The organism is Sphingobacterium sp. UBA5639 (assembly GCF_002421245.1).
In the GTDB taxonomy this organism is placed as follows: Bacteria; Bacteroidota; Bacteroidia; order Sphingobacteriales; family Sphingobacteriaceae; genus Sphingobacterium; species Sphingobacterium multivorum.
The window spans coordinates 115344-173014 of the sequence record NZ_DIJR01000029.1 but is presented as its reverse complement, the minus strand read 5'-3'; the positions used below and the strand labels follow the sequence as shown (position 1 = coordinate 173014).

The window sequence follows — 57671 nt, the reverse complement described above, 5'->3', positions numbered from 1 at the left end:
ATACAACTCGGGAACTGCCAATGCATCCTGTTGATCTGTCTTTTGATAGACCACGAGATTATCAAACGTAAAATGGTTTAATTTAAACTTTTGGCCAACGGTTACCTTCAACAGATTAGCTTTATCCAATTGTATCGGAACAATCCATTTATCCTTCTTAGGATCGTTCTGTAGATTGGACAACTCTTCGAAATAGGTATAATTGTTCATCAAAAAATACTCCACCTTACCATGGAAACCAAGCATCGGATTGGCATATTGAAAACCCAGATTCTGAATTTTCGTCTTTTTAAGATCTAAATCATTCCATTTTCCGTAGGTATAATTTAAATTCTCGAAAACCATCTCCGGAGATTTGTTCTGTGAATAAGCTGACAACGTCATCTTTCCGATTTTATCCCCCATCGAGATATCCGCTTTAGCTTCATACAAGAAATCTCCAAAGTTGTGGCCAAATACGATTTGATTCGCTTTTAAACTAAAATCAAGACGATCTGAAAACTTATACCCTAATTCACCTTTCACAATTCCGTTCTGATAAAAACGATCAAATGTTGTGCTATCCGGCAGTTTCTTCAGCGGCTGTGGATAGGCTGATGTATTATTGTAATACCGCATGGAGTCCAACTGATTCTGCTCCACCCAGTTCATGTCGTGCTGAAAAGCCAAATTCAACTTTGCCTCGTTCTTAAAGACCGACTTCCCTCTAAGAAAAAAGTTATATTCAAATTCATTGGAAACATTCGTGATCAACGTCTTATCATTGTTTAGCGCCAATGCTCTATTATTGTATGGTAATGCTGCATTTTGGTCATCCATGTTCTTGAAGAAGCTGTATGTCTGCCTTCGGATACGCGTATTATGCGCCATACTATTGGTCGGATGGATCTGCATGGTCGGCTTGCCTTTATCGATCGTATCCAATCGTCCCAAATAAAGTGACTGTCTCAGGAAGAATGAATTATCCCACCACTTAGATCGAGGTACCCTTGTGTTACCGGCATCATAGAATTTCGGTATAAATCGATCAGGAGACTGTCTATTTCCAGGCGCAAATGGAAGATCTTCTGTAATAGAGCCATTCTCCATGGCATCCAAACGATTAAATACGCCATTGATCAACAAATTATACCGGTTATTTTTCGATTCATACCAAGAAGCAACTGAAGCCTTTAAATCCGAATAATTCTGTCCAAGGTAAAATCCATCCGTTTTAGTAGAATGGAAATCGACATTCATATTCCATTGGGAATTGATATTCTGCGCCACCCGAGCCCTAAAAACCTGGTCATTAAAAAAGAATCCTACCGCGGACAATTCGGAGTACCTCGCCCAGGCCCTAAAATATTGGACCGAATCGGGGTTCAATAAATAACGTTCCAACGCTGTAAAACCAGACTGAAAGCCAATGGTCTTTTTAGGCTGGAACAATAGATCCCGTGTGGCAAGGCCATAAGCCCCAAGGTTCACACTGGGATTCCAAGGTAAATTCTGCGGATTATAATATTGATAATTATGATGTGATGTATCGATCTGCCGTGTATAAGTTCCTTTTTTTAACATATCCAGTGTGGCATATCGGATATACTTCGCAGAAAGGATGACAGAATCTTTCTTCCCGTCCTCTTTGGCTCTGGCCGAATCCAATGCGCTACTCCAATCCTCTTTGCTCTGCGCAATGACATCCACGGAATAAATAAATAAAACACACCATGCGGCAAGTATGCGTACGATCAACTTCATCTAAAATTATATAAAAACCAAAAAAGCTAAATTCACCTCAATGAACCAATTACCCTTCACCGCACACAAATCCAACAACCTTCTCCTTCAACAGAGATACATGAAGAGGTAATTTATTGCAAAGCTATTAATTCTTTCAAAATTAATGTCATTTTAGGTTCCGCTTTCTCCGCAACATTAACAATTTCCTGTAATGATACGGGTTTAAGCTCCTCGTGAAAGCCTTCATCCGTAACAACAGAAATCGCAAATACCGGCAGTGCCATATGATTAGCAACAATCACTTCTGGAACGGTACTCATACCGACCACATCCCCACCGATCAGGCGCATATAACGATATTCCGCTTTTGTTTCCAAATTTGGACCTGCGGAAGAAACATAAACAACTTTTCGCGCAGCAATAGCATGTTTGGCTGCAATTTCAAGAGCCTGTCCAATCATCTTTCGGTTATAAGGCTCGCTCATATCCGGAAATCGTGGACCAAACTCGGCCAAATTCTGTCCGCGTAGCGGATTATCCGGCAACAAATTGATATGATCTTCAATAATTCCAAGGTCACCTTTTTTCACATCAGGATTCAGGGAGCCCGCAGCGTTGGAAACAAACAATTTTTGTACCCCCAAAACTTTCATGATACGGATCGGAAAGGTAATTTGTTGCATATCGTAACCTTCATAATAATGCAACCTCCCCTGCATAGCAACCACATTGCGGCCACTCAATTTTCCAAAAATGAGCTTACCAGAATGAAATTCAACAGTCGAAATGGGGAAATTTGGTATATTGGAATACATCAGCTGATACTCGACTTCAATTTCATCCACCAACTTACCTAAACCAGTACCTAGGATGATACCGAACTCTGGAGTAAAATCTCCAATTTTTCTACGGATAAACTCCGTAGTCTCATTTATGCTATGATACATACGTACAGAAAAACTAAGTATATCAAACTTAACTTAATTTTTCTGTACGTACAAATCAAAATCAATACTTGTATTTACATCTTCTCACTAATGGAGAAATTTTTTATAGCCGAAGTGCATTAATTATGGGACAATGCTTTTTCACTTGCTTTACCTGGAGAACTGATCAAAAGCATCACAAACGTGATAAAACCATTAATAATGATCAAATCCAATCCGACAACATAAGGTGTATACACTTCAATAACATAGGTTTTAAGCAAAAATAAGACGGTAGGCGAAAGTACACAGATATAAGGTACAGCGTTATCCCGCACGGCATATTTTGTGAATATTCCGAAAACGAATAAACCCAATAAAGGTCCATAGGTATAACTCGCCGCAGTAAAGATTGCATTGACGACCGAGTCATCATTGATCAGCTTAAAGACCAGAATAACCAACAGCATCACAATGGAAAAACCAAAATGCACATAATTACGCTGCTTGATCAGCGCTGGATCATTGGGATTTTCTTTTTTATTGAAATTTAGAAAGTCCACACAGAAAGATGTTGTCAATGCCGTTAGCGCACTATCTGTCGTTGCAAAAGTAGCAGCCGTTAACCCCATCATAAAGATGATTGCAGGAACAATAGCCAAGTGGTTTAATGCAATTTCTGGGTACAAATAATCGCGTGTTGCTAATTGAGTCACATCAATTCCGTTTTTAGCCGCATAGATATACAGCAAAGCACCGACAGCTAAAAAGAAAATATTAATGACCACAAAAACACTTGTAAAAGTGATCATGTTCTTTTGGGCTTCTTTAATGGTCCCCATCGATAAGTTCTTTTGCATTAGATCCTGATCAAGCCCAGTCATCGCAATGGTCACAAAAATTCCTCCCAAGAATTGTTTCCAAAAATTTGCTTTACTGCCGACAAAATCATCCCAGAAAAAGATCTTGGAATAACTACTTTCTTTTACAGCCTCGAAAGTATCGACGATACCAAAATCTAATCCTTTGGCCATAAAATAGATAGAGAGAATTACTGCGGTCACTAAAAAGGTAGTCTGTAGGGTATCTGTCACAATAATCGTCTTTAAGCCACCCTTGTTTGTATACATCCAGATTAACACCAAACATATAACGACCGTAATCGCGAAAGGCACATTCCAGGCATCAAAAATAAAATGCTGCAATACGATTGCGACCAGATAAAGACGAAACGCCGAACCGATCGTACGGGAAACCAAAAAAATAGCAGCACCGGTCTTGTACGTGGTGTGCCCAAAACGTTCTTCCAAATACGTATAAATGGAAGTCAAGTTCATTCTATAATAGAGCGGAAGCAATACATAGGCAATAATGACAAAACCAACGGCGTTCCCAAGAACAAATTGAAAATAGCTAAATTCAGACGCACCGACTGCGCCGGGAACCGAGATAAAAGTTACGCCGGAGAGCGCGGTACCGATCATCCCAAAGGCGACCATATACCATTTAGAGTTCCGGTTTGCGACAAAAAAAGTCGAGTTATCGGAAGCTCCCTTCGAGGTGAAGTGAGCTACAGCAAGCAGAACTGCAAAATAGATTATTATAAAAGATAATAATATTACTGGTGACATAGTTTGTTTTTAAATAGGTGATTTTAATAGGTTATGCTCAATGGGTATCCTGATAAGCTTCGATTGCCTGTCTTACATTACCAAATTGCTCAAGCAAAGCCGCAGCTTCTTCTTCAAGCGCCCCGGTCTGATCCATAATGATACGTACACCACGACCGACCAGCTTATGGTTTGACAATTGCATATCGACCATCTTGTTCCCCTTTACCCTACCCAATTGGATCATCACTGCGGTACTGAACATATTTAACACAAGTTTCTGTGCTGTACCCGATTTCATTCGCGTAGACCCGGTAACAAATTCTGGCCCAACAATAACTTCAACCGGATACTGCGCTATTTCCGCAATCGGGGACCCTCCGTTACAGACAATACAGCCCGTCACAAGCCCTTTCTCGTTTGCCGTTTTCAATCCGCCGATAACATAAGGTGTGGTTCCAGAAGCCGCAATGCCGATAACAACATCGTTTTCATCAATATCATACGCTTCCATATCTTTCCAGGCTTGCTCCAGATCATCTTCTGCAAATTCAACTGCTTTTCTAATTGCAGTATCACCACCAGCAATCAACCCAATGATCCATTCAAATGGAACGCCGTATGTCGGAGGTAATTCAGACGCATCCAGCACGCCCAAACGGCCACTTGTACCAGCGCCGATATAAAAAGTTCGACCACCAGCCTTCATTTTCTCCACAGTGACTTTGACTAATGCTTCAATCTGAGGGATAGCCTGCTCTACAGCAAGTGGCACAGATTTATCCTCATTATTGATATTTGTCAATAACTCATGCACAGACATCTTGTCCAAATCCTGATAATTCGAATCTTTCTCCGTTGTATTTACCATTATTAGTATATATTGTATTTCTTTATTTCAATAAATCGGGTACATCCACAAGTTGATACCCTTTCCCCTTTAATATGCTAATGATATCATCCAAATGATGATACAGCTTATCTTTCCGCCGACCATCAGTTCCCATATGAATCAATATCAAAAATCCATTGAGCCCATATCGAGCTTCGTAAGACCAGAGATTGTCGAGAATCGCTGTCGACGATAAATAACGCCCCCCCATTTCAGGATAGGTATAATCAGCCGCAGTCCGTATTCCTGGTGTATAATTAACCGAATTTAGACCAACTGCCTTTGCCCAGTCGACTGTTTCACTATTATACCATTCATAAGAAGGAATATAATAAGACAGCTGCTCTCTTTTGACACCCGCGCCTTCCAGTGCTTTCAGGTTTGCTTTTAGATCAGCGACAAAAGAGTCACGTTTGACCAAAAGCACATCCCTACTCCCCCAGTCACTCATCAGAATATGTTTATCGGAATGCCCCGAAATCCAATGGCCATCGCTTAACATCTGACGGACATACGGCTTAAAACCTGGAGTTCTGAGATAATCACCTGTCAGGAAAAAAGAGCCTTTAACGCCATTATGCTTTAGACTTGCTAATACCTCAGCAGTACCCTCAGATAAATCATGACCGGTAAACACCAGGGCCACCTGCCGTTTTGTCGAGTCGCCCCGGACAATAGCTCCAAAAACATCCCGTGTTACTTTTTTCCGGTAGGCTCCTCCATGGCCTTACCCTCCTTTGAAGCCAACAGATAAATCAACGAAGCGGTACCATCCATTGTCGGCTCATTCGTACTATAATCTCCGTAGTCGTCATGATAGACCGCCAGATCACTTTGAAACTCCGCATAGCTATCCGGATTATTCAACTTGATACCAATCAGATTGCGGTACGTGGATGCCATAATGGGCCCATCAACCAATCCGCCGTCGATCGGATGCTTTCCAAGAAAGGTAAACGCCGAATGCGGATCGACAGGTGTATCGCCTCCAGCCGGAAGACCATATACCATACTCGTGCCCCAAGGGTTCGCCCCGAATAACCAGTCAAAATTAGCTTGGGCTAGCTCATCAAAATGTGCATCTCCCGTCAATTCTTTATACCAGAGACATTGGATCGCAAAGGATACCGTTAAGTTGTTGCTACACCAAATAAAGGGAACTCCCCGAAAAAAAGCGTTTTTCTCAGCTCTCCGATTGACTTGCTCAATCCCCTGTTTATAATACGAAACAATCTCCTCGCGATCTTGTCCTTTTAATCCTTTTGCCAACTCATAATGCCCAAGATTGATAAAAGGATACCACTGATAATGTGCAGCAGTATCGCTAACCATCCACGGTGTAATCTTTTCTTGCCGGGCGAAGCGTAAGGCTTCTCGTGCAAACTTTTCTTTTTTTGTCATCGAAAAACCCATTGCAGCGGCCAACTGCATATCGTCTACCCAATTATCTTCGGCATAAATATAGGGCGATTTCACAGAAACTGTCTGTGTCACGCCTGGTTTTATATTGGCATAAGCATAGGCTGTTTCCGATTTCTTCGAAAGCAGCGTTGCATATTTCCGATCCTCTTTGTCAAACAACATCGCCCCCAGTCGAAAAGCACTACTAAATTTACCAGCAGTAGAGCTTGTCCCGGTTGTATTGTTCATAAACTTGCCACGCTGCTGTGGCTCGCCATCGATAAAATACACCGGTCTCTCAAATCCACGACCATAGTAAGGATCTTCCTTTGGCATCCGCATGCTGGCATGATCCCGGTCATCACCAATCTGATTGTACATTTGGTTGGCCTTGGGATGCATTTTCAACAGCCAATCCAAGCCCCATTTTGCCTCATCGAGCACATCGGCCCGGCCATTTTTTCCATCAAGACCATTTGCTTGCTTTAGATCACCAAACACCTTTGGAAAATCGCGGTAAGCCGCTAACAGATGAAATGTTGCATTTGCTGACGTTGTCGCATATTGCAAATAATCAGAAGCATCATGCCAACCGCCACCCGCATCGATACGGGAGCTATCGGGAATGCCAACCTTTCCTGCATACAGCGCAAAGCCATCGTGTGTATGGCAGCTATCGTTCAGAAAAGGGTTGAACAATGTCCGTTGTTGCCGCATATAACGCAGTGCAAAATCTGCCGCTCCTTTATAAACGTCCCGAGCGATTCGGAATGTTGGAGACTTCACATCTCCGGCCTGAACAAAAAAGCGTCCAGTATCCTGCATGGAAGAGAAATCAAAACGAAAGCTCTGAACAAAAGGACCATAAGCCCCATAATCTTTTCCAACAGGATGTACATAGACTGTTTTACCCGTTTGTGCGTTTTTAATTTCAAAAGAACGAAGCTGCCTGATTGATTTCCCACCCCATACCGCGACCTTCTTGCCCGCTGGAGTATAGCCCAATTGGTTTATTCTAATCCAAGCATTTTGCTGTGCTTTCGCAAAGTTACAAACAAAACATGCAAAAACAAGCAAAAAAGCTTGACGTAAATTTAAGAAGTTTAGACATTTTTTTATCATATCAAGGCATTTATTTTCAAAAAGATCATTTCAATCGATTGCTTAAAACTGTAATGAAACTATTTTGCCATCCATCGTACTCGCTATCACGGTATTTCTCCCATTTAGTGCAACGGGATTAACCATTCCATTGGATATTTTATATTGCCATACTACCGCGCCTGTTTTTGCGTCAACTCCAGATAGCAAACCCGAATGACTCGGCACAAAGACAAACTTGCCATTGGATGTAATTGCAGAAGGTGTCAATTCGTAGGGCAATTTAAGTTTGGATTTCCAGGCAACATCCATACGATCACCAGCAACCGAAATACCTAAAAGATCCCCATCCATCGTCTTCACATAAACCAATTTATCATCTGCAGCCAACCCCATAGACTCGCGCACCCGAATGGTATCTTTCTTTTCCCGCCAGATGACCGCACCGTTCTTCGCATCCAGTGCTGTCATAAAACGATCCGGTGCAACTACAAAAACACGATTGTTTACCCCCACCGGATTGCATGCCGCAGCAGAAAACATCCGATTGGCCTGTCCATTATTCCACTCCCACGAAAGCTTACCCGTTTTGGCATCCAAAGCATAGAATCCATTGCTCCAGGAACCAAAAATTACATTCCCCAAATAATACGTTGGCAGCGTCGATACAAATCCTTTGACCTGGTCAAAACTCCACTTTACAGCTCCCGTCTTGATGTCCAGCGCTCTAAACTTACCATCCGAGCCACCGATAAAAGCCACGCCATCATGTAGCAAGGGTGAACCCAAAACCGCCTTCTCAGTCTCCACCTTCCACAACAACTTGCCATTACCGGCATCTACCGCATAAATTGCATGATCCGATGATCCCGCCACGACAATCCCTTTCCACACAGCAGGCGTAGAATAAACTTTACCGCCGGTACGGTATGCCCATAGCTTTTTGCCAGTTTTTAAGTCAAGCGCAAAGATATCGCCCGCGGTATTTGATGTAATCACGCTATTTTTGTAAACGGCTAGTCCCGCCCCGATATCGCTGGCGTCTTCAAACGTCCAATTAACTTTAACCTGGTCCGCATATTTTGCGTTCACAGCATAACTTGGTCTCGGGTAGCTTATCGTTTCATTTTCATAATGATGGTCGAACATTGGAACAACAACCCAAGGTTTCTCCTGCATTCCTACACCGGGATTACGTTCCTGATAACTGGCTTTGCCATCGGCGATGGTCACGATATTATAACCCCCAACCGCTTTATTCGCACGCAGATTAGACCGTCCCATCACCCCCGGAATTCCTTCCCAATCGTATAATTTATTGGCATGACCATGCCCACAAAGCGCCAACTGGACATTCCGCGTTTTAACTCTTTTCAGTGCGTCAAACCAGTTATTTAACGATGAATCCTGTGGATAATGATTAATATAGATCAATGGTAGCTGTTTATCCGGATTCGCTGCAAAAATGGAATCCATCCAAACCAGGTTTTCCCGAGGAATTTGACCAGGACTCATGCGCATATTGGGGCCTGAATTGGTTCCAATGAATGCGTAGCCTTTATGCTTAAAGAAAAAGGTTTCGCCACCAAAAACGGTGCGAAACGTGTTGGCTCCATTTTCTGACCAATTACCATCGTGATTTCCCGGAATCACATACCAAGGCAGCTGCAAACTATCTAAGATTCGCTTCGCAAGCTTTAACTCATGATCAGCACCAAACTCGGTGATATCTCCGGAGACTATAACAAAATCAATATCTTTCAATGTATTCAGGTCCTTTACAGTACGTCGCAAATCCTCCTCACCTGTTGCACCACCGACATGCGTGTCTGTTACGTGGGCAAATTTGAAGGACTGCTGTGCTATCGCAACGTTAAAAACGCAGGATAATGCAATAAAAAAGGTGATAATTGGAAACCTCATGCGTAATGTTTTCTTAAAAATAGCGTTTTTATGCATAAAACAAAAATGATATTGCATTTTTATGCATCTTCATGTAAATCAAAATTCATTATGTATTAAAAAGCCTTTCTGAAATTCAGAAAGGCCTTTTAATACAATGCTATCTATTGCCAGCCTGGCGTCTGTGTTAAGATATAGCCCAAATTTGCATATTGTTGAATCTGATTCAGTCCAACAGGAGCCAAGTACGACCGATCGGTAAAACTTACCCTGTTCGCAAATTTCGGAACAACGTAATATCCCACCATAGCATCGGCGTTTTTACCATTGTACGTGATTGTATTTCCTGCTGCGTCACGGACTTTCAAAACACCTTCGTAAGCTTTTGTCAAACGATTTGGAAGATCCTTTTTGATATTTACCCAGGGACCTAGTGAATAATCGACATTGCGCGAAAAGTTCATATAATCCAATTTTTTCCAGCGACGGATATCATTCAATCGCGCATACTCATATACAAATTCCATTCTTCGTTCGCGTCTGATTTCCCACATCAACGGCGATATATCCGCATCGCGGCTTGGATCGTTCGGCAGGGAATTTAATGTCAAAGGTGCCGTTTTCTTTACCCCTTTAGCTATGGCATCTGCGTCTAGCGGCCTATTCCGTACCGCATTGATTGATTTATCCAAATCACCTTGGGTAACAGCTGCTCCACCAAAAAACTCCGCAAGAATCTGCCTTGCCTCAATCCAATTCAACACAACCTCACCAAGACGCACAATCGGAGCATCATTTGTATTTGTATTACTACTCCATTTTGCTGGATAAGTTTTTCCAATATACGTCAAGGCTTCTCTAGCAGCAAATTTATGACCGTAAGCAAATGTTGATGAAGCTGTATTAACGGTATCCATCAACGAAGCTTCAAACCGTGGGTCTCTCGTTCTCGCCAAAGATTTCATCGAAAAGTCCGAAGCATTTGTGAGCGCTGAGTTTTGCCAAACCTTTCCATCGTTACAGATAAAAGATTTCAACAAATCCAAGTTAACGCCCTTCTGCCCTTCAGTACCATTACTGTAAGAACCTACGGCGTGCGTTACTTTCAAGGCATCATTATAAGTTCTGAAGAAAATTACCTCTGGATTGCTTGAAAGATCTTCAGATGCGAACAGGCTTTTAAAATCACTTCCAAAAGACCACTTTCCACTATTCATGACAACTTCGGACGCTTTAACCGCAAGCGCGAGATACTTTTTCGCACGATCTTGATCCAAGCCATGGTATTTTTCCCAGGAACCTTCAAACAACATGAGGTTAGAAATAAGTGCCGCTGCTGCATATTTATTTACATAACCTTTTCCGTCATCAGCACGCATATTATCAAGCACATACTCAAAATCTGTATAGACTTTATCCATAACCTCCCCGCGCTTGGTACGTTCCTTATACATTGTAGCCTGATCCATCGGATCAACTTCAACATCAAAATAAGGCACATCACCAAACACAGAAACTAACCTACTATATTCGTAGCCTCTAAAAAAACGAGCTACTGCAGTCCAGTGCTTATACTCAGCCTCTGACAATTTTGACTTGGCCTTTGTTTCAATCCTGGTCAACATCACATTAGCCTTTCTAACCCAGTAAAAATTCCAGGTCGGCCCTGAGTAGGTCGTCAACATATCAGGTGTCACCGTACTCGCACCTCTACTCGTCGGAACAACTGACTCAAAGCCACCTTGCGTTCCTTCAGAAGTAAAGTCATCTGCATAGTTATATCCCACTAAGGGAGCATAGGCCGTACCATAAAAAGTATTATAGCCAACAAAATAATTTAAATAAAAATCATTTGCATACAAACGAACATCAGCTTCATTTCTCCAAAAGTTTTCATCGATTACTTTAGTTTGATCAGGCCTATCCAGCACATCCTTACTACAGCCCACCCCCAATAACATGGCGGAAAGCATGATAGATCCAATTTTTATTCTATTTAATTTCATCTGTCAAATTCGTTTAAAAGTTTAACTGAACACCAAATGAGGCACTCTTAAATGTTGGTGTTCCAACACCTGTACGTCCACCGTTGTAATTCGTTTCATTAAAAATCGAGAAGCCTTCCACCTCTTCCGGATCAATCGGTAAGCCACGAAGCTTATCCCAAGTGAAGAAATTCTCCAACGAAACATAAACACGTAAGTTATTTATCTTAGCTCGTTGCACGATATGCTGAGGAATTGTATACCCCACAGTTAGGTTCTTAATTCTCAAATACGACATATCCAACAGATAGCGGGACTGAACTTGCATATTATTGACATTCGCACTACCGCCGTTGTTGAATGCAGCCGGATAGAATGCTCCTTGATTATCTTTCGTCCAGTAATCGTTTACAAAGCTTGCAGGCATCGCTCCATCTGAAGTGTTAAATCCTGGAATCGCCAAGAATCCTGCTCCCCAAACTTTACGTTGTCCCACACCTTGGAAAAATGCTGAAACATCGAAGCCTTTCCAATCAGCACCAAATCTAAAGCCATACTGATAACGAGGCGTCGAATTACCAATGATCTTCATATCGCCAGGATTATCGATCGTACCGTCACCATTATCGATCTCGCCGTCACCATTCAAATCTTTGAATTTAACATCCCCAGGACCAAAATAGAAATTAGTTGAATTTTGGAATCGTGGCTGATAGACAGGCTTTTCACCATTCGGCCCCTCTTTCAAGAGATAGACGTTATCTGTACTTCCATAATATTTGGTCATATCTGCATTTGGTTTTACCAACTGCGGATTGTTATTTCCATCCAATACAAAATCATTGTATTGGTACAGACGGTCTGTCTCATACCCCCAAATATCACCATATACCCGACCATTATAATTCACACCGGTAGTGCGTAATGACGTATAGCCACTAAAAACAGATTTAGAGTCATCCAAATTAGCCCTAAAATTAATACCCAATCCATTCTCAAATCGGTGATTAAAATCGATGGCCAATTCGAAGCCTTTGGTCGTCAAGGTACCGAAGTTACCCCAAGGCGCCGCAGAACCCAAGGTCAGTGTTGTTCCTTCCAAAGGAGCAAACATATTTTTGGTCTTCTTCTGATACCAGTCAAACGTCAAACCTAATTTATTCTTGAAGAATCTGGCATCCGCACCGAAATCCAGGGTTTCCAGATCTTCCCACGTAACGTTTGGCCAATTCAGTTTTGGCGTACCCACAGAATTCAACAATGCGCCATTGACGATGTAATTAATCTGACCCGCATCCATGTTTGAAACATAAAGATCAGAAGGTACCGTTTGATTTCCGATAACACCCCATGAACCTCTAAACTTCAACTGATTTAATGTAGCCCTTGACCAGTCCATGAATTTTTCTTCTGAAACTACCCAGCCTGCTGAAAAGGATGGAAACCATCGCCATTTCAAATCTGTTGGAAACTTGGAGGAACCATCATAACGGATATTACCTTCAAATAGATACTTATTCTTATACGCATAGTTCACACGGCCAAAATACCCTAATTGTGATTCCCAATACTCACCACCGCTACCCGTAATTTGGCCCACAGCCAAATCAAACTGAGGATTTGTGATATCCAATAAATCAGCACGCTGTGTCCAATGGTAAGAACCATCGTTTGTTACTCTATTTAAACCAAGGATAAATTTAAAGTTATGATCATCATTCAAGTCGAGCTCATACGTTGTAAATGCATTGACAGTATGCTTATGTTCATTTTGTGAACGCATATAGATATGATCTTGCGCAGAACCATTCGCTGTATACATATCATTGGAAAGATCATAAGCTAAAGTTGCATCAGCATCTCCCTTATTGACAACAGCTCCTTCTTTATTGACATAAACTGGATTTCCTTGTGCATCAAACCGTTGTTTAGCTGCTACCCAAGAATTGGCTGCTGTATATCTCGTCCCGTTTTTACGCCAGCTATAATCCTCATTGGTAAATGTATAGTCTACATCTACTTTCCAATTCTTCATTATATTAACTGTAGCACCAGCGCTTAAATTAATATAATTGCGAAGCATGGAAGCTTGGTTTGCCGCCTCATTTTCACTCCATGGACTCCTTATTGGGTTGTTATTTTCGTCATAGCCCATTGGATAAAGGGAACTCCAGCGATACATGTACAACCATGGATCGGCCGTTGTTGAGTTTGTCGCATAAGGATAGATCTTGTTCCGTTGTGCAAACATCGCTCCACCCCTAATAGTCACATATTTATTCAGTTCGGTATTTAGTCTTAATGCAGCATTATACCGTTTAAACTTATCCGAATCGCCGGCCTTTAACATACCGCTTTGGTTTAACGAACCAAATGAAGCTGTATATTGTGTCTTCTTAATGGTACCATTTAAAGACAAGTTATGTGTTTGTGTGGGAGCCCACTCGCGCACCATATAATCATATGGATCATACGTTCTAACACCGTACTTTTTCGTCGGCGACCCCGGATCTACATACCAGTCTCTGCCATATACCGTTGGATCATCTTTCCCGATTGAAGATCCATATTTTTTATCCCACTCCACTGCGCGTTCATAACTTTCTCTATTTACTTTATAGAAAGCACCAGTTTCGGTTCCGCCAACTCTTTCTAATGCGTCAATGGTATATTTCAAGGCATTAACACGTCCCATTTCCAACTTTTTATATGGATTTTGGAATGAGAAGTTATTAGAATAATTTACGGTAACCTTTTCCGCACTTCCACCTGTTTTCGTCTTAATCAATACGACACCAAAAGCAGCTTTCGCACCATAGATGGACGAAGAGGCAGCATCTTTTAATACGGTGATCGACTCAACATCATCCGGATTTACATATTGGATACTCGGGATTTCCACATTATCCACCAAGATCAATGGACTACTATTCCCTTGAATGGAAGATATTGCACCACGAATACGCATGGTAGGATCAGATCCAACCTCACCACTCGGTACAGTAACACTAAATCCTGGCGTCGTCCCTTGAATTGCCCGGCCGACATCGGCGATCGGACGACTCTGTAGATTCTCCTTCACATTGATCGATGAAACCGCACCAGTTAGGTTACCTTTTTTCTGGGTACCGTAACCGACAACGACCACTTCGTCCAACGCTTGATTATCGTCCGCTAATGTTACATCAAGCGTAGCTGAAGTAATGGCAACCTCCTTCATCACGTATCCTACAGACGAAAAACGCAACTTGCTCCCCACGGCAGCTGTAATTTTAAAATGCCCCTGAGCATCAGTCTTAGTTGACGCAGTACCGCCAATCACAGACACGCTTACCCCAGAGACTGGACCTTTTCCATCCTTTACAGTACCTTGCACCGTATTTTGAAACGCATTTTTTGCAGAAGAACTCAGAAAGGCGCTTGTTAAATTGTCGCGATTCAAAGCACCTTCTTTTTTTGCAAAAGAATAGGATTCAGAAGGAAAACTCAATCCAAGAGCAACAGAAAATAGTACAAATTTTCGCATTGATTATAGAGTTTTAAAATAAATGATTCTAGTTAATATTGTTAGTTATTGCTATTCGAAATCAGTATAAAGCAGATACTTTTTACGCATTTGCTTATAGGCTTTCAGGTCATCGGACCAAGAAGCACGAATCTGAGCTTCAGATTGTCCGGCAAGGATTTGCTTACGTAATTGATCTGTCCCCGCAAGCTTATCAAAAAATTCAGGCCGCGCGAAGAAAGTGGATTTATCAGGTGTCTTTTGATAAAAGTCCAACAGATATTTTAAGGTAAATTTTTGATGATCAGCATCCAGACCGCGCAAATCAACACCATAATTGACTGTTCCTTTGCCCTCCACATGTTTGGACATACCGTGACGTTCGCCCGGTGTAAAAGTAAAGGAGCCATAGACCGGATTTGTATAACCTAATACCTGGAACGGCCAATCCGTACCCCGACCTACCGAAATATCCGTACCTTCAAAAAGACATAATGAAAGGTACAACCGAACAGAAAGATAATTTGGCAGACTTGGCGATGGGATGACCGGCAGCTCATACCTACTGTTATGATTCCAATTTTTGACCTGTACAATCGTTACATCAGCCTGGCGGCCATTCTCAAGCCACCGCTCTCCATTGATCATCTGCGCCAGCTCGCCGATTGTTAAACCATGGATCATGGCTATTTTATGCCAGGAAACATCTGATTTAAACTTATCATCATGCCTTACAGGTCCATCCACCTGATCGCCATTCGGATTTGGACGATCCAGTACAATTAATTTTTTATTATGCTTTGCACATAATTCCATTACACGGTGCAAAGAAGTGATGTATGTATAAAAGCGCGCCCCAACGTCCTGCAGGTCGAAGATCATCACATCAATTGAATTGACGATAGAATCTTGTTTCTTATTACCTCCATATAATGTAAACAGCGGCAAACCAGTCTTTTGATCAACATCATTCCCAAACTTCTCACCACGTTCAACGTTCCCGCGGAAACCATGTTCAGGCGCAAAGGCAAACTTCAAATCAACCTTATTATCGATCAAGACATCGACAAGATGTTTTTTATCAGCCCCTACAATGGAAGTTTGATTTCCCATTATTCCCACTTTCTTACCTTTTAGTTGTGGTAAATACAGCGTAAGTTGATCTGCACCCGGAATAACAACTTGGCTCGTTACCCGGCCGGTCATGCTGTTTACTGCGGTTTTGCTCGCTTGCGTAGACTTCAACGAATTCCCACAGGAAACCCAAGCAACAACAGAAATTAAAAAGGATAGCTTTAATAAGGCATTTTTCATCATAAATAGACTCTTAGATCATACACAAATTGCAGTTTTATGCACGAATAATTGAAAATCAGAATAAAAGTAAGTAGAACTTTTCGTTTTTAAAACTTAAAGCAACATAAAAACGCAAAAGAAAGTAAGTATTCACTTACAAATTACTTCTGTAACAGGAATTAAACCGCAATATATTAGTCGAGACTAAAAGCAAAAATACATTACAATAAACTGAAATACAGTCGATTACAATAAATCAGACGATTAAAAAGAAAAATAAGTAAGTGTGCAGAGCACACGCTCACGTAACAAATCAAATACAATTAACATTTTATTAACAATGCAGCAAAATACAGCAAACCAGCAAAATATATTACAAAACGATCACCAATTGCACACTTATTACTTATTCCTGTAGGAAAACGCAATTTACCTGCAGAACGAAATTCTTCGATTAGGCATGATTTAAGGCAGGGGGTTCAATTTCAGATCGACAAGATGCTTTCTTAGCTCATGCATAAATTTATCTCCCGGATCATCTTTACCCGTGATGTAATTGGGATCAGTTTCTTTCCACCAGCTTGTTTTCTTAAAACGTTGGTACTCATGGTGACCTAAAACAAATTCGATGGGATATTTTTTACTGAGGTAACGGATAAGCTCTTCGTTCGCTTTCAATTGTGCATCAGTCAGTGGGTTCTGGCGACTACCTATATTTTCTATCCCTATTGCACAATAATTGAGACCTATGGTATGCCGTGCAAAAATAGAATCTGGTAAAAACTGATAAATCGTACCGTCACGATCGATGACAAATTGCGAAGATACATTCAAGGCACTGGCCTTGGTCAGTTCCGGACGCCCCGGAAGCCGCGCAGGATTAAATGTATTAAAGGTCGCTTTCACGCTGTTATTCGCGGTCCAATGCACTACCACCATTTTGGGATGGATAACCGGAGTCGACTGCGATAGACCGTGCCGATTTTTGAGGTACTCCAATGAAAGTTGAATACGGTCCTTATCCCAGGTAATCGGTTTTTGAATAATTTTGGGTGATTGTGCAAAAAGCACAAATGGTATAAAAAGAAGAAGGAAATTAATACAATATTTCATAACAAAAACAAACTAGATAAAGAAAGCCGCAGTTGCGGCTTTCAAATTTAAAATTATTCTTTGGTATCCCACCAAACCGGGAATGACCAGATATCGTCATTTAACGCATTCGGGTGAGATGCTTTTAAATTATCGGAATTGTAGTTGATCTCATGCGAAACCTGACGTACTCTTCTGAACTGCTTTCCTTGCGGTATTTTAGTTTGTGCTGCTGCGGTCACCGTGTACTCATAGGGAACTGACCAACCGGGATAGACTGAACTACTAAAATCATAGCGACGCATATCATTCCAGTTTTGCTGTGAAAACGAAAGTGCGATAAATTTTTGCGTCATAATTTTAGCCAATGTAATATCTCCCGCCGTACCAATGCCATTGTTCAGAAAATTATCGATCTTAGCCTGGGTCATTGGCGATTTGCTCGGACTGGCGTCTGCATAAGAACCCAGCTTTATATTCATTAAGTCAATATGTGCTTTAATTCCCTCTTTATAGGCATTGAAGGCACCTGCTTTATCTCCCTTATTAAATAAGACCTCAGCTTTAATAAAGCACATTTCGGGGTATGCAACCAGATGGGTAGGCGCATCGGGACGCGAATAAAATGTACCTGAAGCAGCCACGGTACCATCTTTCCATCTATAGGTATCCGACACATCGCTGTCATATCCCTTGGAACTACTTTTAATGGATACATAAACGGTATCCCCCCAACGTGCTGTATTGGCACTGTTAATATACCAGGAGTGTGGGTTTACCGTACGGCCATTACTCTGAATAGCCACATCTTTATCATTATAAGAGGACGCTATAGGCCCGGAGTTCATGCGGATAGTAGACTGCATATCTACTCCCTTGGAACGGATCATCTTTTTGGGATAACCGTATTCTGCCCAAGGTAATAATTTGTCTGCCCGCGGATCGTCTATGCCTTTATTGTCAAAATTGGTTAATAAATTCTCATACCATTTCGTAACCAAAGTATTGGTATTCATACCCGCATTATTAAAAACGATAGACGTTTTTACAGGATCTGCAAATAGGATATCCCCGATATTATCAGTCGCATCATCCATATGGGCTATCACTGTGCTTTCTCCCACCGAATTGGCAGCCTTATTTAACGCCGCCAATACATCATCCGGTTTGTACAAAGCGCTCTTTTTCGATAGGTTATTCAACCATCGCGCTTTTAAGCCATAACACATCTTCAGCCACTTACTTACATCGCCACCATTCCAGCTGTCGCCGGCCGACAAGGGAGCAGCAGTGCCAGGCTGCGTCATATTAAAGTATTCAATTGCCTTATCAATATCAGCAAGACAACCTTCGAAAATCACTTTTCCACCATCAAATTTTGGCGTTATGATGGTACCCAAGGCCTCCGTGTAAGGCATCTCACCATACCAATCCGTCATTAGCATAAAACCCATGGCACGGATAGCATGCAATGCACCAAGATAATGGTAAGCCTTATCGGCCGTAGCCTTATCTTCCATATCCTTAAAATTTGCCCCTGCACCGACAAAGAAAAACTGATAAGGTGTGGTCGACATACCTGCCGCAGGGTTCCAGCCAGCAATCATACTGTTTGATGCAGTACCGTTGACAAATGTCAGTTGCTGTGTCACAAACCCCGCCCGTGTCCCCGCTGTCCCTTGTGCATACATATAATAATGCTGTATCCAAGCCAAACGACTCTGGACCGAAGCCACGGTGCTGGATGGCGTATTCGGGTCTATATTGATATCCAACCAATTCTTACTACAGGACGAAAATAAAGTTAGAACCAACAGAAATGAGACTATTCTCTTATATTTATTCATGACTTTTCTATCTTAAAATCTAAAATTTAAACCAAACATAACACCGGCTGTACTTGGCACACCGTTGTAATCAATACCTACCGAACTAGATCCCGTTACACCAGATCCGGCAGCGGAGGCCTCCGGATCAAGCCCTTTGTAGTTGGTCAACAACCAAAGATTAGTACCAGTCAAAGTAGCTGTAAGACCTTTTACCACTTTGGAAACACCGGCATTCTTCAGGACACCGTCCGAAAAGTTGTAGGACATCGAGATATTCCGCAAGCGCAACCAGTTTGTTTTCACCATAAAGTTCGCACTTTCACGGACGTAGAAATCACTCCAATAATCTTGGATAATCTTCCGTCCGCTTGTTGACACACCTTTAATCGTGTACATCTGGTCGGCCAAGAAAGTGAATGTTTTGTTTTCGTACACCGGAGCGTCGTTTGTTCCGCCGTTACGGATGGCTCCGTCCAAAATCAGCTGATCACGATCTTCGGTTCGCTTGCTCATTCCATTAATCGTCATCGCATAATCTGTACCGTTATAGATATCGCCACCTATACGGAAATCAAACAGGAAGGACAGATTAAAATTTTTATAAGTCAAGCTGTTATTGAATCCACCTGTCAGCTTAGGCTCACGGTTTCCGATATTATATGTCGTCTGGTTGTCACTTGTTGGCATACCCGTATTAGCGTCCAAAACAACTTTTCCATCAGGTGTACGGGTCCATTGCGAACCTGAGATCCCCATAAAGTTTCCTCCGTTAAAGGATGCAGCTTTCGCATTCCCTACCTGCACGTCTGTGACATACAAAATATTGACCCCTGCGAGCAAGTTATCTACTGTCCCTTTGTTTCTGGACATGTTTAACGTAGATTCCCAAACAAAGTCGTTTTTCACAATCGGCTTACCAGTTAAGGACAACTCCATCCCTTTATTGTAGATATCGCCACCGTTGACTGAGATGAAAATATATCCTGTCGATTGTCCTAAACGTGGAGACAGAATCTGGTTATAGGAATTATTGGTATAGTAGGCATAATCCACGCCCAATCGCCCCTTAAAAAAGCGCAGTTCAGCACCGACTTCAAACGAACCTGTTGTTTCAGGTTTCAAAAACGGATTACCTTTCTGCCAGTTATTTCCCGCGCCTACAATTCCACCTAAATATTCAACAGGCTTCCAAAGGTAGGTATTGGTTACATACGGATTTGCGTCCTTACCCACGCGCGCCCAGGAAGCTCTCAGCTTTCCAAAATCCAACCAGTCTGGGCGACTGTCTTTCATGAGTTCGGTAAACACAAAGCTACCACCAACAGAAGGATAAAAATAAGACCTATTGTCTACTGGTAACGTCGAGGTCCAGTCATTTCTTCCCGTAACATTCAAAAACAACATATTTTTATATGAAGCTCTTAACTCACCGTACAAACCAAAAAGACGTTTTTTTGTATTGTTTACTGCGAACTGTTTATTCGCTGCTGCTATATTTTCGAAGCTGCAAAAATTGTCTACCTCAAAATGATAGCCCATACGGCGGTTTGTTGTCGTCTTGGTTTGTTCCGAGAAAAATCCCACTAAAGCGCCTAAATCAAAATCACCTACCTTTTTATTGAAATTGGACATGATGTTGGAAGACCAATAGTTGTATTTGAAATCACTTTCCGACATCATACCTTTTTGCCAAGGTTTCTTAATTGCACCACCTTCACCGATAATAGTTGAGTTTTTAGTCAGATAACTATCCATCCCGACACGATAGGTCAGGCTCCACCAATCGAAGATGGGCATACTTGCATTGATACTACCTGTAATACGCTCAGTGTTATCGCCCAAAATATTTTTATTGATTGTCCAGTATGGATTTTCCACATCAGATTCTAGCGGCTGGCGGCCTTCAAACATCCGATACTTCGACCCGTCATCGTTGAGGTATTTCTTCATATTATCACTTCTTGACCAGCTGTACAGGGACTCCATCGCTCCTGTACCACCTGATCCCCATAGCCCCGCAGAAGTTAGGGTTTTATCTGTATTTGCCAGCGAATACCCCACATTAGCGCCCACCGTCAGTTTACCAAATTTTTGATCCCCATTAAAGCGGAACGTGGTTTTATCAAAGCTTGTATTAGGTACGATACCCTTTTGATCAAAGCGGGAACCAGACAAATAGAATGATCCATTTTTATTTCCGCCGGATAAATTAACGGTATTGTCAAATACCGTCGAATGCTGGAAGAAATCTTTCACGTTGTTATAAACAACATCATTACTTCCAAATTTTTCGCCCCAGGATTGCGTGGTATAATCATCCAGTACACCCGCACTGTTATAATAGCCACGTTTGTATTTTCCTTGCTGCTCTGGCAAGCGATTCACCCAATTATTTGAAAATCTACTTGAAAAACCAATCTCCGTACGCCCTTCTTGTCCCTTTTTCGTCGTAATGATAATAGCTCCCGCAGCAGCTCTTGACCCGTATAAGGCTGCCGCAGCCGGACCTTTCAACACCGACACATTGTCGATATCTTCGGGATTAATATCCATCACCCGGTTACTGTTAGAGGTTGCTGTTGCTTGAGCGCCATCGAAGGCACTATTTCCTCCAATAACCGTAGAGTTATCGTAGATCACACCGTCTACAACAAACAAGGGCTGGTTGTCGCGCTCAAGAGAAGTTCCGCCGCGAAGAATAATCTGCGCTCCGGCACCGGCAGAACCCGAAGCCTGTGTTACATTAACCCCTGCAATCTTCCCTGCCAATGAATTGACCACGTTTGCCGTCTTATTCTTCATCAACTCATCCGATTTTATGTCCTGAACAGCATAGCCAAGCGCTTTTTTTTCCTTCTTAATTCCCATGGCCGTCACAACCACCTCTTCAAGCGCCTCCTCACTGCCAGAAAGCGTAACATTGATCGTTGCATTTGTCCCAACCAGTTGTTGTCTTTCCTGAGAACCCACGGCTCTGAAAATCAAAATATCGCCTGGCTCCGCATTGATGGTGAAACTTCCATCAGGCTTAGTTTGTGTACTGACAGATTTACCTTTGATGCTTACGGTTACATTAGGCATTGTACCACCATCAGAAGCATTCGTCACTTTACCCGTTACAGTTTTGGTCTGTGCCCATAAACTGCTTGACAGCATCACCCCTGAACAGAATAAGAGAATTTTTTTATTCATGGTTTTTAGTTAGTTGTTAATAATTTTCCATAACGGGCGGTTCCAACCCTAAGTTTATATCAATTACTACACAATAGTATGAAAAGCTTCCTATTTTTGCAAGCTTATGCATAATTATTTGAAAAAGAAATAACAATAAACACATTAACGCACAATCTGACAGCAAAAAAACCATTAATTCCTATAAAAACAGATACAAAAACGCATAGCACAGCAAAATAAAAACCAAAACATCTTATAAAAGCATTTAGCAAGACCTTTTCACCGAATTTGATAGCAGAAAACAAACATTAGCACCACAAAACCACCAATAGCATGCAGCATCCAACACATAACAGCGTGCTTATGCAAAGGAATATTCGATTTACACCGCCATTTTAGACTAATTATTAGCTACTGCATTCGGAGATTACTCGGTGCTTCTTCGGTACTTGTTCGGTGCTCCTTCGGTGCTTCTTCGGTTGCAAGCGAATAAAGTCCGACTAAATTCCGTTCAAGATTCGTTGTAAATCCGAAAAAAGGTTGAATCTACTATTGATCAATACCTATTTATTTTGTAACTTAAAGAAAAATCAATCGCAATTAACTTAGATTATGGCAGTCATTAAAAACGGTGCCAATGGCACGCTTTCGGGCAAAGCAGGATCAGTAGTATTTGTTACCAATGGAAATACAACCTATGCAAGGGGCTTACCTAAGAAAAGTAGAAAAAAACCTTCTGCAGATCAAATTCAATCAAGGTCACGTTTCTCCCTCATCCAAAAATTTATCTCCCCAATGCTAGATTTAATACGGGTCGGATTTAAAAATTATAACCCCGAGAAGAAAGCATATGGCAATGCGATGTCTTACAACCTCAATAATGCCGTAGAAAAAACGGCAACTGGCTATGTCATCAATTTTGAAAACTTTCGCGTGAGTAAAGGAACCCCCAATCCCATTTCCACCCATACATTTCAGGTAGATGAAGAGACAGGAACATTTACACTCACCTGGGAATATGATGCAGATACTGCATCACAACATAACATCAGCTCGAGTAATTGCCGTTTGCTGCTATACAATCCCGATGAGTGCGCTTTCACAAATGAAAGCATGAATCCTCTTACGCATAAAACACAGACAGCTATCCTATCCCGACAGCAAACCGTCGGCAACTATCATGTCTATGTATTTTTCTACAAAACAGACGGAAGCGATGAATGCACAGACAGTAAATATCTAGGGACATTTGAATGGTAAGAAAGGAAAGAAGACCTAGGAGCTCAGACTGATCTTCACATCAAAATGCTGCTTGATATAGGCCTGCTGCTCCGCAGAATCTGTCTCCAGATCATGAATAGCACGGTCTCTTTCTTTGTCGACTTCCATCTTCACCACACAGCGGTAGAAACGAAATACATCTTTTTCGGTCTCCAATATTAACCTTGGCACCCGGGCGGGCTTGCCTGTTTCATCTTTTGCCACCATCGTAAAATAAGAGGAATTACAATGCTTGGTTTCGCCCGTCTGAATATTCATGGCTTCGACCCGAATACCGACTTCCATAGAAGAGTTACCTACATAATTCACAGAAGCGATCAATGTCACCAATTCGCCCACCTCAATAGGCTTCAAAAAATCAACTTTGCCAACGGAGGCCGTCACACAATAATGTGCAGAAAATTTAGATGCCACCGCAAAAGCGATCTGATCCATCAAAGATAAAATATAACCGCCGTGAATTTTACCGCCAAAATTAGCATTGGAGGGCAACATCAGCTGTGACATCCGAATCACAGATTCGCTTACCGTTTTATAGATTTCTTCCATACCCATAAATTTACTTTGGATAGATTACAATTCAAAACAAAACCTGAATGAATCACATGGGCTTACGTACACGCGCCAACAGAAGGTTCGTCCTGACCATTACCGATAGATAATGATACAAAAAAGGGATATCCAAAATTCAGATATCCCTTTTTTACGCGTTGATGAAACAACAGCTCGTTATTTTATCTTCTCTGCGGCATAAGGACCTTCGTTGCTCAAACGGTCAACAGCCTTTACCGCAACATACTGTAGTTTTTTGTTGTTCAATGTCGTTGGGATGTCCTTACCTGTAACCCCAGGCTCCAATATTTCATATTGCCATACGCCACCGTAGTTGAGATACAATACCCATTTTGCAACCTGATCAATTTGCTGGTGCTGCCATTTCACAAAAGTAGTACCCCCCTGTGGAGTTACCAGCAAAGTAGGTTTCAACAAAGGATTTGCATTTAACCAAGGACTTGTTGGTACCAATGCTTTCACCTGATAAGGCCCATTCACCAAAGCTTGTGTCATGGCCGGGTTTTTGGTAAGCCCTGCCAGACTCCAGTGGATCACCCCTTCTCGGTTATCAGGCAATAGCGTACGTGCTGCCTCCACTTGATTAACAATTTCCTGAACATATTCCGGACCACGTCTGCCAACCGTATTGATGCCCGGCCAAAGGTGGCGTCCCATGGTATTCTCACTTTCCCACCATTTTAACAAAGCCGTATAGCTTTGTCTGGCTGGCTGTATAGGCCAATACAACTGGGGAGCAAAATAGTCTATCCAGCCTTTGTTCAACCATAATTTAGCATCTGCGTAAAGCATATCATACTGGCTAGATCCCTGGATTCCTGACGGATAACCCGGTTTCCAGATACCAAAGGGACTGATACCGAATTTTACAAAATTCTTCTCTTTCTTAATATCCTTATAAATCCGTTCGATAAAGGTATTCACACTATTTCTGCGGAAGTCTCCGCGTGATAGATCCCCGCCATTACGTTTGTATTCATTGTAACTATCCGAATCCGGGAAATCCTGTCCACCATTATATTCCGCGTAAGGATAGAAATAATCATCGAAATGCACACCATCGATATCATAACGCTTGACAATATCCATAACCACACGTGCAGCGTGGTCCTGTGTAGATTGTTTAGAAGGATCAAACCAATAATAGCCCTGCTTCAATTTGACAACCGACTCAGGCATTTTACGTGCCATGGAAGCTGAAGTAACAGCACCACCAGCAGTATGATGGGCACGGTAGGGGTTCAACCAAACATGCAGCTCAATTCCTCGTTTATGCGCCTGCTCAACCCAAAAATCAAGCGGGTCATAATAAGGGGAAGGTGCCTGTCCTTCTGTACCTGTCAAAAAATAAGACCAGGGTTCAAGATCACTTTTATAAAATGCATCGGCTGATGGACGCACCTGAAAAACAACAGCATTAAAATTATTGTTTTTCAAAAAATCCAAAATACCAATTGCTTCCTGTTGCTGCTCGGCGGTACTCAGGTTATTTTTGCTCGGCCAATTGATATTGGCAACAGAAGCCACCCAAGCGGCGCGAAACTCGCGCGGTAACACCGGAAGATCGACAACAATTTCCTTCTTCTTTTCTGCAACCGGCTGTTCTTTTGTTTCAATTGTATTTTTCACCCGTTCGCGCTTGGGTACCGAAGGTGGATCTTTTTTTACAATTTCGACATTTGTAGTTGTGGTATTGACAGGCTCCTGTTTCTTATTTTTCTTGGATGAACAAGAAGATAAAACAAAAAGTGCTGTCGCTAAAAATAATAGGGAACGTTTCATCAAGCTATAGAATAGTGTTTTTTCAAAATAACGAACGAAGATACATATAATATTAGTCAATCACGGCCAATCGGTTAATCTTCTCCGACATAGATCAATGCTTGAACTCTCCATTGAAGATCACCTGCTCCAGCTTAAAGTCGTCGTTAAAGACAATGACATTCGCTATGCTCCCCTTATTGAGGTTTCCAATATCCGTCCTTTTTAAAAGATTTGCAGGATACCGTGTTGCCATTCGGATCGCTTCATCAAGCGATATACCAACTTTTTGCACAGCATTTTTTACCCCCTCAAGCAAGGAGATTGCCGCTCCTGAAATGGTGCCATCAGGCAGGGAATAATAGCCATCGTTCAAGACGTGATGATAGATGTCTTTATCGCAGGCGGCTACCGCATCTGTAATCATAAACAGCCGCTCCCCCATCTGACGTTTCGCAATTTTTACGGCTTCAAAGCTGACATGATGTCCGTCGACAATAATACTTGCTTGTGCTGTCGGATGATTAAAAATTGCGCCGACTAACCCGACTTCGCGATGATGTAACGGCGACATGGCATTAAACAGGTGGGTACTTGTTGGAATCCCCAGATCATAACCGTGGGTACCTTCCTCAAAAGTCGCATCACTATGTCCTGCACTGAGCAATAGATTATAGCTCTGCAAATGCTGTAAGATATCATCAGCGATACATTCAGGAGCAATGGTCATCATCTTGACAACCTGATTTCCGGACAAAAGATCGTCAATCTTTTCCTTTGTAGGCTCGATAATTAATTCCGCGGGATGCGCACCCCGTTTTTTAGGATTCAAAAAGGGGCCTTCCAGATGCAATCCTAGAAATGCATCGTGCCGAAAGCCTTCTGCCACCCGAATGGCGTCCTTAAATAAGGGAATGGTATTGGTCGCTAAGGTCATCATAAAAGAAGTTGTGCCTTTACGGACCAAACCCTCAGCGATGCGTTCCAAAGAGGCTACACTACGTTCGGCAGAATACAAGTCCGATCCGTCACCATACAATTGAAGGTCAATCAGCCCAGCACAAATATTAGACCCGCCGACTGGATAACTGGTATAATCTGCAGGCACCTCATCATCATGGACAATCGCTACAATTTTACCTTCGCTGATCAGCAATGCTCTTTGCTCCAAAATCGACTCACCAGTGTATATTTTGCCACCAATTAATGCTATCTTATTATTCATATAAATTCTATTTCATTACCAAGTTACCAAAATTCAAAAAAAACCTGTCACTTGCATAAGATTTTGTTTCGTAGCCTACAAGAAATCCGTTCAAAGTTTTTGATCTTTTCATTTTCACTTTCTAATTTACTGTTGTAACTTAGTTCCATGTACTTCTTTAGAAAGCGTAACGCCGATCGCCCCACAAATGGCAGCATAAAAGCTATGCATATTATTAATGCAACGGCCATTATTGTCTTTTTATTGGGCCTTATCTACAAAATATTTTTTACATCCTAAACACTGTTATCCATGTCAAAAAAAGAAATTTTAAATACCGACAAAGCTCCTGCTGCAATAGGACCATATAACCAGGCAATCAAAGCCGGTAATACATTATATGTCTCTGGACAAATTCCTCTGGTTCCCGAAACAATGGAATTAATTTCATCGGGTGTGAAAGACGAAGCGCATCAGGTACTGAAAAATGTAGAAGCTATCTTGACCAATGCGGGATATACTTTTGAAGATGTTGTCAAAGCTTCGATTTTCTTAAGTGATATGGGCAATTTTACCTTAGTCAATGAAGTCTATGCCGAATATTTTAAGGAAGCGCAACCAGCACGTGAGTGTGTTGCGGTAAAAACCCTTCCTAAGAATGTAAATGTCGAAATTTCGGTCATTGCCTGGAAAGATTAATCCGTGGAAAATAACAACGAAACAGCAAGCCGCGGAAAATATCTTTTCGCGGCTTTTTTGGCCCCTTTTATCTGGGGTTTTATGTCTATCCCTGTACGCTGGATACGCGTCTATCCGGCCGAGGATATTCTCTATTTTAGAATAATAACTGCGCTCCTGATCCTTTGGATATACCTGCTGCTGTTTCGAAGAAAAACCTTTAAAGCTGATATTCTTAAGTTTCAGCTTCTACCTCGAGTGGGCAAGATCCGTCAAATTTGTCTTACCTTCCTCGCTTCGGCGTTAATCTTTGGCAACTGGTTTACTTATATCTATGCGGTCAACCATATTAGCATTCAGTCTGCGGCATTGGCTTACCTGACCTGCCCCCTGATCACGGCGGCGGGTGCCTATCTCATGCTCCAGGAAAAGCTAACGAACTGGCAAAAAACAGCGCTTTTATTGCCTTTGGCAGCGTTTGCCTCCTTGCAAATGGCTCGCTTCATGATGTCCTATGGGCTATCACTATTGCCACCTGTTACGCTTTTTATCTGATCGTACAACGGGTATCTACGGGTTTCGATAAACTCAATCAATTGGTGGTCCAGCTCAGTATATGTGCATTATTTGTGATCCCCAAACTAATCTATAATCATCATGCAATTCCTACAGACCCCATATTTTGGGGCACCATAGTTCTTATCGCATCGCTATTCACGATTATCCCCCTATTCCTGAGCATGTATGCACTCATTGGCATTTCATCAACAACGACTGGCGTTCTGCTCTATATTAATCCACTGATCGCTTTTACTTTGGCTGCAACCTATTTCGGAGAACCCGTTTCTCCAATCAAATATGTCGCTTACGGAATTATACTGGTTGCGATCATGCTATTTAATGCTGCAAACATCAAACAGGTTTTTGCAAGGCCATCACGCGGTTAAGCACAATGATACCCAATGCAATAGGAAACTTCATCCACATGGAATGGCCAGTTTCTAGCAGAAAACAGTTATTTTATTCATATCCACCAACCAGCTAAAATGCGACAAAAAAAATGACAAAACACAAAATACACTGATTATCAAAATATTAAACACTAAAAACAGTTAAAGTGTATCATTTTTGTTTCATAAAATTTTTGATTTTTGCTCAACTATAGTAAATTAGATCTTTATTAAGGGAAATCATACCGCTCTTTTTTCTTATAACAGGTATTGAATAGCAAACACACTATTACAAATAATCACTTATTTTGCCCCCCGATTATTCAATATCTTCTCTTCTAACCAAAATGCTAAATGGAATTAGCCCATTTCATTAAAATTTCACCGTTATGAAAATATGTATATAAAAAACTGAATATAACACATATACTATATGAATAACAAATTATACTCTACATTAAGGGTGTTAGGTATTGTTCCAACAATACTTTTTTCAGCATCTTTATTGCACGCGCAAACCAGCCAAGTAAAGGGAACGGTTGTAGACGCTAAAACCAAAGCTCCTATTCCAGGTGCCACGATCAAAGTATTGGGCACTTCCAACGCAAGTTCTACGGATGTTAAAGGTGCATTCCAGATCAATGTCGATGACAAAAACCGCATATTAAACATCAGTACGGTCGGCTATGAAAACAAAACGGTAACACTTGGTCCCGGCGAAACGACAGTGACGGTAAGTCTGGACGAACAGACACAGCAACTGGAAAGTGTGGTCGTTACTGCTTTGGGTATTAGCCGTGCACAAAAATCATTAACATACTCTACACAACAGGTCAGTGGTGACGAATTAAACAAAGTTAAAAGCACCAACTTGGCGAATAATTTAAACGGTAAAGTTGCAGGTGTTAACATTGCTTCCAGCTCTTCTGGACCAGGTGGTTCAGCAAAAGTTATTTTGCGTGGTAACAAATCGGCTTCCGGTAACAATCAAGTGCTGTATGTTGTCGATGGTGTTCCGATCAACAATCAGACATTAGCAAGCCAGCCAGACAACGTTTTCGGCGGACAACGTGATGGTGGCGACCCTATTTCATTGATCAACCCAGAAGACATCGAAAATATCTCCGTATTAAAAGGAGCATCCGCGGCGGCATTATATGGTAGCCAAGCGGCCAACGGCGTTATCTTGGTAACAACGAAATCAGGTAAACAAGGCCGCACAACGATCAACTTCTCCTCAAGTGCACAGATCGAACAGGCTGTATCGACACCGAAATTCCAAAGCCAATATGGTCAAGGTTCGGGTGGCAAAAACAGTAACACCAGTGTATTTAGCTGGGGCGACAAAACCAATGGTGCCGACTATGATAACTTAGGTGAATTTTTCCGTACGGGTAGCAACTTCACCAATTCATTGACTTTGTCAGGTGGTAACGAGAAAACCCAAACGTATTTTTCTTATGCCAATACCCTTGCAAAAGGTATTCTTCCAGAAAATGACCTGATGCGTCACAACTTCAATCTCAAGGAAAGTGCTTCATTCTTTGATAATAAGCTGACCGTTGAAGGAAGTGCCAATTACATTACGCAAAAATTAGATAATGCGCCTACTTCAGGTTTCTATTATAATCCATTGGTTGGAACCTACCTATTACCTCGCAGCTTAAATATTGCGGATTATAAAAATTTCGAAACGTTCAACACAGGCCGTAATCTTTACGATCAAAACTGGTTTACGCTTTCGGACGACGAAACCACCCAACAAAATCCTTGGTGGATTATGAACCGTAATTCTACACGTTCAACACGTAATCGTTTGCTCTTGAATGGTAGTGCGAAATACAAAATTGCACCTTGGATCAGCGTGCAGGCCCGCGGTAGTGTAGACCGTACCAGCGAAGTATGGGACCGGAAAGCTTATGCCGGCACACAGCACATTTTAGCGCGTGAAAATGGAGCTTATAGCTATACCAATACCACGATCACCCAACAATACGGTGATTTAACGGCCAACATGAACTTTAATATTGGCGATAAATTACAAATTACAGGATTGGTTGGAACGAGTATCACCGACTGGAAAACAGAAGGTACAGATTTTACCAGCGGCAAAGATGGACTCAAAGTTCCCAATCAGTTCTTTATCCAAAATACGACAACTCCGGTCACTTCGACATTGTCTGCAAACCGAAGACAATTGCAATCGGTATTTGCATCGGCTAACTTAGCCTATGACAACTGGATTTATTTGGATCTGACTTCGCGTTGGGATTGGTCGAGCACATTAGCCTATACACCGCAAAACCCATACGCTTATCCGTCGGTCGGTTTGGGCATCGTTTTGAACGACAAGCTTAATCTACCTGAATTTGTGAATATGGCCAAAATTCGGGGTTCATACGCAAAAGTCGGAAATGATCTTCCTCCTTACACTACCTTGCTTACCAACCGGGTAGACCCATATGCGGTACTAACCGTGAATGATATTGCCTTTTTGAAGGAATTAAAACCAGAAAAAACGGCTTCCTTGGAGATCGGTACGGAATGGCGCATGTGGAATAACCGTTTAAATGTGGATGTTACTTATTACAAAACAAACACCACCAATCAGTTTTTCAAAATTGCAGCTGGAAATGCATCCCTCAACAACATGTATGCAGTTAATGCCGGCGACATTCAAAATCAAGGGGTAGAAGCATTGGTATCATTGGATGCGATCAGAAATGACAATTTTAAATGGACAACCAGCCTCAACTTTACGTATAATAAAAACAAAATTGTAAAACTTGCAGACGGTATTTCTGAATTTACCCTAACAGGTGAGGGACGTAATAATTTTGCATCTAAATTGCAAGTTGGTGGTTCTTTCGGAGACATCTATGGGCAAGATTTTATACGTGACGACCAAGGAAGGATTCTTATTTCCGAAGACGGTATTCCGCAGAAAAACAACACCTATACCAAACTCGGGAATTCAAACCCAATTTGGCAAATGGGCTGGAACAACAGTTTCAATTATAAAAATTTCAACTTAAGCTTCCTGATCGATGGTAAATTTGACTACGAAGTGATGTCCGTGACGCAAGCGTTGCTTGACGGTTACGGTGTCTCGAAAGCGAGTGGCGACGCCCGTGCCAATGGCGGTGTTAGCATCAATGGGGTTACACCAAGCGGTAAAGCCGTAACAACAGTGGACGCCGAAAAATGGTACACTTCCACGGCTGGTATGGGTCCGGTTAGCAGCCAATATATTTACGACGGAACGGTTGTGCGGTTGCGTGAATTGACTTTCGGTTATGACTTCAATATTAAAGACAGTTTCTTCAAAAAACTTCGCGTAAATGCTGTAGGAAGAAACCTATTCTATATTTCGAAAAAGGCTCCATTCGATCCTGAAGTAACGATGTCTACAGGTAATTCCTTAAGTGGGGTGGATATCTTTATGATGCCGGCAACACGTAATTATGGTCTTACACTAAATGCGACTTTCTAAACGACCAACAATGAAATATCCCTCGTTAAAAAACACATATATCGGTAAAAATGACGAGGATATTTTATATAGTCTTAAAATACAAACGATTAAAAGATGAAATTTAACATAAAAAACATATCCAAGTTCTCACTCGCTTTTTTAATGCTTGGCGGCACCTTAAGTAGTTGTACCAAGAATTTTGAGGACTATAACAAAAATAACATTGGCGTTACGGATGAGGATTTAAAAGGTGATGGCCAAGATCTTGTCATTTTCTTGCGAAATGCACAGATGTCTATTTACAATTTCTCGGGCGCGGGCGATCCCAATTCCTATCAGGTACAACAGAATCTAAATGCGGATGTATTTTCAGGTTTCTTCATGTCTCCTACTCCGTTTAATAGCGGGCAGAACAACCTGAATTACGCCATGGTAAATGGATGGAATGGAGAACCATTTAAAGTACTCTATTTGAATGTTATCAAATCTATTGAAAAGCTAAAAAGCAATGGACTTGCAGAGACTTACCCTGCATTATGGGGTTCGGCTTTGGTGATCAAAGTAGAAGCTGCCAGCCGAGTGACAGATATCTATGGTCCTATCCCCTATAGTAAAGTAGGCACCTCCAATACTGTTCCATACGACAAACAATCCGATGTATATGCTGCTTTCTTCAAAGAGCTCGATGAGGCTGTAACAGCATTAAAATCATTCAAAGCGGATAGCCCAATGGCTGCTAAAATAGACCAGATCGATTTGGTATTTCCGAATACCGATAATCAGGTCAGATTTAAAAATTGGCTAAAAATCGCCAATTCGTTACGTCTTCGTTTAGCGATGCGTTTGGTTAAAATCGATGCAACTTTAGCAAAAACACAAGCTGAAAAAGCATTGGATCCAGCAAATGGCGGTGTATTGGAAAGTAATAGCGAAAACTTCAAGATCACTGTACCAGCAGACGGAACCTACAGCAACCAACTTTGGTTTATTTCCAAAAACTGGGCTGACACGCGTATCAATGCGACACTTTCGTCTTATATGACCGGATTGAACGACCCTCGTATCTCTAAGTATATGTCTCCCGTTATTAAAGACGCAACAACAACAGCTTTCGCGGGAAAATATATCGGAATCCGTGCAGGAGCAGACGGCATCGAAAAGGATAAATACCAAAAGCTATCCGCATTGAATACTGAAGGTACAACGCCAACTTTCGTAGCGACTACAGCACCGATATTAATGACTGCTGCTGAGGTTTACTTCCTCCGTGCCGAAGCAGCATTGAGAGGTTGGAACAATGCTGGGGGAACAGCGCAATCACTTTATGAAAAAGGAGTGGAAACGTCCTTTACACAATGGGGTGTATCAGCTGGGTTAAGCACTTATCTCAATGATAATACAAGTAAGGCAGCGGCTTACGAGGATCCTTTCAACGCGAAGAATAACGCAGCTTCACCTAGCGCACTGACCATCAAATGGAATGAGGGCGCTACCAACGAAGAAAAATTGGAACGTATCATTACGCAAAAATGGTTGGCGATCTTCCCTGAAGGACAAGAGGCCTGGAGTGAATTCCGCCGTACAGGATATCCGCGTCTATTCCCTGTTGTGGTCAACAATAGCGGTGGACTGATCGATACTAAAATACAGATCCGTCGTTTACCGTTCCCACAAAATGAATACAATACAAATGCACCTGAAGTACAATCTGCAATCTCCTTGTTGGGCGGACCTGACAACGGCGGTACCAGACTTTGGTGGGATGTAAATAAGGGTAATTTCTAATCGAGAGATTAGCCGAGATAAATCTCAAAAAGGGGCAATCCATAACTGGATTGCCCCTTTTTTATGATGTCTTGAAAGTTAATCAAAGTTTCCAGATTGTTGTAACTATATTACAAAGTCAACTAAATAATGTTGTTTTAAACCTACAATACAACAGAAATCAACCACAAAAGATTTCAAAATCAAATTTCTCTTAACAAAAACTTAATAGAAAGTTCCTGTAGCAGAGATAAAGAATTACCCGTTCAATTAAAAAAACCAAGAAGAATATTATGAAAAATCTCTCAATCCTGGGTTTTATCACCCTCCTGGCATGTTGCATGCTATTTGTTGTTTGTAAATCAGAATCACATTTAGAAAATCCCTACAAGGACAAAACAGAAAAGGAACTCGAATCCCTATCCGATGAAAAATACAGTAAAATCATTGCCTTTGCGAGCCCTAAAGCATGTAGTGATGCCACAGAATGGGAAATGATAGAAATACGGACAGTATGTGGAACAAGTTACCTCCCCTATCATAAATCCGTTGACAAAACAACCTTGCAAAACATGATCAATGACAACAACCGACTAATGGAAATATACCAACCAATGATGGCGCCCAAAATAAATTGTATATCTTATCGCAAACCATTGGGCGTGATCTGTAAAGAAGGAAAAGCGGACATTAAATATGAAGAATCCGCTTCAAAATAGTTACTCGAGCCTAAGAAACAGCTCCATAAACGCATAAATTTTTCGTAATTTAGCCATCAAGAAGAATGGCTGAATTACGTTTAATTACCCCGATAGAATACCTCAAAGGTGTAGGTCCACAAAAAGCAGATGTACTCAAAAAAGAGCTACAGGTATTTACCATTGGCGATCTATTGACACAATACCCTTTCCGTTATATCGACCGTACGGAGTTTCATAAAATCCGGAAACTTCATCCCGATATGATGGCTGCACAGGTGCTGGGCCGTCTGGTTTCTTTACAGCTCGTGGGCGAAAAGAGAACGAAACGTCTTGTTGGCTCATTCAAAGATGAGACAGGCTCCATGGAACTGGTCTGGTTTCAGTCCATCCCCTGGCTTCAAAAATCATTGAAAGTCGGATCCGCCTATATTATATATGGCAAGCCGAGCGAATTCAATGGCCAGCTATCCATTACCCATCCCGAAATGGATCTGTATAACCCGCAGGTAAAACAGATCGGCAATATGAGTTTACAGCCGGTTTATTCATCGACAGAAAAACTCAAAAAGTTTAATCTGGATACCAAGGGAATCCAACGCTTACAACAGACTGCATTGGAAACCGTATTCCGTAGTATTGACGAATCGCTTCCCCAGGATGTGCTTGCTAAACATGGTCTCATTTCCAGGCAACAGGCTTTTGCTTCCATCCATTTTCCAAGCGATCAAAAGGAGCTGAACCAGGCCATCAAACGCATCAAATTTGAAGAGCTATTTTTTATTCAGCTGAAGCTGCTCAACAACAAGCAGCTCAACACACAGAAATTTAGAGGCCAGCGGTTCAATAAAGTCGGTGAAAAATTCAACACGTTCTTTAACGAGCGCCTTCCATTTCCTTTAACAGGAGCGCAGAAACGCGTTGTAAAGGAAATCCGCATAGATACCAATACAGGTGCGCAGATGAACCGCCTGGTACAGGGCGATGTAGGTTCCGGGAAAACAGTTGTTGCCCTCATGAGCATGCTGCTTGCTGTCGACAATGGATTTCAGGCCTGTATGATGGCTCCTACAGAAATCCTGGCGACACAGCATTATCATGGACTAAAGCAGCTCGTGGGCGATGACATCGTCAATATCAAGCTACTTACAGGATCCACAAGCACAAAGGAACGCCGTTTGATCCACCAGGCACTGGAAGATGGCAGCTTAGATATTTTAATTGGCACCCACGCCCTGATCGAGGATAAGGTACAGTTCAAGAACCTGGGCTTCGTTGTTATTGACGAACAACACCGCTTTGGCGTGGAACAACGGGCCAAACTCTGGCGCAAGAATGTCATTCCACCGCATATGTTGGTCATGACAGCGACACCAATTCCACGCACATTGGCCATGACCATGTATGGCGACTTGGACATCTCTGTAATTGACGAATTACCTGCTGGGCGTAAACCGATTAAGACTGTTCACTTTTTTGAAAGCTCCCGTTTACGGATGTTTGGTTTTATGCGTGAGGAGATCGCCAAGGGAAGACAGGTCTATGTGGTATATCCCCTCATCAAGGAAAGCGAAAAACTGGACCTGATCTACCTTGAAGCAGGTTTGGAGAACTTACAACTTGAATTTCCATTACCACAATACAAGATCAGTATTGTTCATGGCAAGATGCCTGTAAAGGACAAGGACTTTGAGATGCAGCGCTTTGTCAAACACGAAACACAGATTATGGTTGCCACTACCGTTATCGAGGTGGGCGTTAATGTTCCCAATGCATCGGTGATGGTCATTGAAAATTCCGAACGATTTGGACTATCCCAGCTGCATCAATTACGTGGCCGTGTAGGCCGTGGTGCTGAACAGTCTTTCTGTATTCTGATGTCGGGCAATAAGCTGAGCAAAGAAGGACGATTAAGGCTGGATACCATGGTGCGTACCAATGACGGATTTGAAATTGCAGAAGTCGATCTACAGTTACGTGGCCCGGGCGACATCTCCGGCACGCAACAATCGGGTGTACTTGACCTCAAGATGGCGAATCTGGCGACAGATCAGGCATTGCTTACAGAATGCCGCAACACGGTCATTGCTATCTTCAAAGAAGACCCAACGCTACAAAGCGAAAAGAATCAGTTGCTGCGAAGCTTCCTCGCCAGAAAATCAGATGGCATTGCCTGGGACAAGATTTCTTAATCGCATGTCATTTTCGAAATAAAAAGCGGGGCCAGCAAATAAATCGATAACGTGTTTAAGTGAATAAATAGAGCGCATTGGGATCTAAAGGCCACTCGTCAACATAAATAGGATACGAATTGTTTTTATTAGTTCTTGAAGACAATTTATCTTTTTTGTATATAAAACCAAATTTATTTACTTTTGCATCATTATGAACATGATATAGAAAAATATCCCTTCTTTTACTAGGCAAAAGATGGCGACCGAACGCTTACATATTTTGAGTTGCCCTGGTAAGCAAATCACAGGAAATTTATTGGTTAATGGAGAATTATGTCATAATCGGCATCAGTCTTGTGTGGTGTACAAACGCATAAATTCTTAAATTTACCTTTTCAAACAAAAACCGGGCTTACAAGCTCATTGAAAATAATTTAAAAAGTGAACGTATAACAAGAGGTAGGCAATAGCATACATTGCAAAGCTTAATGACCTCCCTACTTCACTTGAAAGACTTAATAGTACAAAATGGCCAGAATTAAAATACACGATACAGCAATAAAACCCGAAACAGCCGTCTTGGTGAGTGTGATCACGCCAAGTGTGACGGAGACAAAAGCAAAGGAATATTTGGAGGAACTTGAATTTTTGGTACAGACTGCCGGTGGCGAGACCAAAGGCATGTTTACACAGAAACTGGGCTTCCCAGATCGCGCTACATTTGTCGGCAGTGGAAAGCTGGAAGAAATAAAAGCATACGTTGAAGCGGAGGAAATTGACATCGTTGTTTTCGACGATGAGCTTTCACCTTCGCAGCTGCGTAATATTGAGAAAGAATTGAAACGCAAGATATTGGACCGCTCCAACCTTATCCTGGACATCTTTGCCCGACATGCCAAAACTGCACAGGCAAAGACACAGGTCGAATTGGCACAGCTGCAATATCTATTACCGCGTCTGACCCGTATGTGGACCCACTTGGAACGTCAGCGCGGGGGTATTGGTATGCGTGGTCCGGGTGAGTCACAGATCGAGACCGATAGACGGATCATCCTGGACAAGATTTCCCTGTTCAAAGAACGCCTAAAAGCAATCGACAAGCAAAACGAGACACAACGAAAAAACCGTGGCGAGATGATCCGTGTAGCTTTGGTAGGTTACACCAATGTCGGAAAATCAACGATCATGAATATGATCTCCAAGTCTGATGTACTGATCGAGAATAAACTTTTCGCAACATTGGATACGACGGTACGTAAAGTTGTGATCGACAACCTTCCTTTTTTGCTTTCAGATACCGTTGGTTTTATCCGCAAACTACCGCACCATTTGGTGGAATGTTTCAAATCCACATTGGATGAAGTTCGGGAAGCCGATGTCCTGATCCATGTGGTCGACATCTCGCATCCGAATTTTGAAGATCATATCCAGGCGGTAAACGAAACATTGAAGGATCTTAAAGCACTTGACAAACCGGTGATTACAGTGTTCAACAAAATTGACCTTTATAAACCGGCCGTCGAAGAAGGACACGATGGTGAGGAAATCGAGGTCACGTTGGATGATTTTCGTAATTCCTGGATGGCAAAAAATTCTGATCCAGCAATCTTTCTATCAGCAACGAATAAAACGAATATCGAAGAGTTCAAACAAAAACTTTACGATATTATTGTGAAAATGCACAATGAACGCTACCCTTACAATAACTTATTGTATTAATTTTGACAAACAATGCTGTGAACGGGCCTTATACCTGTTCACAGCTTAATAAAATACGAAATGAACAAAGAGGTGCAGTTTCAAGATTGGGGCCTTGTCGATTATCAGGAAGCCTGGGACAGACAAGAATCCATCTTTAAGGGCGTATTGGACATCAAACATGACAATAGAGTCAATGCAACAGCAGCAAACACCCCAAATTACTTGATCTTTACAGCACATCCCCATGTTTACACCTTAGGGAAAAGCGGGCACGAGGAATACCTGCTCCTAGATGAGAAAGGACTGGAAGAGAAAGAGGCCAAATTCTACAAGATCAACCGTGGTGGCGACATTACCTATCATGGTCCGGGACAGATTGTCGGTTATCCGATACTGGATCTCGACAACTTCTTTACGGATATCCATCTGTATCTGCGTACACTGGAAGAAGCTATCATATTGACCTGTGCGGATTATGGTATCGAAGCAGGGAGATATCCCGGGTTTACGGGAGTATGGATAGAACCGGATAAACCAACTGCACGCAAGATCTGTGCAATGGGCGTGCGTGCTTCACGCTGGGTGACCATGCATGGCTTCGCATTCAATGTCAATACAGATCTTGATTATTTCGGCAACATCATTCCTTGCGGCATCGACGATAAGGATGTAACGTCTTTAAAACGGGAGCTTGGCAAAGAAGTTGATATGGAAGACGTGAAAGGGAAACTTAAAGGCCATATTGCCCAACTCTTTGAAATGCAAATAGTGTAATTTAAGTTTTCAATAACATACAAAGGCCCTTTGAAAGCGGAATTTTAATCTCCTTTCAAAGGGCCTTACTTTTTTGAGCATCCCTGTTCCTCATGGTTAATAAAACCCCTACTAAAGACACAAACGAGGGACATTTTCAGACACTTGGAGGTCTTTACGTGACCCCGACGCTATTTCCGAATATCAACAATAATACATACACTCATAGCTGGCGAGTTTCCCATCAACAAATCTGAAAATAAATAATCCTGCATCGCCATTTTGAATATAGAAAGTATGTGGCGTTGAAATCCAGTCTGCCGAAAGCAGTTCACCAAAGTGGTTTACAAAGTCTCTTTCCGCATAATTGGCATCCATCCGCTGGTCCCCCAACACAATAGCTTCACCCGCACTAAAAAATAGCTTATACAAGGTTCCGACCACTTTGCCTTTATAATTTTCTTCAAAGGCAACGATCATATTCGGTGTTTTATAATAATACCGCGGCTCCCAGCCACATTCGGGCATATCGGGGATTTCGGTAACCCCCTGCAGCGCCAGTTGCTTCATTTGTCCATCTGTGATTTTACCATCAAATAAAGACACTCCTTTCCATTCGAAATGGAAGTTTAAGGCCTTCAGTTTCTTTGCGTACACTTCGGACTGGAACTCATGTTGAAATTTATCGGCCATTAACAGTTCAAAATCGATATCAACCTTGGGGTCCACTTTTCCCGCTTTGTCGTAAGATTCCTTCCAATAGGTAAGCGCCTGTTTTAACTTGGAATACTTCGTCCAGCCGATTTCACGTAGACGGCCTGCCTGTATCAGTTCTTCCTCCTGGTCCTTCCCTTTGACAGCCAAATATTCTTTAAGGACCTTGTCATAGCTTAACTCAGCACCCAAAAATTTCATCTGAATGTACTCCGGATTTTCATGGAAGTGGTCTCCGATGTAGACCCATCCATCTGTGTAGAGCGGCACATAATCGATACATACCATTTCATTGAGCCCCGCCCTACGCACAGCGGTACTTGTGGTATTGGGTGCCTTACGCACGCGCAATTGCGAGACCTGTACATAGAAATGTGGGCATTGAGCGCCTTCGGTTCCGCGATAGAAATATTGTTGTGGTTCTCCGGCAGACCTTTTTCCATCCATGGCACTTTTCAGAGGCTGACGGTCTATAAAACCGATATCCCCATTATTCACCTGCACTTTGTAATGCGTGTTGGTGGAATCCAACAGATACACAGGTGCCTCTGTTGGAAAAACTCCCAAGAGGTCTTTATTATTTCCTGCTTCACGGAAAAGGTGCCCCCATGTTGAGGTATAAAGTGGCCGTTGACCCGCTGGCTGTCCTACTGCGTGATGCACAAACCAACTAACAAAAAAGCAGAGTATGAGTAATCCTTTTTTTGGCATAAAATTAATTCTTTGAATACATGACCAGTGGTCGCTCCATTGCGATCAACAGCAGGGAACGAGACATCAATAAATGCAACAGAAACTTTTCCTGGCTACCGGTCAAACACGCACCGTTGCAATAACGAAATTAAAACAAAAAGGAGGCCAATGAAATCACCGGAATCAGGTATCTTTTTTTTGGGCAGGAGATTGTTTGGTTTCTAAACTACGCAATGTGGCTATTTGCGCTGTAATAAACTTACCTGACCTTCCAATGAGAGGATTGTTTTTTCCTGTGCCTTGACCGTTTGCTCTAAGGCATTGACCAGCTGTTTATAAATACCAAGACCTTCGGCAGTGACATGAGCTTTTTCGGCAGGTAGAGCACTGAGAGCCCCCTTCTCATCCTTTCGCATCATAGTCCCTTCACCCATGAGCAACCAAGCTGGGCTAATGTCAGGATGTTTGGACAATATAGCCACCATAGCATCTGAACTGAGTGCAGTATTTTTCTGCCCTCCCTTAAAGTTTGCATAGGAAAGTTGCACATCTTTGAAAAATTCGGTCTTACTGATGCCTTTGGTTTCAGCGATCAGCAGCACACGTTCCTTTACATTCACTTATAGCTTTTTTAAATGTTGGCTGTTTATTTATTTCTTAACGATTTTATTTCTTGCTCTTGAATTGACAATAATCGCTCCAACGAAATAATTGTCTTCTCCTGAGATTTAATTGTGATATTTTGTGACGATATAACCTGTCTTAAGGAGTTGACAACGGCATTAGTAACGCCCTCAATTTCATTTGTCACATAACCCTCCTTTTCTTCTTCCTGAGCAAGAACGGGCTTTAGCATCTCACCTTCGCCTTTTAACAACCATTCGGAAGAATATGCAGGATATTTTTCAACAATACTAACTAACCATTTCGCCTGTACATCTGTATTGTTGGTTAAGGCACGTGTAAATACTCCTCTACTAGCTCCAACGGCAGTTTCAAAGGCTGTCACGCTCAGTCCTTCTCGATCTGCAATAACTTTAATTCTCGTTAAAAAAGAACTCATAATCAATAATTATCAATATAAAATTTGATTAATTGAAAATTAGTGTTTAAATTAGCTTAACTATTGATAATTATAAACACATCATTCACCAAAAACTAACAAATGAAACCAACAGGGCTATAGATCAGTGCACAGATCATTATGAACCCAAGCAGCAGTTTCATCAACTTTAAAACATATAATCTGATGAAAAATACGCAAAAGAAACTAAAAGCGAAACATTTTCGCTATTTAACCCAAGAACACATCGACGATCCGATGAAATATCTCATTGGGTTCTTTGAAAGCGAAACATCCATACGTGACTGGTTAGCGGACCTAAATACGCTAATTAACGCGGCTTCAAACGCAAAGATGAACCCACCACGTTCCTCTACCGGATATCTCACTAGAAAATTAATTGAACAGGTGGAATTGGCCTATGTTATTTTTAGGAAATGTAAACTAAAAACAATAGAACAACCGCTGAAGTTCAACAAAGGCGTTTCAGACTACTGGAATCAGCTATTAGCAATAGACTCATCGGCAAGCAATATTGATACTGCAGCAGACAGCATTAGCCGTTTTTTTTCTTACGAGTCTTTACAACAATGGTACAGCATTCTTGATGATTTATGGATAAGTTTAGGAGACCGAGATAACGGCTTTTTAGGCAACAACGGCCATGAAATTCTTGCTGTAAAAGAATTCTTACTACGTCTAGCTGCTGCTCTCGGAAAGATCTATGAAGATGCAATTCTGCCGAATACCCCTGAATCTTATCAGGAAAAAAATGTAAAGAGCGAAATTTCTGAAAATTTAGCGGAAGAAACTCCAACATCTGAAAAAATCAACACGTTGACAGGTGAAATAAAGAAAAGTCCACAAAAGACCGAGACCCTCCAAAAAATCAAAAACATTTTGGGAGGAGAAGATCTACAGGACTGGCAAGCATTCATTAACAGCCTATATATATCAGCAGAGAGGGACTTTAAAAGCTGGGATAATGCGTTCAAAGTATATATTCCTGAAAGTAGATTTTGGCTATTTACCCAGTCAATAACACTCTTAGATATTTTATACGAGGAAGTCTTTTGGTTTGTTGATAGAGATGCAGAAATAGCATTAACTCCACGCCGAGAGGTCTCCTTATATTATATATTCCGGGACAAAAATACAATTGGAAATTTCACAGCTCTATCACTACTGGAAGCGAGTTATCCAGAGTACTATCTCATTAAAATGCTATTTACCTATCCAATTTTCGATTGGCGCGACAACCTTACAGATCTCATGCACAGAGGATTCGTATTGAACAAAGGCACAGTATACTATGGGGATCTGGATATCCCTGAATTCCTCCTCAACTTTCAAAAATTGATTGAGCTCTGCTATCTCCTTACCAATAAAGATGAAATAAAATTTACCAAGGCGATCGCTTAGGAAATTTGTAAAACTAAATACAACCATTTATTCAACCCATATTATGAATACCGATATTAACCCTATTATCGAGGCAATCCTTCGTGCTGTTGCTGTCGATGAAATCTACCAATGGACTTTTGACCACGATGGTAAAAAGTATCAGATGCTACAGGTCAATCTTACCTCAAATGCCGGAATTCGATTTTCCGACGCCAACAGTCTGATAAACAAAACTGTTGGCTCCTATCCCAATGTGTATATCAATGTGAACTTCACGCACGAAATACAACAAAAAGTGGATCAAGGTTTAGGCCGGGCCTATCTTATTTGCCAACCTGAAAACCGCATTTATCAGAATCCTGTGCAAGAGATTCCCCTTGTCTTACCCAATAATAAAAGTGATGAAGTCATCGAAAAAACACGGACATATATCGAAAAGGAAAAGAGCAAGATTCGATCTTTTATTGATGGCTACAATTTCTATTTTGAGCATAAAAATTATGCACACGCAGCATTCATGCTACATCAAGCTTTGGAGCTTGCATTTCGAACATCCGAAAATATCCTCGTTGTTGAGGATAAGAAGTCCCATTCCTTAAAAAACCATATAAACTATCTCAGAGCTTTCGACGATCGCCTCGGTACACTAGCCGATAATAACGAAAAAAAACAAGCTTTGGAGAAAATTAACAAGGCTTACATCGACTATCGATATCACTTTGATTATTTTATCGATGAAGATGTATTAGAAACAGCCTATCAGATTGCGATCAATACATTAAACTGGATATACGATTATTCCAATCTTCTCTACGAAGAAATAAGGGTAAAACTAACCATTCTTCAAAATAGTAATAACGAAGTTGAAAATTACAAAAATAACAATGATATATACAAAAAAAATTATTGTAACTCCAATTTTCGGGATCTTATTCTTAATGCAATTGAATGTTATTGTACACCTGCTTTGGTTGCTTGTTTTGGTTATGACTCTGATTATCACAGACACCATAATGCGCTCCAAAGAGCCAAAAAGGACCACATCACCCATTCCTACTATATTTTTGTTGCTTATGAGACTTTAAATGGCGAACTCAATAATTTAACACAATTCATTGCGGATATGCTTCCCAACAATGTGTCGCTCACGCTGGCCCTGGAAAACTCAGCCGTTTTCAGCAAACAGTTTTCAAAGGGTCATCCCTTTTTTCTTTCACTCCTGAAAGCAGGTGACATCTGGTTGCAAAATACATCCATGGCCAATATCGATCTGGAAAGCATCGTTGCCCCACAGCTAAATCTAGATTATGTACGTCAACAATGGAAGACGCGCTATAATAATGCGCGCACATTATACTTGCCTTATGAGGAATACTGCTCGGCAATAAGTATAGAGGCAGTATATTTTATGCTATCTCAAGCGCTGGAACAAGTTTGTCTTGGCGTAATCAATACCGTACTTCAATACAAACCGCAACGGGTCAACCTTACTTTCCTCATGCAACTCTGCAAATTGATAGTTCCTGATGCCTACTTCATTTTTTGCTTGGATCATCAAGATCAGCTTAACGCCTTCAAAAACATTACGGAAGCACAGCAGGAATTTAGATATAATGCAAATTATAAAGGAAATCCACTAACAATTATAGAATTGCAAAAACGCACAAAAACGTTTATAGAAAGGTGTAACCAAGAGATGGAAAGCTATTTCGAGAAAATTTCTAGCCAACAGCTGGTCGAACAAGTTGAATAGAAGGCCGATTATGAAGGAATAAACCAATTATAATTATGTCAAATAATTTGCAAATAATCAGGATTATTCAGATTACTACATAAATATTTAACAAAGCGGTCAAGCAAGGGCCCGAATATCTTTAATCTCCAATATATTCTTAACGTTATCTCTTTCCACGGCATGTATCATGGCACGTCCGACTTCATGTAGGGAAAGTACTGCTGAAGGGGCAAAAAATTTGATTATTTTGGCCACAAAAGCAAAGGGATTGGCATGCTTTTGCCCTGCAACAGTCGTCATTGCTCCTGGTCTAAAGTTATACTCCTTTTTGAACGGTAATTTGGCAAGATCATTCTCTGTTTTACCCTTAACCCTAGCCCACATCACTTTGCCTTGCTCCGTACTATCGGTGCTTCCTCCGGAAACATAAATAAAACTGATCTCCGAATTGATTTCCAGCAGGGACTTTGCAAAAGCTAGTGTTGTATCATAAGTAATATAACGGTACTTGTCTTCTTTCATTCCCACAGAACTCACGCCAGCACAGTAAAAGCAGGCATCATAGCCCGCAATCGCATCTCTAAATAGCGAAAGTTTAGTAAAGTCTTCGACCAAAAGTTCCTTTAATTTTGGATGCTGAATGGCAGCAGTCCGGCGGGAAATGCTCAGCAAGGCTGTTACCTTTTCATTTTGTAGACATTCCAGCAAAACGCCTTCGCCAACCATTCCGGTGGCTCCTGTTATAATTACCTTCATATTTCAGCATGGCTCCTCATTGGAACCTTTAGTTAAAAATACATTATTGCCCTGAGGCATTTATAAAATTCTATGACTAAATCCGCCGCAACCGCTCTTCTTCCAAGTCCAGTTGATATAACTGCGAACGAACAATCCCCTCGTCAATGGTCTACTCGCAGTTTAGCTTCTGAAGATACTCCCTTTGTACATCCAAAAGCTCCATAAATATCACTTTCGTTTTTTCATTCATCCACGAATCATCGGCCGCATTCACCTTTTCCTCCCAATGTTTCAAAATGCGGTCCATAACATCACGATTGTGCAGCTCTTTCTCATGTTTATCTTTTAGAAATTGGTAAACATGATGTTTCAACCCTTGCTTCATGCGACTACGGACCTGCTCTTCGGGCTCTTCTCCAAAAGTTTCAAATAGTCTAGTCCTTTTGATTAAGTAGGGTAAAGTAAGCCCTTGTATCAAGAGCGTGGATAAGATCACGACAAAGGTGATGAATAAGATCAGGTTTCGCTGCGGAATATCCACACCATTCATAACGACAGGAATGGATAATGCTGCTGCCAATGACACCACACCACGCATGCCGGTCCAGCCCAACAAAAGAGGCATTAGAAAACGCTGTTTGGTAGATCTCGATCTTGGCGCCACACCCGGGCGAAAAATAAGGGTAGCAATCATGGCTGCATACGAGCTGATAATACGAGCAAGGATCAATACTCCCGTTACCAAAAGACCGTACCCGATGGCTTCTAACAGCGACGTTCCATTGGACCGCAAACCCGCAACAATCTCCGGAAGATCTAATCCAATAATAAAAAATATGATACCGTTCAGGATAAATACAAAACTCTCCCAGACACTCAGCCCCCGCACCCGGCTCGTACTATTGAGAAATGTCAGCCGCTGACCGGACATCAAAAGGCCACCGGCAACGACAGCCAACACCCCTGAGCTATGAAATTGCTCTGCGATCCAATACATAAAGTAAGGTTCAATCAAGGTAAGTGCAATATCCGAGGGCGCATCTGTCGGTAGACGCTTGTGTGCCTGTATAAAAAACCAACCCAATAACAGGCCAATACCCACACCACCGACCAGCATCCAGATAAAGGATACCGCAGCTTGTCCCCATACAAATTGACCTGTCCCAACAGCAATAAGAGCAAAACGTACAATGATCAAGGAAGAAGCATCATTTAATAGGCTTTCGCCTTCCAGGATCGCAGAAGTAGCTTTGGGAACTTTCACAAATTTCATAATCGCTCCTGTGCTGACAGCATCTGGCGGTGACACAATGCCTCCCAGCAGAAAGCCCAACGCTAGTGTAAACCCCGGTATATAATAATTGGCAACAACCGCGACAGAAAGTGCCGTAAAGAATACAACCAAGAAGGCAAAACTCCCGATAATACGCCACCATTTCTTCATCTCCTTAAACGAAATTGACCAAGAAGCCTCGCAAAGCAAGGGCGGTAGAAAAATGAGAAAGATGACGTCCGGATCAATCGTCACTACGGGCAAAGTGGGAATAAAACTAATGAATAGCCCCGCCAGAACCAAGAGAATGGGATAGGCTACCCGTAGTTTGGTCGCCCACATTTCGATCAATACGATGATCGCAATCATTGCGATAAATAAAGGAAATAAGCTGTGCATACTACTTCATAATCTATAGATCCGGAGATATCCTTTTCGTAGTGTAAAGATCTCAAATGGAAATTACAAAAATCACCGGGCAACCTAATTTTTTTCTGTACCCCTATTTTAACGGCACTCTGTACCTAAACAGCATCCTGTACCCTTCTTAAATTAGCAAAAAGATTTATTCTTATGGCGACAACTGCACATCAACCGTATCTGATCAGACAAGTGGATCTTTCTGATTTAGCGCTTATCAAAGAAATACAAAACAAAAAGCAGGTAGATACAGCACGCATAAGCATGCCTTTCCTGGTGCTCGACCAAGGCAATCAATTAAAAGCCTTTTCGTCTGTAATACTCTGCAGAAAGAATTTACTGTCGGTCGAAATGACCTACGACGGTCCTATTTCGGATACGCTTTCCAACGTATTTATGAACAAAGCGCAATCCTTCTTTGAGCAACAGTTGATGAACCTATTTGGTTCGGAAGAATCGCTCAGAAAAGGAATCCGCCGATATAATAACTGGTTAAATCAAAACAGAAACAGTAAATTAGCATAAGGATGGAACAGCAACTGTTATATAAAAAAATAGCCAATATTGTTGAAAACCAGATCAAAAATGGTTCCTTGGTCTATGGCGATCGTTTACCTTCTGTCCGCAGCGCTCAGAAATTATACAATGTAAGTTTAAATACGGCAAAAAGTGCCTATATGGAACTAGAGAGTCGATCGCTCATTGAATCACGCCCCAAATCAGGCTATTTCGTTAGCCGATCCGGGCTTCGTCGGATGGCTATCCCGTCCATTTCTACCTTCAAAATCGACGAAAAGAAACAAGATCCCGCGGCATTGATCGATAAAGTTTTCCACTCCCTGGAAGACAAGGAAATTACACGCTTTTCACTGGGTTTACCCAGTGCATCATTACTTCCGATTCAGAAACTTAATCGATGCATTATAGAGTCGGTTCATGAGCTGCATGATTACGGTGATCAATATGGACAGGTACAGGGAAGTCCGAGCTTACGGAAAGAAATTGCCAAATGGTCATTGGTACTTGAGGGAAAAATAAGTGACGAGGATCTTATTATCACGTCGGGCGCCATGAATGCCATCTACAGCTGCCTTCGTGCCGTCACTAAACCCGGCGACACCATAGCGGTAGAAAGCCCCCTTTACTTTGGCTTTATTCAGGCTTTTCAACTACTGGGCCTCAAAACCATCGAGATTCCGACCCACCCTATTACGGGAATTGAATTGGATGCCCTGAAAAAAGTTATTCATAAAATTGATGTCTGTTGTTTTGTCACCAACTTTAGCAATCCATTGGGCGCACTCATGCCTGAGGAGCACAAGAAAGAGCTTGTCAAACTGCTCGCACACCACCATATTCCATTGATTGAAGAGGACCTATATGGAAACATCTATTTCGGTTCGTCACGGCCCAAACCATGCAAATATTTTGACGAAGAGGGACTGGTGATGTGGTGTGGATCATTTACCAAAGTATTAGCCCCAAGTTTTCGGCTCGGTTGGGTTGAGCCCGGGCAATACAAAGATAAGATCCTAAAACAAAAGCTCATACAAACGATTTCGCAGCCTGCAATTTACCAGGAAGCTGTTTCCAAATTCTTGCAGATCGGCCGGTACGACCATCACCTCAATAGCTTCAGAAAAAAACTGTACAGCAATTATGTCAATTTTAGAAACAGCATTGAGGCCCATTTTCCGGAAAATACCAAAATGTCGCAGCCCGAAGGTGGCTTTGTACTTTGGTTAGAGCTGGACAAAAAGATAGACTCAACGGTGCTCTACGATTATGCGCTTAGGCAAAAGTTGAGTTTTGCTCCGGGAAGGATGTTTACACAGCACGATCAGTTTAAGAACTGTATTCGGCTAAACTATGCTGTGGACTGGAACGAAAAGACAGCACAGGATCTGATGCGCCTCGGCCGATTTTTTAAGGCTGTATTGTAAGAGGAAATTTCCGCGATCATCAGTATGGTATCCTTGGATAAGAATTGCTCTGCGCCATGAGGCGTTGTCTACCAGGATCTGACCTTAAAGGTATTTAAGCCGTACCCTATAAACGTTCCAAGGGCACCTTGTGAGCACCCTTGGAATCAAAAAACAAAGTGTATACACTTCGCAGAGAGAAAAGAATCTTTGTTAACGAATCGTCTCAAAGAATTTTTTAGTCTTGTTATAGGCGATTACACCAATTATACCGATCATCAGCCATAAAAAGTCGACGACGAAAATATCCCGCTGTCCATTGCGGAAGGTATCCCAGATCCAGTTACCAGTCATAAAACCATTGGCAAGTGGAATAAAAAATGCCAATATGCTTCCAACCAGCAATGTTTCGCGATTGGTTCTGCGTATGCTTCTCCGGATAATGTAATACAGTGAAAATAGGAGCCAGCTATAGAAATAAACGCGGTATATAAAATCCTGATTGACCTCAGGGCTCAATTTAATAGCAATGAAAGTCAATGCAGTGACAGGTAACATCGTCAAACATATTGCCGTGAAAATATTGGCCGCCCAGAAATTGAATTTTCGTTTTCGTGGAATTACGTTGTTTTTGTCACGCGCTACCAACCAGATCAATATACCCGAGATAATAACAAGACACCCCATAACTCCCAAAATAAAGTACACCATCTTGAGCGGATAGCCTCCATAATCGCCATAATGCAACCGGTATATAATGCTGCGCACCCCATCTGCATAGCTAGCATCGCTAACTGGTGATTTCTCGGCAACAACTTTATTGTCGGCCGCTCGCACAGACAACAGCCCCGATCCAGCAAAGCTTTTGTTAAAATGCGGTTCCAGCTCCATGATAACATGCATATTGGAGTCTGCGTAGTTTTTGATCGTAATACGCTGAAAATCGGCTTCCGGCCATTTGTGTTTTGCCAGATCTAAAAATGGAGCGATATTAATGTCTGCATTTAAAGGTTTGTAGGTATAAGGAAAATTGGTTTCGGCACTAACCCCCATCTCCTGATACATTTTTTGCTGATCACCATCATACAACAACTTGCTCAGCGGCAAAGCGAGTACTGAATTGATGATCAAGAACGTACCTGTTACCGCGAAGATAAATTGAAACGGAAAACCAATGACGCCCAATGCGGTGTGCATATCGGTCCATACCGTTTTCCATTTACTGAAGGGTCTGAACACAAAGAAATTTGAGACGATCTTATCCCAATGCAGCAATAACCCGGTAATAAGGGCAAACAGAAAAATAAAAGCGGTAATACCTGCAATAAGATAACCAAATGGCGCTATGCCTACCCGAATCGGCACCTGATTGAGCTGGGCCAAGAAATGCAAACGAAATAAAAACTCGCCCATATCGTAATTCTGCACATAGTCTCCAGCCTTTTTATTGGCAAAATTATAGGTAAAGTTCTTTGAATCATCATCTCCACCCCTTCTGCGGCTATTCTTTTTTGCAGCTTTTTGTTCAGGCGTGATCTTCGCCAGGTTTTCTTTATTGAGTATACTATCGTTGGATGCACTCAAGCCCAAGTAGGCTGAAGTCCCTTCCCGGTGCATATAAAAGGTAATATCGCGTCCATGCAAATTTGTTTGTCCTCTGAGTGAGTCGAGCAAATGATCAACGTTTTTATGATCTTCGCGATAGGCCTTATACGACGTGTTATTCTGCCAGGCAGCGATTTCGTTTCTAAAAAATGCAAATGATCCCGCAAAAAATATCACATAGAGGATGGCGCAGATGATAATGCCGCTAATGGTATGTGTATTGAAGTAAATATTATAATTTCGGTTATTCATGATGACTTACAGTTTGAAGAAATAGGGCAGGGAGAAAAGGACAGCCAACACTAAATATATCCCCCATATTTTCCATCCACTCTTAGCAAGAAAGGCCAATAAGAGCAGTACTGCCCATAGGAGATAGCCCGTGAAGCAAGCCGTGGCAACAACATCCTTTTTCTCAAAAATATGAGTGACCAACACGTGGAAAGAGATCATGACGACATAACCACCGATAAATCCGGCTGTAATTTTCAGGAATCGCTGAAATGGCGTACTGAGGTATTTTTTATTAGCAGGCATATTTAATCGGTTAAGAAATCAATAATTCAACACAAAGGCTAAATACATACAATCCCATAATTGGGTATAATTTGAAATAGCGATAAGGATTTAATAGGACCACAAGACACATCATGCACATGAAATAGGCAAAAAAAGCAAAAAAACCTGCTCCAAAGCCTTGCAGATAAAGAACAGCTATAAATGGAAAGATCAATAGCAGCATGCTCAATGTGCGCACAAACTTCGTTTGTGCGCACAATTTTTCGAGCCATTGTGGTCTAGGGCCAAACTTCACCTTTTTGCTCGTGTTGTAAAAAAGATAGGCTCCCATGAGTATAACGATTAACAGTGTACTATACATCGATTCTATAATTTATCTGGATCGGTCCGTTAAAATTTATAGGTCACTCCCATGCGGAAGTTACGTCTGGCTTCGACGATATAGGAATAATAATCCACACCACCGAGCTTCTGAACGGCCGCACTTGCTTTGGAGATCGATCCAGCAGTCAGCAATTTGCGGTTGTCCAACACATTATTGATTACGACCGAAATGGCATACTTCCCTTTTTGATAGCTGATGCCTGCATCGGTACGCAGATAATTCTTGAAATTACTTTCTTTTGTTGTCCCAACTGCACGGTCAAACATTCCCTGAACACTTCCCATAAAGCCAAGTCCACGCACTTTCCCATCCTGAATACGATAGGATACAAATGCATTGGCTGTATGTTTGGCCGTATTCGGAGTGATATTACCTATATTTTCTTCTTTGGTATCTTTGGAGATCTTCGAATCTGTCAAGGCATAATTTGCATTCACATTCAGCCCCTTAATAATTTCACCGGTGACATCAAATTCGATACCCTTGCTTCTGGTTTCTCCCAATTGGGTCTGGAATGACACACCATTAACGACGTGACTCGGATCGGGGTCAGCTACCAGCGCATTTTTACGGGCAATAGTGTAGGCACTTAACGTGGAGATCCATTTTCCACCCATCCACTCTTTCTTAACACCTGCTTCTAAATCATTTCCGCGTATTGGTTTGAAAGCATTACCTTCCCAGTCGGTACCAGCGACAGGAACAAAAGATTGATCAAACAAGCCATATACACTCATGGATTTATCGATCGAATAGCTCAACCCTACCCTCGGCGTAAATGCTTTATCGGTTCTGTCAGCTACAGACGTTTTTCCTATGGTCTCATTAATTGTATAGCGTAAGCCAAGCGATAAACGCAATTTCTCTTCCAGGAACGCCAATTCATCGTGCGCGTAGAATGACATATAGTTTGTTGAAGTCACGTAGTTGCTACCGCCCGCACGGACCTTTACACTCTGCGAACGATCCAGCGTAGGGAATACACTGCCTGGAATACCGTATTTAGGATCATAGACGTTGAGCGGAGCTGAAGGAATCGAATCTAAAATCGTTCTAAAATCGCCCCAGAACTTCTTATTACCATAGTCGGCTCCCACCAAAATCCGATGACGAACGCTTCCGGTATATTCTTCTCCGTTTAAAGAAACCTGACCAAAACTATTTTCACCATGTTCGTCGGCAATACTGTAATAACGTGGCATATCGCCATTGGCTTTCATGTAATTCAGCCATGTACTGGTGGCTTTCATATCAAAATTGAAATAGGCCATCTGTGCATGCAATTTCCAGTTTTCGTTTAGTTTGCGATCCAGGTAAATATAGGCACTATGGTCTTTTAGCTTTCCGGGCTCCATGGAGGGATCACCATAGAAGAAGTCATTGGCAATACCCGGATCGGCAAATCCTTTGGGTGAGAACGTATAATTACCATTTGATAGGTAGGTAGACCCTTGGTAGGTGTATTCAAATGTTAAGTTCGTCAAAGAATCTACTTTATAGGTAACCACTGGCGCTATAACAAGACGGTTACTGTAATTATATTTTGTAAAAAAATCTTTTTGTTGTCCGGCCACATTCAGACGGTAAAGCAGTTTGCCATCTTTGCGCAATTTACCATCCAAGTCAACGGCAGCGCGATAGGTACTGAAGCTCCCTGTATTCAGGGTAACAGACCCCTTGGTATTACCGGTAGGTTTTTTTGTTACCACATTATAAAAGCCGCCAGGTTCGCCATTGGCAAGCATAAAACCGGCTGGTCCTTTTACAAATTCGATCCGTTCGATCATACTTGCATCTTCGGCTGTAGGCCCCCAAGAAGCTTCAATGTTCATCCCATTACGGAATGCAGGGATCTTAGAGCCACGCATACGGATATTGGCATATTGGTTGTCCCAATGGCCCTGACGTGTTGCGCCACTAACATTACGCGTAATACCATCAACAATGTCGAAAACCTGTTGATCTGCCATTAAATCGGAAGAAATAACCTGTATATTTTGAGGCAGCTCTAGGATTGGTGTTTTAAGGCGTAACGATCCGGAGATACTGTCAAACTTATAATGCTCATAGTATTTACCATAAACCGCAACTTCGTCAATAGCTTGCGATTGGTCCTTTAAGATAATGGGACCAAGGTTTGCCGTCTCATCTGTTACGTTCACTTCCATCGTATGCTTACCGTAACCGATCGCTTTAATCTCGATATGGTAGGTTTTGGATGAAAGCTTATGAAAAGCGAAATGCCCCTCACTATCTGTGCTGGTGGTCACACCTGTATTAGTTAATTTTACTGTCGCTCCTGTGATAGGTTCGGATTTTTCATTGATAAGAATTCCTTCAATGACTTTGTTCGTCTGTGCTTGTGCAACAGAAAAGACCGAACTAATCATAGGAATAGCCAAAAAGGATAAAGTTTTATTCATGAATGTAGTATGGTAGATGTTTTATTATAGTAGATTTTTCTTAGATATTTTTTTTGTAAGGACCCATTGGTGTTGCCATCGTTTCAGATTAGACCCTTATGCTGTCTGCGCTGTAGCTGCGGTTATTTGACAGTAATGAAAGTCGTACTTCCCTGCCATGTCGAAGCATAGGCTTTCCCTTCATGTTCACCTGCAGTTTCAGCAAACGTACTTGCTTCCAAGACGTATGGACCAGCCCATATTGCGTCAAATGTCAGGATGCCATGCTCGTCCGCAACAAACTCTTTTCCCCAACCGGTAGTCGAAAAAACAGAAACTTTGGCCTGTGGAACAGCTTTGCCGAAGCTGGTGATCTTTGCTTGTATACGTTGCCCCTTTTTTGCGTTAGCCGCACCAAGCAACTCTATTTGCAATGGGCTTTTTACATTTTTATAATCGAGTGTTGCAGACTTTCCTACGATAACAGGCACTAAGGAAGAAAATTCATATTTCGTTTTACCGCCTAGATCTTTAGGTGCTTTAACAATGGATAGGAAATAGGTTCCGGCTGCTGTAGGTTGGAATGAACCGCTAAAGTGATCGCCTTGATTCGTCAATTGAAGCTTGACGGGTTCCTGTCCCGGGACATGCAACATTAATGAGAAGTCCTTCATGTCGGAGTACCATTTGTCGACCTGATCTCTTTCATTCGTTGCAAACTCGCCGTAATATACCTTGACTTCATGGGATTGGTTTAACGTTCCATAAGAAGATGATTCAATCCAAAGGGCATGGGCATGACTAGTATGACTACACAGTAATACCGTAAGGAATGTAAAAAATGAAATTAAAATTTTCATAATATGTTGATTGATGTTTAGTTTTCTTCAACTTATTATGGGAGAATTTGCAGGTTTTGCATATGCTTAACAACGAATAAAATAATAAAATTCGTTATCTTGCAAGTTCTTCCATATCGTATATCGGGAGTAACTGACACAGCGTGCTGTTTCAGTCATCTACATGCAGTTGCCGCTGTATGTAGATTAACGCCATGTGATAGATTGCCGTCTATTACATGGTGTTTTTTGTTTCTTGTTGTCCAAATAAGTATAAAAGATATTATTTAGACTGATTAAAAACAAAGCAAATATAACAGGAAATCTTTTTAAAACAACTAATTTTTTCATTTTACAGTATTCTTACGCTTTAACTGAAGAAATACAGCGAACAAAAAGAGCGTTGTTAGTTAGGAAGAGAGTGCGGAAAGGATTGAAAAAGATGCCACATGGTTTTCCAGCACAAGTTTCAGGTCGAATAATTCTGTTTCCTGGTAACGTGTCGCGACATGTAGCTGGATACGTTCGCAATGTGGTTCGAAAGTTTGCTGTACCAGATCGACGGTATTATTTTCGCCGGAGAGGTGAGTGAGGATAAGATGTTTAAGACGGTCGGTTTTGTAGGCGTTAAACAGTTCGACGGCAACACGATTTGACAAGTGTCCCCAACCACTGCTGATCCGATTTTTCAGAAAATAGGAATAGCGTCCTGTACGCAACATCTCCTCGTCATAATTTGATTCCAGGAGCAAAACATCCGAATGTTGAATAACATGCTGCACATTTTCGCAAGGTCGTCCAATATCTGTCAGGACACCGATATTGTATGTTCCATCTGAGACAAGAAAGCTGCAGGGTTCTTTGGCATCGTGATATTTGGGAATACCGTACACCTTAAGTCCTCCAATTTCAACAACCTCATCAGGAGAAATGATATGGACCAAATGGGATGGAAGATGCAAACGGGTGCCATCGTAACTTCCCTTGGTAATATAAACCGGTAAATTATATTTTTTGGCAAATACAGATAGGCCTCTAATATGATCAGAATGTTCATGGGTAATGAAAATTGCTTTGATCTGAGTCGGTAAAATACCCAGATTGTACATCCGCAGGTGTATATGCTTGCTGTTGATTCCAGCATCTATCAAGATAGCAGAATCATCTTTAGCGACATAATAACAGTTCCCATTACTTCCGGAGGCGATTGCACAATATTTCATTCGTTTATGCTCTTTATAAGAATAGATCTATTTTACCGCGTCAAAGATACGAAAAACGAGAAAACTTCGGCAGTCATTAACATTCCGGCAAACTCAATGGAATATTGACGGCCAATCCACCATCTGCTGTTTCCTTATATTTGGCATTCATATCCAAAGCAGTCTCCCACATAGTTTTAACCACTGTATCCAAACTTACTTTTGCTTTATCCGGATTCGATTGCAGTGCCAATTGTGCCGCAGTAATGGCTTTAATGGCTCCCATTGTGTTGCGTTCGATGCAAGGAATTTGTACCAGTCCACCGATTGGATCGCATGTCAATCCGAGGTGATGTTCCATGGCAATCTCGGCAGCCATCAGCACCTGGCGCTGTGATCCGCCGAGTACTTCTGTCAGCGCGCCGGCTGCCATCGCTGATGAAACGCCAATCTCGGCCTGACAACCGCCCATTGCGGCTGAAATGGTTGCATTTTTCTTAAATATCGATCCGATCTCGGATGCGGTAAGAATAAATTGGATAATTTTATTTTCAAGCATTCCGTCGTGGAAAGTAATGTAATATTGCAACACCGCTGGGATAACGCCTGAGGCCCCATTGGTAGGAGCTGTAACCACACGTCCGAAAGAGGCGTTCTCCTCATTTACGGCAAGTGCAAAACAACTTACCCAATCCAGAATATATTGAAAGTTTTGGCCGCCCTCGCGAATGGCCGCTACCCAGGACTCATAATCTTGATAACTTCGTCCCTGCATTAACTTCTTGTTTAGCTTGGCTGCTCTACGTTCGACATTTAAGCCCCCAGGTAATGTCCCGCCAGTATGACAGCCGCGGTAGATACATTCATGTATTGTTTTATAAATATTCAAAACGCCTGCCACGGTTTCACTTTCTTCACGCCATGCACATTCATTTTCAAGGACCAGCTCCGAGATTTTCAGACCCGTTTTCATCGTCCAATGCAAGAGTTCCTGTGCAGTATCGACAGGAAACGGAAGGTCCACTTCAGACAAAACACCTTCAGTATCATTTTCCTGCACCACAAAACCGCCACCTATCGAATAATAGGTTTCAGTAATTGCCTTACCATTGGATAGGAATGCCTGAAAGGTCACTGCGTTGGGGTGAAAAGGTAAACTTTCCGCGTATAGAAACAAGAGGTCTTCCGGATAGGAAAAAGGAATCGTCCGTTCGCCAGCGACTTCCAGTTCGCCAACTGTCTTAATATGCTCGACTTTGGGCATCACGCTATTGACATCAAAGGTAACCGGATCATCTCCACTTAGT

The 57671-nt window shown here is 41.8% G+C and carries 43 protein-coding genes (2 of these 43 cut by a window edge); 15 read left to right on the top strand and 28 right to left on the bottom strand.

The genetic code is table 11. The annotated features are described in order from the left end of the window. From B4Z90_RS17630 to B4Z90_RS17570, 13 genes are all read right to left on the bottom strand, one after another. Positions 1–1743, bottom strand: partial view of a putative porin gene (locus B4Z90_RS17630; RefSeq protein WP_286802850.1) — the 5' portion only. The gene continues 327 nt to the left of window position 1, outside the view; 1743 of the gene's 2070 nt are visible here — the first part of the coding sequence; its start codon is at positions 1741–1743; the stop codon falls past the left edge of the window. Between the two features lie 113 nt (positions 1744–1856). Next, positions 1857–2672: a purine-nucleoside phosphorylase gene (locus B4Z90_RS17625; protein WP_286710248.1), complete on the bottom strand. Its 816-nt coding sequence runs from the start codon at positions 2670–2672 to the stop codon at positions 1857–1859. A 119-nt stretch (positions 2673–2791) separates the two neighbouring features. Continuing rightward, complete coding sequence (locus B4Z90_RS17620) at positions 2792–4282, bottom strand: sodium:solute symporter (protein WP_286774837.1); 1491 nt, start codon at positions 4280–4282, stop codon at positions 2792–2794. Between the two features lie 37 nt (positions 4283–4319). Continuing rightward, entirely contained in the window at positions 4320–5132 is an 813-nt protein-coding gene (gene murQ / locus B4Z90_RS17615) for an N-acetylmuramic acid 6-phosphate etherase (RefSeq protein WP_046672659.1), read from the bottom strand. A gap of 22 nt (positions 5133–5154) precedes the next feature. Continuing rightward, a complete protein-coding gene (locus B4Z90_RS17610) occupies positions 5155–5799 on the bottom strand; it encodes a polysaccharide deacetylase family protein (RefSeq protein ID WP_236560312.1) in 645 nt (214 codons plus the stop codon). A gap of 50 nt (positions 5800–5849) precedes the next feature. Further along, a complete protein-coding gene (locus B4Z90_RS17605; protein ID WP_236586153.1) occupies positions 5850–7676 on the bottom strand; it encodes a glycoside hydrolase family 9 protein in 1827 nt (608 codons plus the stop codon). Positions 7677–7718: 42 nt separating this feature from the next. Further along, entirely contained in the window at positions 7719–9578 is a 1860-nt protein-coding gene (locus tag B4Z90_RS17600; protein WP_286802849.1) for a PQQ-binding-like beta-propeller repeat protein, read from the bottom strand. Between the two features lie 143 nt (positions 9579–9721). Next, the gene (locus tag B4Z90_RS17595; RefSeq protein ID WP_286802848.1) at positions 9722–11563 is read right to left on the bottom strand and encodes a RagB/SusD family nutrient uptake outer membrane protein; all 1842 of its coding nucleotides are present in this window, start codon (positions 11561–11563) and stop codon (positions 9722–9724) included. Between the two features lie 13 nt (positions 11564–11576). After that, a complete protein-coding gene (locus B4Z90_RS17590; RefSeq protein ID WP_286802847.1) occupies positions 11577–15068 on the bottom strand; it encodes a SusC/RagA family TonB-linked outer membrane protein in 3492 nt (1163 codons plus the stop codon). Between the two features lie 51 nt (positions 15069–15119). Continuing rightward, a complete protein-coding gene (locus B4Z90_RS17585; RefSeq protein ID WP_286710253.1) occupies positions 15120–16364 on the bottom strand; it encodes an exo-beta-N-acetylmuramidase NamZ family protein in 1245 nt (414 codons plus the stop codon). A 444-nt stretch (positions 16365–16808) separates the two neighbouring features. Then, on the bottom strand, positions 16809–17456 hold the full coding sequence (locus tag B4Z90_RS17580) for an N-acetylmuramoyl-L-alanine amidase (RefSeq protein ID WP_286802846.1): 648 nt from the start codon (positions 17454–17456) through the stop codon (positions 16809–16811). A 53-nt stretch (positions 17457–17509) separates the two neighbouring features. Next, a complete protein-coding gene (locus B4Z90_RS17575) occupies positions 17510–19282 on the bottom strand; it encodes a SusD/RagB family nutrient-binding outer membrane lipoprotein (protein ID WP_286802845.1) in 1773 nt (590 codons plus the stop codon). A 12-nt stretch (positions 19283–19294) separates the two neighbouring features. After that, positions 19295–22456 (bottom strand): SusC/RagA family TonB-linked outer membrane protein, encoded by a 3162-nt coding sequence (locus B4Z90_RS17570; RefSeq protein ID WP_286802843.1) that lies wholly within the window; start codon positions 22454–22456, stop codon positions 19295–19297. Between the two features lie 594 nt (positions 22457–23050). Here B4Z90_RS17570 and B4Z90_RS17565 point away from each other — a divergent pair. Further along, positions 23051–23698 carry a DUF6266 family protein gene (locus B4Z90_RS17565; RefSeq protein ID WP_159333457.1) on the top strand — a complete coding sequence of 216 codons (648 nt, stop codon included), beginning with the start codon at positions 23051–23053 and terminating at the stop codon, positions 23696–23698. Positions 23699–23713: 15 nt separating this feature from the next. Here the strand turns inward: B4Z90_RS17565 and B4Z90_RS17560 are convergent, their stop codons facing one another. The 3 genes from B4Z90_RS17560 to nagA all read right to left on the bottom strand — a co-directional run bounded on the left by B4Z90_RS17560 (position 23714) and on the right by nagA (position 27278). Beyond that, positions 23714–24268: an acyl-CoA thioesterase gene (locus tag B4Z90_RS17560; RefSeq protein ID WP_046672667.1), complete on the bottom strand. Its 555-nt coding sequence runs from the start codon at positions 24266–24268 to the stop codon at positions 23714–23716. Between the two features lie 180 nt (positions 24269–24448). Beyond that, on the bottom strand, positions 24449–26074 hold the full coding sequence (locus B4Z90_RS17555) for a glycoside hydrolase family 10 protein (protein ID WP_159333459.1): 1626 nt from the start codon (positions 26072–26074) through the stop codon (positions 24449–24451). Positions 26075–26168: 94 nt separating this feature from the next. Further along, positions 26169–27278 (bottom strand): N-acetylglucosamine-6-phosphate deacetylase, encoded by a 1110-nt coding sequence (gene nagA, locus B4Z90_RS17550; RefSeq protein WP_286802841.1) that lies wholly within the window; start codon positions 27276–27278, stop codon positions 26169–26171. Positions 27279–27425: 147 nt separating this feature from the next. Here nagA and B4Z90_RS25075 point away from each other — a divergent pair, with 147 nt between their 5' ends. The 10 genes from B4Z90_RS25075 to lipB all read left to right on the top strand — a co-directional run bounded on the left by B4Z90_RS25075 (position 27426) and on the right by lipB (position 39471). Continuing rightward, a complete protein-coding gene (locus tag B4Z90_RS25075; protein ID WP_312128511.1) occupies positions 27426–27557 on the top strand; it encodes a DUF6728 family protein in 132 nt (43 codons plus the stop codon). Between the two features lie 12 nt (positions 27558–27569). After that, positions 27570–27956, top strand: coding sequence for a RidA family protein (locus B4Z90_RS17545; RefSeq protein ID WP_159333461.1), 387 nt, complete (start codon positions 27570–27572; stop codon positions 27954–27956). 3 nt (positions 27957–27959) lie between these two features. After that, positions 27960–28490: an EamA family transporter gene (locus B4Z90_RS17540; protein WP_286710260.1), complete on the top strand. Its 531-nt coding sequence runs from the start codon at positions 27960–27962 to the stop codon at positions 28488–28490. Beyond that, complete coding sequence (locus tag B4Z90_RS17535) at positions 28376–28882, top strand: EamA family transporter (protein ID WP_313235334.1); 507 nt, start codon at positions 28376–28378, stop codon at positions 28880–28882. The genes B4Z90_RS17540 and B4Z90_RS17535 overlap by 115 nt, the downstream gene beginning before the upstream one ends. Positions 28883–29318: 436 nt before the next feature. Beyond that, positions 29319–32378, top strand: a complete 3060-nt coding sequence (locus tag B4Z90_RS17530) for a SusC/RagA family TonB-linked outer membrane protein (RefSeq protein ID WP_286802839.1) — start codon at positions 29319–29321, stop codon at positions 32376–32378. 96 nt (positions 32379–32474) lie between these two features. Next, positions 32475–34145 (top strand): RagB/SusD family nutrient uptake outer membrane protein, encoded by a 1671-nt coding sequence (locus tag B4Z90_RS17525; RefSeq protein ID WP_286802837.1) that lies wholly within the window; start codon positions 32475–32477, stop codon positions 34143–34145. Between the two features lie 272 nt (positions 34146–34417). After that, positions 34418–34843 carry a hypothetical protein gene (locus B4Z90_RS17520; RefSeq protein ID WP_070561326.1) on the top strand — a complete coding sequence of 142 codons (426 nt, stop codon included), beginning with the start codon at positions 34418–34420 and terminating at the stop codon, positions 34841–34843. A gap of 65 nt (positions 34844–34908) precedes the next feature. After that, positions 34909–37014 (top strand): ATP-dependent DNA helicase RecG, encoded by a 2106-nt coding sequence (gene recG / locus B4Z90_RS17515; RefSeq protein ID WP_112375052.1) that lies wholly within the window; start codon positions 34909–34911, stop codon positions 37012–37014. Between the two features lie 510 nt (positions 37015–37524). Further along, a complete protein-coding gene (hflX, locus tag B4Z90_RS17510) occupies positions 37525–38715 on the top strand; it encodes a GTPase HflX (protein ID WP_046672676.1) in 1191 nt (396 codons plus the stop codon). A 60-nt stretch (positions 38716–38775) separates the two neighbouring features. Beyond that, positions 38776–39471, top strand: a complete 696-nt coding sequence (gene lipB, locus B4Z90_RS17505; protein WP_070561330.1) for a lipoyl(octanoyl) transferase LipB — start codon at positions 38776–38778, stop codon at positions 39469–39471. 183 nt (positions 39472–39654) lie between these two features. Here the strand turns inward: lipB and B4Z90_RS17500 are convergent, their stop codons facing one another. The 3 genes from B4Z90_RS17500 to B4Z90_RS17490 all read right to left on the bottom strand — a co-directional run bounded on the left by B4Z90_RS17500 (position 39655) and on the right by B4Z90_RS17490 (position 41920). Next, positions 39655–40875 (bottom strand): hypothetical protein, encoded by a 1221-nt coding sequence (locus B4Z90_RS17500; RefSeq protein ID WP_204990869.1) that lies wholly within the window; start codon positions 40873–40875, stop codon positions 39655–39657. 221 nt (positions 40876–41096) lie between these two features. Continuing rightward, positions 41097–41477, bottom strand: coding sequence for a hypothetical protein (locus tag B4Z90_RS17495; RefSeq protein WP_112375055.1), 381 nt, complete (start codon positions 41475–41477; stop codon positions 41097–41099). Between the two features lie 26 nt (positions 41478–41503). Then, positions 41504–41920 carry a hypothetical protein gene (locus B4Z90_RS17490; RefSeq protein WP_070561335.1) on the bottom strand — a complete coding sequence of 139 codons (417 nt, stop codon included), beginning with the start codon at positions 41918–41920 and terminating at the stop codon, positions 41504–41506. 186 nt (positions 41921–42106) lie between these two features. Between B4Z90_RS17490 and B4Z90_RS17485 the strand changes: the two genes are divergently transcribed. Next, positions 42107–43342: a hypothetical protein gene (locus tag B4Z90_RS17485; protein WP_112375056.1), complete on the top strand. Its 1236-nt coding sequence runs from the start codon at positions 42107–42109 to the stop codon at positions 43340–43342. Positions 43343–43385: 43 nt separating this feature from the next. Beyond that, complete coding sequence (locus B4Z90_RS17480; protein WP_112375057.1) at positions 43386–45077, top strand: HEPN domain-containing protein; 1692 nt, start codon at positions 43386–43388, stop codon at positions 45075–45077. Positions 45078–45176: 99 nt separating this feature from the next. On the opposite strand, the gene B4Z90_RS17475 is transcribed toward B4Z90_RS17480, so the two are convergent. Next, complete coding sequence (locus B4Z90_RS17475; protein ID WP_112375058.1) at positions 45177–45815, bottom strand: NAD-dependent epimerase/dehydratase family protein; 639 nt, start codon at positions 45813–45815, stop codon at positions 45177–45179. A 151-nt stretch (positions 45816–45966) separates the two neighbouring features. Continuing rightward, on the bottom strand, positions 45967–47469 hold the full coding sequence (locus B4Z90_RS17470) for a Na+/H+ antiporter (protein ID WP_286802834.1): 1503 nt from the start codon (positions 47467–47469) through the stop codon (positions 45967–45969). A 174-nt stretch (positions 47470–47643) separates the two neighbouring features. Between B4Z90_RS17470 and B4Z90_RS17465 the strand changes: the two genes are divergently transcribed. Continuing rightward, positions 47644–48015: a hypothetical protein gene (locus B4Z90_RS17465; protein WP_112375059.1), complete on the top strand. Its 372-nt coding sequence runs from the start codon at positions 47644–47646 to the stop codon at positions 48013–48015. 2 nt (positions 48016–48017) lie between these two features. Beyond that, positions 48018–49433, top strand: a complete 1416-nt coding sequence (locus tag B4Z90_RS17460; protein WP_112375060.1) for a PLP-dependent aminotransferase family protein — start codon at positions 48018–48020, stop codon at positions 49431–49433. Positions 49434–49625: 192 nt separating this feature from the next. On the opposite strand, the gene B4Z90_RS17455 is transcribed toward B4Z90_RS17460, so the two are convergent. The 7 genes from B4Z90_RS17455 to B4Z90_RS17425 form a co-directional block, all read right to left on the bottom strand. Beyond that, the gene (locus tag B4Z90_RS17455) at positions 49626–51269 is read right to left on the bottom strand and encodes a PepSY-associated TM helix domain-containing protein (RefSeq protein ID WP_112375061.1); all 1644 of its coding nucleotides are present in this window, start codon (positions 51267–51269) and stop codon (positions 49626–49628) included. Between the two features lie 6 nt (positions 51270–51275). Then, positions 51276–51554: a hypothetical protein gene (locus B4Z90_RS17450; RefSeq protein ID WP_046672687.1), complete on the bottom strand. Its 279-nt coding sequence runs from the start codon at positions 51552–51554 to the stop codon at positions 51276–51278. A 10-nt stretch (positions 51555–51564) separates the two neighbouring features. Continuing rightward, the gene (locus B4Z90_RS17445; protein ID WP_112375062.1) at positions 51565–51897 is read right to left on the bottom strand and encodes a hypothetical protein; all 333 of its coding nucleotides are present in this window, start codon (positions 51895–51897) and stop codon (positions 51565–51567) included. A 29-nt stretch (positions 51898–51926) separates the two neighbouring features. Then, positions 51927–54344, bottom strand: a complete 2418-nt coding sequence (locus tag B4Z90_RS17440) for a TonB-dependent siderophore receptor (RefSeq protein ID WP_112375063.1) — start codon at positions 54342–54344, stop codon at positions 51927–51929. A gap of 122 nt (positions 54345–54466) precedes the next feature. Then, positions 54467–55183, bottom strand: coding sequence for a DUF4198 domain-containing protein (locus B4Z90_RS17435; RefSeq protein ID WP_112375064.1), 717 nt, complete (start codon positions 55181–55183; stop codon positions 54467–54469). 389 nt (positions 55184–55572) lie between these two features. Beyond that, positions 55573–56385 (bottom strand): MBL fold metallo-hydrolase, encoded by an 813-nt coding sequence (locus B4Z90_RS17430; protein ID WP_046672690.1) that lies wholly within the window; start codon positions 56383–56385, stop codon positions 55573–55575. Positions 56386–56461: 76 nt separating this feature from the next. Next, positions 56462–57671, bottom strand: partial view of an L-serine ammonia-lyase gene (locus B4Z90_RS17425; protein ID WP_070561512.1) — the 3' portion only. 218 nt of this gene lie beyond the right edge of the window; the window shows 1210 of its 1428 coding nt (coding positions 219–1428); the start codon falls outside the window, past its right edge; it ends in the stop codon at positions 56462–56464.

Excerpts from the sequence above, each read along its gene's own strand:
- B4Z90_RS17440 (WP_112375063.1), bottom strand. The coding sequence starts at position 54,344 with ATGAATAAAACTTTATCCTTTTTGGCTATTCCTATGATTAGTTCGGTC.
- B4Z90_RS17560 (WP_046672667.1), bottom strand. The coding sequence starts at position 24,268 with ATGGAAGAAATCTATAAAACGGTAAGCGAATCTGTGATTCGGATGTCA.
- B4Z90_RS17450 (WP_046672687.1), bottom strand. The coding sequence starts at position 51,554 with ATGCCTGCTAATAAAAAATACCTCAGTACGCCATTTCAGCGATTCCTG.
- B4Z90_RS17565 (WP_159333457.1), top strand. The coding sequence starts at position 23,051 with ATGGCAGTCATTAAAAACGGTGCCAATGGCACGCTTTCGGGCAAAGCA.
- B4Z90_RS17480 (WP_112375057.1), top strand. The coding sequence starts at position 43,386 with ATGAATACCGATATTAACCCTATTATCGAGGCAATCCTTCGTGCTGTT.
- B4Z90_RS17555 (WP_159333459.1), bottom strand. The coding sequence starts at position 26,074 with ATGAAACGTTCCCTATTATTTTTAGCGACAGCACTTTTTGTTTTATCT.
- B4Z90_RS17575 (WP_286802845.1), bottom strand. The coding sequence starts at position 19,282 with ATGAATAAATATAAGAGAATAGTCTCATTTCTGTTGGTTCTAACTTTA.
- murQ (WP_046672659.1), bottom strand. The coding sequence starts at position 5,132 with ATGGTAAATACAACGGAGAAAGATTCGAATTATCAGGATTTGGACAAG.
- B4Z90_RS17490 (WP_070561335.1), bottom strand. The coding sequence starts at position 41,920 with ATGAGTTCTTTTTTAACGAGAATTAAAGTTATTGCAGATCGAGAAGGA.
- B4Z90_RS17585 (WP_286710253.1), bottom strand. The coding sequence starts at position 16,364 with ATGATGAAAAATGCCTTATTAAAGCTATCCTTTTTAATTTCTGTTGTT.
- recG (WP_112375052.1), top strand. The coding sequence starts at position 34,909 with ATGGCTGAATTACGTTTAATTACCCCGATAGAATACCTCAAAGGTGTA.
- B4Z90_RS17595 (WP_286802848.1), bottom strand. The coding sequence starts at position 11,563 with ATGAAATTAAATAGAATAAAAATTGGATCTATCATGCTTTCCGCCATG.
- B4Z90_RS17475 (WP_112375058.1), bottom strand. The coding sequence starts at position 45,815 with ATGAAGGTAATTATAACAGGAGCCACCGGAATGGTTGGCGAAGGCGTT.
- hflX (WP_046672676.1), top strand. The coding sequence starts at position 37,525 with ATGGCCAGAATTAAAATACACGATACAGCAATAAAACCCGAAACAGCC.
- B4Z90_RS17465 (WP_112375059.1), top strand. The coding sequence starts at position 47,644 with ATGGCGACAACTGCACATCAACCGTATCTGATCAGACAAGTGGATCTT.
- B4Z90_RS17545 (WP_159333461.1), top strand. The coding sequence starts at position 27,570 with ATGTCAAAAAAAGAAATTTTAAATACCGACAAAGCTCCTGCTGCAATA.
- B4Z90_RS17455 (WP_112375061.1), bottom strand. The coding sequence starts at position 51,269 with ATGAATAACCGAAATTATAATATTTACTTCAATACACATACCATTAGC.
- B4Z90_RS17590 (WP_286802847.1), bottom strand. The coding sequence starts at position 15,068 with ATGCGAAAATTTGTACTATTTTCTGTTGCTCTTGGATTGAGTTTTCCT.
- nagA (WP_286802841.1), bottom strand. The coding sequence starts at position 27,278 with ATGAATAATAAGATAGCATTAATTGGTGGCAAAATATACACTGGTGAG.
- B4Z90_RS17485 (WP_112375056.1), top strand. The coding sequence starts at position 42,107 with ATGAAAAATACGCAAAAGAAACTAAAAGCGAAACATTTTCGCTATTTA.
- B4Z90_RS17600 (WP_286802849.1), bottom strand. The coding sequence starts at position 9,578 with ATGAGGTTTCCAATTATCACCTTTTTTATTGCATTATCCTGCGTTTTT.
- B4Z90_RS17500 (WP_204990869.1), bottom strand. The coding sequence starts at position 40,875 with ATGCCAAAAAAAGGATTACTCATACTCTGCTTTTTTGTTAGTTGGTTT.
- B4Z90_RS17435 (WP_112375064.1), bottom strand. The coding sequence starts at position 55,183 with ATGAAAATTTTAATTTCATTTTTTACATTCCTTACGGTATTACTGTGT.
- B4Z90_RS17470 (WP_286802834.1), bottom strand. The coding sequence starts at position 47,469 with ATGCACAGCTTATTTCCTTTATTTATCGCAATGATTGCGATCATCGTA.
- B4Z90_RS17570 (WP_286802843.1), bottom strand. The coding sequence starts at position 22,456 with ATGAATAAAAAAATTCTCTTATTCTGTTCAGGGGTGATGCTGTCAAGC.
- B4Z90_RS17430 (WP_046672690.1), bottom strand. The coding sequence starts at position 56,385 with ATGAAATATTGTGCAATCGCCTCCGGAAGTAATGGGAACTGTTATTAT.
- B4Z90_RS17530 (WP_286802839.1), top strand. The coding sequence starts at position 29,319 with ATGAATAACAAATTATACTCTACATTAAGGGTGTTAGGTATTGTTCCA.
- B4Z90_RS17620 (WP_286774837.1), bottom strand. The coding sequence starts at position 4,282 with ATGTCACCAGTAATATTATTATCTTTTATAATAATCTATTTTGCAGTT.
- B4Z90_RS17580 (WP_286802846.1), bottom strand. The coding sequence starts at position 17,456 with ATGAAATATTGTATTAATTTCCTTCTTCTTTTTATACCATTTGTGCTT.
- B4Z90_RS25075 (WP_312128511.1), top strand. The coding sequence starts at position 27,426 with ATGTACTTCTTTAGAAAGCGTAACGCCGATCGCCCCACAAATGGCAGC.
- B4Z90_RS17460 (WP_112375060.1), top strand. The coding sequence starts at position 48,018 with ATGGAACAGCAACTGTTATATAAAAAAATAGCCAATATTGTTGAAAAC.
- B4Z90_RS17445 (WP_112375062.1), bottom strand. The coding sequence starts at position 51,897 with ATGTATAGTACACTGTTAATCGTTATACTCATGGGAGCCTATCTTTTT.
- lipB (WP_070561330.1), top strand. The coding sequence starts at position 38,776 with ATGAACAAAGAGGTGCAGTTTCAAGATTGGGGCCTTGTCGATTATCAG.
- B4Z90_RS17525 (WP_286802837.1), top strand. The coding sequence starts at position 32,475 with ATGAAATTTAACATAAAAAACATATCCAAGTTCTCACTCGCTTTTTTA.
- B4Z90_RS17520 (WP_070561326.1), top strand. The coding sequence starts at position 34,418 with ATGAAAAATCTCTCAATCCTGGGTTTTATCACCCTCCTGGCATGTTGC.
- B4Z90_RS17625 (WP_286710248.1), bottom strand. The coding sequence starts at position 2,672 with ATGTATCATAGCATAAATGAGACTACGGAGTTTATCCGTAGAAAAATT.
- B4Z90_RS17605 (WP_236586153.1), bottom strand. The coding sequence starts at position 7,676 with ATGATAAAAAAATGTCTAAACTTCTTAAATTTACGTCAAGCTTTTTTG.